At 52.6% G+C, this 56,391-nt stretch carries 58 protein-coding genes (2 of these 58 running past the window's edge); 22 read left to right on the forward strand and 36 right to left on the reverse strand.

The window, feature by feature from the left end; all coding sequences use genetic code 11:
- From DS901_RS17630 to pip, 5 genes are all read right to left on the reverse strand, one after another.
- Positions 1 to 502, reverse strand: partial view of an ABC transporter substrate-binding protein gene (locus DS901_RS17630; protein WP_113778255.1) — the 5' end (the start) only. 1,040 nt of this gene lie to the left of the window's left edge; only the first 502 of its 1,542 coding nucleotides appear in the window; it begins with the start codon at positions 500 to 502; the stop codon falls past the left edge of the window.
- Between the two features lie 73 nt (positions 503 to 575).
- Positions 576 to 2,222 (reverse strand): ABC transporter ATP-binding protein, encoded by a 1,647-nt coding sequence (locus DS901_RS17635; protein WP_113778256.1) that lies wholly within the window; start codon positions 2,220 to 2,222, stop codon positions 576 to 578.
- Positions 2,219 to 3,415 carry an ABC transporter permease gene (locus DS901_RS17640; protein WP_113778408.1) on the reverse strand — a complete coding sequence of 399 codons (1,197 nt, stop codon included), beginning with the start codon at positions 3,413 to 3,415 and terminating at the stop codon, positions 2,219 to 2,221. Before DS901_RS17640 ends, DS901_RS17635 begins: the two co-directional genes overlap by 4 nt.
- Positions 3,415 to 4,407 (reverse strand): ABC transporter permease, encoded by a 993-nt coding sequence (locus DS901_RS17645; RefSeq protein WP_113778257.1) that lies wholly within the window; start codon positions 4,405 to 4,407, stop codon positions 3,415 to 3,417. The genes DS901_RS17640 and DS901_RS17645 overlap by 1 nt, the downstream gene beginning before the upstream one ends.
- Before the next feature lie 69 nt (positions 4,408 to 4,476).
- Entirely contained in the window at positions 4,477 to 5,472 is a 996-nt protein-coding gene (pip, locus tag DS901_RS17650; RefSeq protein ID WP_113778258.1) for a prolyl aminopeptidase, read from the reverse strand.
- A 49-nt stretch (positions 5,473 to 5,521) separates the two neighbouring features.
- Here pip and ubiG point away from each other — a divergent pair, with 49 nt between their 5' ends.
- Genes ubiG through DS901_RS17665 form a run of 3 tightly spaced genes read left to right on the forward strand, consistent with a single transcriptional unit; the run spans position 5,522 to position 8,314 of the window.
- A complete protein-coding gene (gene ubiG, locus DS901_RS17655; RefSeq protein WP_113778259.1) occupies positions 5,522 to 6,268 on the forward strand; it encodes a bifunctional 2-polyprenyl-6-hydroxyphenol methylase/3-demethylubiquinol 3-O-methyltransferase UbiG in 747 nt (248 codons plus the stop codon).
- A 55-nt stretch (positions 6,269 to 6,323) separates the two neighbouring features.
- Positions 6,324 to 7,352: a glycosyl transferase family 90 gene (locus tag DS901_RS17660; RefSeq protein WP_113778260.1), complete on the forward strand. Its 1,029-nt coding sequence runs from the start codon at positions 6,324 to 6,326 to the stop codon at positions 7,350 to 7,352.
- Positions 7,349 to 8,314: an NAD-dependent epimerase/dehydratase family protein gene (locus DS901_RS17665; RefSeq protein ID WP_113778261.1), complete on the forward strand. Its 966-nt coding sequence runs from the start codon at positions 7,349 to 7,351 to the stop codon at positions 8,312 to 8,314. The genes DS901_RS17660 and DS901_RS17665 overlap by 4 nt, the downstream gene beginning before the upstream one ends.
- Here the strand turns inward: DS901_RS17665 and DS901_RS17670 are convergent.
- Genes DS901_RS17670 through DS901_RS17685 form a run of 4 tightly spaced genes read right to left on the reverse strand, consistent with a single transcriptional unit; the run spans position 8,292 to position 10,572 of the window.
- Positions 8,292 to 8,735: a MarR family winged helix-turn-helix transcriptional regulator gene (locus DS901_RS17670; RefSeq protein ID WP_113778262.1), complete on the reverse strand. Its 444-nt coding sequence runs from the start codon at positions 8,733 to 8,735 to the stop codon at positions 8,292 to 8,294. The genes DS901_RS17665 and DS901_RS17670 overlap by 23 nt on opposite strands.
- Positions 8,735 to 9,565 carry a carbon-nitrogen hydrolase family protein gene (locus tag DS901_RS17675; protein ID WP_113778263.1) on the reverse strand — a complete coding sequence of 277 codons (831 nt, stop codon included), beginning with the start codon at positions 9,563 to 9,565 and terminating at the stop codon, positions 8,735 to 8,737. The genes DS901_RS17670 and DS901_RS17675 overlap by 1 nt, the downstream gene beginning before the upstream one ends.
- On the reverse strand, positions 9,562 to 9,819 hold the full coding sequence (grxC, locus tag DS901_RS17680; RefSeq protein WP_113778264.1) for a glutaredoxin 3: 258 nt from the start codon (positions 9,817 to 9,819) through the stop codon (positions 9,562 to 9,564). The genes DS901_RS17675 and grxC overlap by 4 nt, the downstream gene beginning before the upstream one ends.
- Before the next feature lie 30 nt (positions 9,820 to 9,849).
- Entirely contained in the window at positions 9,850 to 10,572 is a 723-nt protein-coding gene (locus tag DS901_RS17685) for a double zinc ribbon domain-containing protein (protein WP_113778265.1), read from the reverse strand.
- A 22-nt stretch (positions 10,573 to 10,594) separates the two neighbouring features.
- Between DS901_RS17685 and DS901_RS17690 the strand changes: the two genes are divergently transcribed.
- From DS901_RS17690 to DS901_RS17700, 3 genes are all read left to right on the forward strand, one after another.
- Positions 10,595 to 11,422, forward strand: coding sequence for a methyltransferase domain-containing protein (locus DS901_RS17690; RefSeq protein WP_258546791.1), 828 nt, complete (start codon positions 10,595 to 10,597; stop codon positions 11,420 to 11,422).
- 25 nt (positions 11,423 to 11,447) lie between these two features.
- Complete coding sequence (hemH, locus tag DS901_RS17695; protein WP_113778409.1) at positions 11,448 to 12,512, forward strand: ferrochelatase; 1,065 nt, start codon at positions 11,448 to 11,450, stop codon at positions 12,510 to 12,512.
- A 219-nt stretch (positions 12,513 to 12,731) separates the two neighbouring features.
- Positions 12,732 to 13,991 carry a serine/threonine-protein kinase gene (locus DS901_RS17700; RefSeq protein ID WP_113778267.1) on the forward strand — a complete coding sequence of 420 codons (1,260 nt, stop codon included), beginning with the start codon at positions 12,732 to 12,734 and terminating at the stop codon, positions 13,989 to 13,991.
- Here DS901_RS17700 and DS901_RS17705 read toward each other — a convergent pair.
- Positions 13,988 to 14,569, reverse strand: coding sequence for a L,D-transpeptidase (locus DS901_RS17705; protein ID WP_113778268.1), 582 nt, complete (start codon positions 14,567 to 14,569; stop codon positions 13,988 to 13,990). The two genes, DS901_RS17700 and DS901_RS17705, sit on opposite strands and share 4 nt — an antisense overlap.
- Before the next feature lie 156 nt (positions 14,570 to 14,725).
- Between DS901_RS17705 and DS901_RS17710 the strand changes: the two genes are divergently transcribed.
- Positions 14,726 to 15,244, forward strand: coding sequence for a CAP domain-containing protein (locus DS901_RS17710; RefSeq protein WP_113778269.1), 519 nt, complete (start codon positions 14,726 to 14,728; stop codon positions 15,242 to 15,244).
- Here the strand turns inward: DS901_RS17710 and DS901_RS17715 are convergent.
- From DS901_RS17715 to hslO, 7 genes are all read right to left on the reverse strand, one after another.
- On the reverse strand, positions 15,241 to 15,729 hold the full coding sequence (locus tag DS901_RS17715; protein WP_113778270.1) for a L,D-transpeptidase family protein: 489 nt from the start codon (positions 15,727 to 15,729) through the stop codon (positions 15,241 to 15,243). The genes DS901_RS17710 and DS901_RS17715 overlap by 4 nt on opposite strands.
- Positions 15,730 to 15,818: 89 nt before the next feature.
- Entirely contained in the window at positions 15,819 to 17,021 is a 1,203-nt protein-coding gene (locus DS901_RS17720) for a class I SAM-dependent RNA methyltransferase (RefSeq protein WP_113778271.1), read from the reverse strand.
- Complete coding sequence (locus DS901_RS17725) at positions 17,022 to 18,845, reverse strand: ABC transporter ATP-binding protein (protein WP_113778272.1); 1,824 nt, start codon at positions 18,843 to 18,845, stop codon at positions 17,022 to 17,024.
- A complete protein-coding gene (locus tag DS901_RS17730) occupies positions 18,845 to 20,686 on the reverse strand; it encodes an ABC transporter ATP-binding protein (protein ID WP_113778273.1) in 1,842 nt (613 codons plus the stop codon). The genes DS901_RS17725 and DS901_RS17730 overlap by 1 nt, the downstream gene beginning before the upstream one ends.
- 84 nt (positions 20,687 to 20,770) lie before the next feature.
- Positions 20,771 to 21,907: a CCA tRNA nucleotidyltransferase gene (locus DS901_RS17735; RefSeq protein ID WP_113778274.1), complete on the reverse strand. Its 1,137-nt coding sequence runs from the start codon at positions 21,905 to 21,907 to the stop codon at positions 20,771 to 20,773.
- On the reverse strand, positions 21,904 to 22,488 hold the full coding sequence (locus tag DS901_RS17740) for a CoA pyrophosphatase (RefSeq protein WP_113778275.1): 585 nt from the start codon (positions 22,486 to 22,488) through the stop codon (positions 21,904 to 21,906). Before DS901_RS17740 ends, DS901_RS17735 begins: the two co-directional genes overlap by 4 nt.
- Positions 22,481 to 23,473 carry an Hsp33 family molecular chaperone HslO gene (gene hslO / locus DS901_RS17745; protein WP_113778276.1) on the reverse strand — a complete coding sequence of 331 codons (993 nt, stop codon included), beginning with the start codon at positions 23,471 to 23,473 and terminating at the stop codon, positions 22,481 to 22,483. Before hslO ends, DS901_RS17740 begins: the two co-directional genes overlap by 8 nt.
- Positions 23,474 to 23,549: 76 nt before the next feature.
- Between hslO and DS901_RS17750 the strand changes: the two genes are divergently transcribed.
- Positions 23,550 to 23,987 (forward strand): NUDIX hydrolase, encoded by a 438-nt coding sequence (locus tag DS901_RS17750; RefSeq protein ID WP_113778277.1) that lies wholly within the window; start codon positions 23,550 to 23,552, stop codon positions 23,985 to 23,987.
- Here the strand turns inward: DS901_RS17750 and DS901_RS17755 are convergent.
- Entirely contained in the window at positions 23,976 to 24,740 is a 765-nt protein-coding gene (locus DS901_RS17755; RefSeq protein ID WP_113778278.1) for a hypothetical protein, read from the reverse strand. The two genes, DS901_RS17750 and DS901_RS17755, sit on opposite strands and share 12 nt — an antisense overlap.
- A 169-nt stretch (positions 24,741 to 24,909) precedes the next feature.
- On the opposite strand from DS901_RS17755, the gene DS901_RS17760 reads away from it, so the two are divergent.
- Entirely contained in the window at positions 24,910 to 26,124 is a 1,215-nt protein-coding gene (locus tag DS901_RS17760; RefSeq protein ID WP_113778279.1) for an argininosuccinate synthase, read from the forward strand.
- A 136-nt stretch (positions 26,125 to 26,260) separates the two neighbouring features.
- A complete protein-coding gene (locus DS901_RS17765) occupies positions 26,261 to 26,548 on the forward strand; it encodes an SCP2 sterol-binding domain-containing protein (RefSeq protein WP_113778280.1) in 288 nt (95 codons plus the stop codon).
- Here the strand turns inward: DS901_RS17765 and DS901_RS17770 are convergent.
- Complete coding sequence (locus DS901_RS17770; RefSeq protein ID WP_113778281.1) at positions 26,543 to 27,241, reverse strand: HAD family hydrolase; 699 nt, start codon at positions 27,239 to 27,241, stop codon at positions 26,543 to 26,545. The genes DS901_RS17765 and DS901_RS17770 overlap by 6 nt on opposite strands.
- Positions 27,238 to 28,137 carry a D-amino acid aminotransferase gene (locus DS901_RS17775; protein ID WP_113778410.1) on the reverse strand — a complete coding sequence of 300 codons (900 nt, stop codon included), beginning with the start codon at positions 28,135 to 28,137 and terminating at the stop codon, positions 27,238 to 27,240. The genes DS901_RS17770 and DS901_RS17775 overlap by 4 nt, the downstream gene beginning before the upstream one ends.
- Positions 28,138 to 28,268: 131 nt before the next feature.
- Between DS901_RS17775 and msrA the strand changes: the two genes are divergently transcribed.
- Positions 28,269 to 28,895, forward strand: coding sequence for a peptide-methionine (S)-S-oxide reductase MsrA (gene msrA / locus DS901_RS17780; protein WP_113778282.1), 627 nt, complete (start codon positions 28,269 to 28,271; stop codon positions 28,893 to 28,895).
- Here the strand turns inward: msrA and DS901_RS17785 are convergent.
- The gene (locus DS901_RS17785; protein WP_113778283.1) at positions 28,892 to 29,758 is read right to left on the reverse strand and encodes a ribokinase; all 867 of its coding nucleotides are present in this window, start codon (positions 29,756 to 29,758) and stop codon (positions 28,892 to 28,894) included. The genes msrA and DS901_RS17785 overlap by 4 nt on opposite strands.
- Positions 29,758 to 32,013, reverse strand: coding sequence for an NADP-dependent malic enzyme (locus DS901_RS17790; RefSeq protein ID WP_113778284.1), 2,256 nt, complete (start codon positions 32,011 to 32,013; stop codon positions 29,758 to 29,760). The genes DS901_RS17785 and DS901_RS17790 overlap by 1 nt, the downstream gene beginning before the upstream one ends.
- A gap of 123 nt (positions 32,014 to 32,136) precedes the next feature.
- On the opposite strand from DS901_RS17790, the gene mutS reads away from it, so the two are divergent.
- On the forward strand, positions 32,137 to 34,764 hold the full coding sequence (gene mutS, locus DS901_RS17795) for a DNA mismatch repair protein MutS (RefSeq protein WP_113778285.1): 2,628 nt from the start codon (positions 32,137 to 32,139) through the stop codon (positions 34,762 to 34,764).
- Positions 34,765 to 34,767: 3 nt separating this feature from the next.
- Here mutS and DS901_RS17800 read toward each other — a convergent pair whose 3' ends face one another.
- From DS901_RS17800 to hrcA, 3 genes are read right to left on the reverse strand one after another with little or no spacing between them, the layout of a single operon-like run.
- Complete coding sequence (locus DS901_RS17800) at positions 34,768 to 35,865, reverse strand: TPM domain-containing protein (protein WP_113778286.1); 1,098 nt, start codon at positions 35,863 to 35,865, stop codon at positions 34,768 to 34,770.
- A complete protein-coding gene (locus tag DS901_RS17805) occupies positions 35,862 to 36,413 on the reverse strand; it encodes a nucleotide exchange factor GrpE (protein ID WP_113778287.1) in 552 nt (183 codons plus the stop codon). Before DS901_RS17805 ends, DS901_RS17800 begins: the two co-directional genes overlap by 4 nt.
- A gap of 12 nt (positions 36,414 to 36,425) precedes the next feature.
- Complete coding sequence (gene hrcA, locus DS901_RS17810) at positions 36,426 to 37,490, reverse strand: heat-inducible transcriptional repressor HrcA (protein WP_113778288.1); 1,065 nt, start codon at positions 37,488 to 37,490, stop codon at positions 36,426 to 36,428.
- Positions 37,491 to 37,605: 115 nt separating this feature from the next.
- Between hrcA and rph the strand changes: the two genes are divergently transcribed.
- From rph to hemW, 3 genes are read left to right on the forward strand one after another with little or no spacing between them, the layout of a single operon-like run.
- A complete protein-coding gene (rph, locus tag DS901_RS17815) occupies positions 37,606 to 38,313 on the forward strand; it encodes a ribonuclease PH (protein WP_113778289.1) in 708 nt (235 codons plus the stop codon).
- Complete coding sequence (rdgB, locus tag DS901_RS17820; RefSeq protein WP_113778290.1) at positions 38,313 to 38,921, forward strand: RdgB/HAM1 family non-canonical purine NTP pyrophosphatase; 609 nt, start codon at positions 38,313 to 38,315, stop codon at positions 38,919 to 38,921. Before rph ends, rdgB begins: the two co-directional genes overlap by 1 nt.
- Positions 38,914 to 40,065 carry a radical SAM family heme chaperone HemW gene (gene hemW / locus DS901_RS17825; protein WP_113778291.1) on the forward strand — a complete coding sequence of 384 codons (1,152 nt, stop codon included), beginning with the start codon at positions 38,914 to 38,916 and terminating at the stop codon, positions 40,063 to 40,065. Before rdgB ends, hemW begins: the two co-directional genes overlap by 8 nt.
- Here the strand turns inward: hemW and DS901_RS17830 are convergent.
- From DS901_RS17830 to hemJ, 7 genes are all read right to left on the reverse strand, one after another.
- Positions 40,062 to 40,949: a ParB/RepB/Spo0J family partition protein gene (locus DS901_RS17830; protein WP_113778292.1), complete on the reverse strand. Its 888-nt coding sequence runs from the start codon at positions 40,947 to 40,949 to the stop codon at positions 40,062 to 40,064. The genes hemW and DS901_RS17830 overlap by 4 nt on opposite strands.
- 3 nt (positions 40,950 to 40,952) lie before the next feature.
- Positions 40,953 to 41,750, reverse strand: a complete 798-nt coding sequence (locus DS901_RS17835; RefSeq protein WP_303396733.1) for a ParA family protein — start codon at positions 41,748 to 41,750, stop codon at positions 40,953 to 40,955.
- Positions 41,737 to 42,357: a 16S rRNA (guanine(527)-N(7))-methyltransferase RsmG gene (gene rsmG / locus DS901_RS17840; RefSeq protein ID WP_113778294.1), complete on the reverse strand. Its 621-nt coding sequence runs from the start codon at positions 42,355 to 42,357 to the stop codon at positions 41,737 to 41,739. Before rsmG ends, DS901_RS17835 begins: the two co-directional genes overlap by 14 nt.
- 1 nt (position 42,358) lies before the next feature.
- Positions 42,359 to 44,230, reverse strand: a complete 1,872-nt coding sequence (gene mnmG / locus DS901_RS17845) for a tRNA uridine-5-carboxymethylaminomethyl(34) synthesis enzyme MnmG (RefSeq protein ID WP_113778411.1) — start codon at positions 44,228 to 44,230, stop codon at positions 42,359 to 42,361.
- Positions 44,231 to 44,241: 11 nt separating this feature from the next.
- Positions 44,242 to 45,522, reverse strand: coding sequence for a tRNA uridine-5-carboxymethylaminomethyl(34) synthesis GTPase MnmE (gene mnmE / locus DS901_RS17850; RefSeq protein WP_113778412.1), 1,281 nt, complete (start codon positions 45,520 to 45,522; stop codon positions 44,242 to 44,244).
- A gap of 29 nt (positions 45,523 to 45,551) precedes the next feature.
- Positions 45,552 to 46,823, reverse strand: coding sequence for a transcription termination factor Rho (gene rho, locus DS901_RS17855; protein ID WP_113778413.1), 1,272 nt, complete (start codon positions 46,821 to 46,823; stop codon positions 45,552 to 45,554).
- Between the two features lie 120 nt (positions 46,824 to 46,943).
- Positions 46,944 to 47,393 carry a protoporphyrinogen oxidase HemJ gene (hemJ, locus tag DS901_RS17860; protein WP_113778295.1) on the reverse strand — a complete coding sequence of 150 codons (450 nt, stop codon included), beginning with the start codon at positions 47,391 to 47,393 and terminating at the stop codon, positions 46,944 to 46,946.
- A gap of 406 nt (positions 47,394 to 47,799) precedes the next feature.
- Here hemJ and DS901_RS17870 point away from each other — a divergent pair, with 406 nt between their 5' ends.
- From DS901_RS17870 to dnaQ, 4 genes are read left to right on the forward strand one after another with little or no spacing between them, the layout of a single operon-like run.
- Positions 47,800 to 48,399 carry a Maf family protein gene (locus tag DS901_RS17870; RefSeq protein WP_113778297.1) on the forward strand — a complete coding sequence of 200 codons (600 nt, stop codon included), beginning with the start codon at positions 47,800 to 47,802 and terminating at the stop codon, positions 48,397 to 48,399.
- Positions 48,396 to 49,223, forward strand: a complete 828-nt coding sequence (locus DS901_RS17875) for a shikimate dehydrogenase (RefSeq protein WP_113778298.1) — start codon at positions 48,396 to 48,398, stop codon at positions 49,221 to 49,223. Before DS901_RS17870 ends, DS901_RS17875 begins: the two co-directional genes overlap by 4 nt.
- Complete coding sequence (coaE, locus tag DS901_RS17880; RefSeq protein ID WP_113778299.1) at positions 49,220 to 49,822, forward strand: dephospho-CoA kinase; 603 nt, start codon at positions 49,220 to 49,222, stop codon at positions 49,820 to 49,822. The genes DS901_RS17875 and coaE overlap by 4 nt, the downstream gene beginning before the upstream one ends.
- On the forward strand, positions 49,803 to 50,534 hold the full coding sequence (dnaQ, locus tag DS901_RS17885) for a DNA polymerase III subunit epsilon (protein WP_113778300.1): 732 nt from the start codon (positions 49,803 to 49,805) through the stop codon (positions 50,532 to 50,534). Before coaE ends, dnaQ begins: the two co-directional genes overlap by 20 nt.
- Here the strand turns inward: dnaQ and secB are convergent.
- Both secB and DS901_RS17895 read right to left on the reverse strand, forming a co-directional pair.
- Positions 50,527 to 51,027: a protein-export chaperone SecB gene (gene secB, locus DS901_RS17890; RefSeq protein ID WP_113778301.1), complete on the reverse strand. Its 501-nt coding sequence runs from the start codon at positions 51,025 to 51,027 to the stop codon at positions 50,527 to 50,529. The two genes, dnaQ and secB, sit on opposite strands and share 8 nt — an antisense overlap.
- A 58-nt stretch (positions 51,028 to 51,085) precedes the next feature.
- Positions 51,086 to 51,565, reverse strand: coding sequence for an FxsA family protein (locus DS901_RS17895; RefSeq protein ID WP_113778302.1), 480 nt, complete (start codon positions 51,563 to 51,565; stop codon positions 51,086 to 51,088).
- Between the two features lie 112 nt (positions 51,566 to 51,677).
- Between DS901_RS17895 and DS901_RS17900 the strand changes: the two genes are divergently transcribed.
- The 3 genes from DS901_RS17900 to DS901_RS17910 are packed head-to-tail and all read left to right on the forward strand — an operon-like array spanning position 51,678 to position 53,856.
- The gene (locus DS901_RS17900) at positions 51,678 to 52,334 is read left to right on the forward strand and encodes a Tim44/TimA family putative adaptor protein (protein ID WP_113778303.1); all 657 of its coding nucleotides are present in this window, start codon (positions 51,678 to 51,680) and stop codon (positions 52,332 to 52,334) included.
- A gap of 14 nt (positions 52,335 to 52,348) precedes the next feature.
- Complete coding sequence (gene mltA, locus DS901_RS17905; RefSeq protein WP_113778304.1) at positions 52,349 to 53,269, forward strand: murein transglycosylase A; 921 nt, start codon at positions 52,349 to 52,351, stop codon at positions 53,267 to 53,269.
- The gene (locus DS901_RS17910; protein ID WP_113778305.1) at positions 53,269 to 53,856 is read left to right on the forward strand and encodes a Smr/MutS family protein; all 588 of its coding nucleotides are present in this window, start codon (positions 53,269 to 53,271) and stop codon (positions 53,854 to 53,856) included. The genes mltA and DS901_RS17910 overlap by 1 nt, the downstream gene beginning before the upstream one ends.
- Here DS901_RS17910 and DS901_RS17915 read toward each other — a convergent pair.
- Both DS901_RS17915 and hslU read right to left on the reverse strand, forming a co-directional pair.
- On the reverse strand, positions 53,839 to 55,074 hold the full coding sequence (locus DS901_RS17915) for an MFS transporter (protein ID WP_113778306.1): 1,236 nt from the start codon (positions 55,072 to 55,074) through the stop codon (positions 53,839 to 53,841). The genes DS901_RS17910 and DS901_RS17915 overlap by 18 nt on opposite strands.
- Positions 55,075 to 55,134: 60 nt before the next feature.
- Positions 55,135 to 56,391, reverse strand: partial view of an ATP-dependent protease ATPase subunit HslU gene (gene hslU / locus DS901_RS17920; RefSeq protein ID WP_113778307.1) — the 3' portion only. The gene runs 51 nt beyond the window's last position; only the last 1,257 of its 1,308 coding nucleotides appear in the window; the start codon falls outside the window, past its right edge — the gene reads right to left on this strand; the stop codon is at positions 55,135 to 55,137.

Below are 56,391 nucleotides of genomic sequence, written 5' to 3' on the forward strand. Positions count from 1 at the left end.
CAGACATCAGATATGGGAAATCCGCGTTGCCAGATTCCAGTGTGAATTGCACCTGATGTTCGGTAATTTTAGTCATTTCAGTAATCGCTGCAACGATTGGCTGCGCGGCAGATTTAGAGCCTTCGACCACGTGCATCTGAAGCGATTCAATCACATCGTCAGCACCAAATGCCTTGCCGTTGTGGAATGTCACACCTTGGCGCAGGTTAAATGTCCATACTTTTGCATCGGGACTTGCTTCCCAGCTTTCTGCCAATTCGCCCTTTAGTAGGCCATCTGCGCCGTTTTCAGTAAGACAATCAAACACACACCCCATGGCAGAGGCAATCATGAACAAATCAGAGTGCGTGCGCCCATCCCAGCTGTCAGATGTGTTGGCACCGTTAAGGCCAGCGGTGAGTTTACCACCACGTGATTGCGCACGTGCAGGCAGGCCCGTCAGGCCCAGTACGCCAGCAGCGACACCCGTTTTCAATAGACCGCGTCTACTAATTCCATTCATTTGTCATTCTCCTAGTTAGCTTGCTCGAGCGATAGTTTGCCCGTTTGTTCCATTCAAAAATAGACGATTCGTTTTACATCTTATCAACCGCAGCATCGCCGATATTATCTACACCGCGTTCCTCAAGCAGATTAGTGAGCCAATCTGGGTCCATTTCCGGGACCGAACTAAGCAACAAATCAGTATATGCATGGTGCGGCGGTTTGAACATATCGGCTTTTGGCCCTTGCTCCACAACGCGCCCATCTTTCATGACGACGACTTCATCCGCAATTGCGCGAACCGTCGCCAAATCATGGGTGATAAACATATAGGTCAGACCAAGATTATCTTGCAAATTTGCCAAAAGCCGCAAAATGCCTTCGGCAACGAGCTGATCAAGTGCGGATGTGACCTCATCGCAGATAATAAACTTTGGCTCTGCGGCCAAAGCGCGGGCGATGCCGATCCGCTGTTTTTGGCCGCCTGAAAGCTCTGAAGGCAGACGGTTGTAGTATTCCGTCGGCTCTAGCTCAATTTGTTCTAGCAATTGGTCGACACGTTTGCGTTTTTCTGCACCTGTCAGACCTAGGTAGAATTGCACAGGTCGCGCAATAATTTGCCCAATCGACATGCGCGGGTTCAGCGCTGTGTCAGCCATTTGGTAAATCATCTGAACCTGACGCAGTTGATCTTTGCTGCGCTTCTTATAGCTGGCTGGCAGCGTTTCACCTTCAAGCAAAACCTGACCCGCTGTTGGCGGCAGCAATCCGGTGATACACCGCGCTGTCGTGGATTTGCCTGAGCCAGATTCACCGACGACCGCGACGGTTCGCCCTGCATGCATATCAAAGCTGACATCATGCAAGACCTTCGCGGTGCCATAAGATGCGTCAACATTCTTGATGCTGACCAACGGGACCGCACCTGTCGCAACGGCCGGTTTTTTTGGGCGTTCAAAGCTGCGTACGGCCCAGAGCGATTTTGTATATTCCTGTGTTGGCGCGCTCAACATCGTTCGGGTATCCGACGTTTCGACCTCGTCGCCCTTTAGCAAGACCTTAATCCGGTCGGACATTTGCGCAACAACAGCCAAGTCATGGGTGATATAAATCGCTGCCGTGCGAAATTGGGTCACAATATCACGGATCGCGGAAAGCACCTCGATCTGCGTGGTCACATCAAGCGCCGTGGTTGGTTCATCAAAGATAATCAGATCAGGGCGGCACGACATCGCCATCGCAGTCATCGCGCGCTGCAATTGCCCACCGGACACCTGATGCGGGTAGCGAAAGCCGATTTCATCTGGATTGGGCAACCGCAATTTGCGGTAAAGCTCCATCCCGTCTTCTTCACTTTCACCACGGTCCATAACCCCATGCTGCATCGGAGCCTCGACGTGCTGATCAATCAACCGGTGTGCGGGGTTAAAGCTGGCAGCCGCGGATTGCGCAACATAAGCGATACGTTTGCCCAGCAGGCCACGTTTTACAGCGGCGGATGCAGTCAACAAATCAATACCGTCAAATTCCACGCTGCCGCCGCTAATCCGAACGCCGTCACGGGTATACCCCATTGCGGCAAGGCCCATCGTTGATTTCCCAGCACCGGATTCACCGATAAGTCCCAGCACTTCGCCGCGGGCAAGGGTCAAATCAACACCGTTGATAATTGGGTTCCACGTCTCGTCGCTGCGGCCTTCGATCTCGACGCCGCGCATTTTCAAAAGCGGTTCAGTCATTCTTTGAGCCCCGATGATTTATACAGCATCCAGTCCACCACAAAGTTCACGGCTACCGTTAGCAGCGCAATTGCGCCCGCCGCCAAAAGTGGCGCAGTGGCTGCCAATGGTGCAAACTGCGCATAGTTCACAAAGCCACTAAGATCGCGCACCATGGTTCCCCAATCAGCCAAAGGTGGTTGGATACCCACACCAAGGAACGACAGCGCTGCAATTGTCAAAAACACAAAGCAAAAGCGCAGTCCAAATTCAGCAAGCAGCGGCGCCGTTGCGTTGGGCAGGATTTCTTTGAAGATGATATATCCAAAACCCTCACCACGCAGTTTTGCGGCCTCGATGTAATCCATCACAACGATGTTTTGCCCAACGGCACGCGAAAGACGAAACACGCGGGTACTATCAATCACTGCGATGATCAGCACCATAAACACGGTTAATGGAATACCCAATTGCGGGGCCCAAACGCTCGCGATTGTCATCAACAACAGCGCAAAGATCAGCGATGGAATGGCCATCAAAACATCGACCAAGCGCGAAAGAATTTGATCCAACCAACCACCAAAGGTCGCTGCCAGAAAGCCAAACGTGCCGCCAAGAAAGAAGGCTAGAAGGGTCGTCGCAAAGGCGATGCCAACGGTGTTTTGTGCGCCGTAAATTAACCGGCTTAGGATATCGCGCCCAATTTGGTCCGTACCCAAAGGAAAGTCGGGGTTACCGCCCAGCGCAGGATCACCACCCGGGGTGATATTAGCTGCAACACCGGGGATAATTTGTTCTTGGCCGTAGGGGGCCAGAACCCCTGCGAAAATAGCAAGAATAGCGTAGATCAAGATAATCAGCACACCAAAGGCGGCCGTTAGCGGCATATCGCGGAACATTTTGCGTGACCATGCTGTTCCAACAGCGCGCCCTGCGGTCCGAAATAGCCACGCGGCAATCGCAAAGATGATGAACCCTTCGATACCGATCCGCAAAAAGAAGAATTTATTCGCAATCGCCGGGTCGCTGCTGCGACCTTGCATATACGCCCACACCAGCCAGCCCAGAATGAGGGCAGCGACAACATAGCCGTAAGCCACGCCAAACGGCATATCGCGAAACTTGGGCGTTTGACCTGTCACTTGCTGACCCGCAAAACGGAATGTCCACGCCAATACGCCCATGCCGACCAATGTCGCTACAATCCATAACATCATTTCGGGTGCCTCAGACGTGGGTTGGACAGGATCGACATGATGTCAGCCGTCAGGTTCAAAAGAATATACGCGGCGGCAAAAATCATGCAGCAGGCTTGTACAACAGGAATATCGCGGGTTTTCACACTGTCTACGAACAGCTGCCCAATACCCGGATACACAAATACCACTTCGACCACGACAACACCCGTGATCAAATAGGCGAGGTTCAACGCAACTACGTTGATGATCGGCGCAAGCGCGTTTGGTAGCGCGTGTTTCACAATCACGCGCATCGGCGACATCCCCTTAAGCCGCGCCATTTCGATATATGGGCTGGCAAGCAGGTTAATAATTGCGGCACGCGTCATCCGCATCATATGCGCCGTCACAACAAGCGTCAGCACAAGCGCAGGTAGCATTGATTTGTTCAATCGTTCGCCAAACGCCATCCCGTCATAGATATTCGACAATGATGGGAAAATTGGGTTCAGCACCGCCAGAAACAAAATCAACACATAAGCAAGAAAGAATTCTGGGCTTGAGATTGACGTCAGCGTGAAAATATTGGCCGCCCGGTCAAATACTGAGTTCCGGTATAGCGCCGCCAAGACCCCCAGCCCCACAGCAAGCGGCACGGCGAATGCCGCGGTGACCGCAGCAAGGAACATCGTGTTGGCAAAGCGCGGCGCGATTTGTTGCGCAACCGTCGTGACCCCTGACGAGGTCCCACTGAAACTGGCAGCGTTTGCGCTTGCAAAACTGGACCCAAAGTCACCCTGCACAACACCAGCCAGCCAGCTAAAATAGCGTGTCACAAGCGGTTGGTCCAAACCCAGATCGCGGCGGATTGCAGCGACAGATTCTTCGGTTGCGCCTTGACCAAGGATCGCTTGCGCAAAATCCCCCGGCAACATGTTCACGGCGACAAAAATGACCACGGAAACGATCAGCAAAGTGACCAAGCCCAGCGCAAGGCGCTGCAAGATAATCTTAAGAACGGTGTGCAAAGTATCGCATTCCCAATTGGTTAAGCGACACCTTAACGGCGTGAAACAACTTGTAAACCCTTGTAAACTCTAAAGCCCGGTGAAAGATTGTGCGGAATTGTAACGATCCATGCAGTGAACAAGGGCCGCACTAATCGCTGGTTCTGACAATGCATGCCCAGCGCGCGCAACCATAATTAAGCGCGAATTTCCCCATAATTTCGAGAGTTTGTGCGCAGAATCCGGTGGACAAATCATATCGTAACGCCCCTGCACAATCACGCCGGGAATATGTGCGATTTTGGCCAATTGGTCTGGGTGTAAAATTTGTTGTGATTTGTCCAAAAAACCATCGTTTACAAAATAGTGGTTTTCAAGCCGTGCAAAGGCGCGCGCGTACTCTGCAGGGGCATCACCTGTAACTCCGTCGCTTCCAATCGCGGCAAGCGCATTTTCCCACGCCGTCCATGCCCGCGCGTATTTCACTTCTTCTGCGTGATCACCGCTGAAAAGACGTCTGTGATAGGCCGCTACAAAATCACCATGCTCATCTATAGGAATCAATGATGCAAAGCGGTCCCAAAGCTCTGGCCAAAATCGGCCCGCACCACCGCCATAAAACCAATCAAGCTCTGGTTGCGTCATCAAGAACACGCCGCGCAAAACCAAGGCGCGCACTTTTTCGGGATAGGCTTGCGCATAGATCAACGCCAGCGTCGCCCCCCAACTGCCGCCAAAGACGACCCAATCATCGATACCAAGGGTTTGCCGGATCAATTCAATATCCGCCACCAGATGCCAGGTAGTATTCGCGACAACGCTGGCATGGGGCCGTGATTTACCGCAACCTCGCTGATCAAAAAGAACAATCCTGTAGATTGATGGATCAAAATATCGGCGCATCGCAGGGCTACAGCCGCCGCCCGGCCCACCATGCAAGACCACTACCGGGATGCCATTTGGGTTGCCGCATTGTTCAACATAAACATTATGCCCGTCGCCCACATCCAACATACGGCGGTCGAACGGGTCCAAAGCTGGATAAAGATACGCGTATGCGCTTTTATGCCCTACGGTTTTGTCCATAATCACCCTATATCCTACGTGTAACGCACTGACCATCCGGAGCCAGCACATGTCTGCCACCAATACCGTCGACCCATCCGAGATCGCCAAATTCGAGGCAATGGCCGCAGAGTGGTGGGATTTGAACGGGAAATTCAAGCCCTTGCACATGATGAATCCGATCCGATTGGACTATATCACTCGTCAAATTGCCGCTGAATTTGGGCGTGATCTGACCAAGCCGAACCCGTTCAACGGATTGCGCATCCTTGATATCGGTTGTGGTGGCGGGCTGCTTTGTGAACCAATGGCGCGGTTGGGCGCAACAATTGTCGGGGCAGATGCAGCTGAGCGCAATATTTCCGTCGCCAAGGTTCATGCGGCCCAATCCGGGCTAGACATAGATTATCGCTTTGTCACAGCCGAAGCGCTTGCTGCGGATGGGGAACAATTTGATGTCGTCCTTAACATGGAAGTTATCGAACACGTGGCCGACCCTCTCGGGTTTTTGACCGCCTGCCAACAGCTGCTAAAGCCGGGAGGCATCCAGATTTGTTCAACCATCAATCGCAATCCAAAGTCCTTTGGCATGGCAATTATCGGTGCCGAATGGATCATGCGGTGGCTTCCCAAAGGCACGCATGAATGGGCAAAATTTATCACACCTGATGAGCTTTATAAGCTGATAGAAAACGCCGGCCTCACCCCCGTGGATCGCAAAGGGTTTGTCTTCAACTTTGCGCAATTTACTTGGTCAATCTCTGATCGGGATCTGTCGGTAAATTATGTCACAACGGCACTGAAGCCCGCGACGTGACATCCCGTTCTTTTCATGCACTCTATAAGTGTAGCTAGATTGAAAGTCGCCCCAATTGAGTAACCTTATTCAAACCTGGAAACGAAACCGGGCCAACCGTACCAAAGAAGATCAGCTCATCAAATGGCTGCATAAATGTACGCTTGATGAGTATGTAAAGGCGGGCGCCAAACGCCCGTCGATCCAATTAATTAGATCGGAAACGGGCACCGGTGGGCTGGACTTCACAATCGCGAAACACGGCAACGCACTTCGTGTTTATCTGAACAAGGACACACCTGCCTACGGGTTTGCAGATATTACCAACAAGATCGCGGCTGCGTCTTACTGGATGCAGCACACTAATTCTAAAGTTAAATCTATCACTTTATATGGCGATGATGGACAGGGGCCAAGCACAGCGAACTACAGTTATTCTAGCTGCTCACCTAGCGTTTCAATGTTGCCTGATCCGCATTTTTTTCGCTCGCATGGCTACAAAGCAACGAACTATTTTGCGGCGACCAAAGCGCTCAAATGGGATGATCGTTCTGACGAGATTGTCTGGCGTGGACGTGTGAATAATTCTGGCCTCTTTTCCCTTGATCCAGCGCTTCAGGACAATCCCGGGGTAATGCAAAGACTCCGTATGGCACAAAAATGCCAAGCACTCGGGATCGATTTTCGGTTTGTGGATGACGTCAACGCCATGGTTCACGGGCCGCTTGCACGCGCCAGGCTGATCGGGGAGTTCATTCCCACACTTGAATGGGGTGGCATGAAGTACGCGATTGATATTGATGGGTTTACCAACGCGTGGTGCAATTTCATGGAACGGCTCAAGTTAGGCTGTTGTGTTCTCAAAGTTGAAAGCCAATTTGGGTTTCGGCAGTGGTATTATCACAAGCTAACCGCATGGGAACACTATGTGCCAATCAGCGCCGATATGTCCGATTTAGCGGCAAACGTTGACTGGGTGAAATCTAATCCGGACAAAGCGCGCGCGATTGCGGCGGCTGGTCAGGAATTGGCACGGGCGATGACATTTGAAACAGAAACCCGCGTTGCGGCGGACATCATTAACACGACAGAAGGCGCTATATGACATTTTGGACCAACAAATCAGTTCTGGTTGCAGGTGGTGCCGGGTTCATCGGCACGCATCTCGTCCGGGCATTGATTGCGCAGGGTGCGCGCGTCAACGTTGTCGATAATTTTTCGACCGGGTCGCGTGAAGGTGTTGCACTGCTTGGCAACCATCAGCTTACCGTCACCGATCGCGACATCGCAACGGTTGGGTCATTTCCACAGGTTGATATCATTTTCAATCTGGCAAGCCCCGCATCCCCGCCGCAGTATCAAGCTGATCCGCTGCAGACGTGGCGCAGCAATATCTATGGCACTGCGATCCTACTTGATCACGCGCAACAGTGCGGCGCCTGCTTTGTTCAGGCCTCAACCAGCGAAGTTTACGGCGACCCGCTGTCACATCCGCAAAAGGAATCTGATTGGGGCAACGTGAATCCCGTGGGGCCACGATCCTGTTACGACGAAAGCAAGCGCGCCGCCGAAAGCCTGCTGATGGATGCATTTCGACATAGCGAGACAAATATCCGCATCGCCCGCATCTTTAACACCTACGGGCCGGGCATGGCCCGCGAAGATGGCCGCGCCTTGCCAAATTTCATCGCACAAGCCCAAGCAAACCGCGCCTTGACCATTCACGGCGATGGCAGCCAAACCCGCAGCTTTTGCTATGTTTCAGATACTGTTGATGGGTTGATGCGGCTTGCCAGTGAACCCGGCGCTAAGGGCGAAGTGATCAACATCGGGAACCCCCATGAAGTCACAATCGGGCATATCGCAGCCCGCGTGAACGCATATTTTGGGAACGACACACCAATTGAATTTCACCCGCGGCCCGTTGATGATCCAACCCGTCGCTGCCCTGATATATCCAAAGCACAATCAATGTTGGGATGGGCACCGCAGGTCACCCTAGATGATGGGTTGGCGCAAATGATCGTGGCGCAAACCGATGGTGCTAGTCGATCTCGCTCAGCTTAAGGCGCATTTCACGCATAACTGGCAAAGCGCTGCGCACTTTTTCTTCGCCAACGGTGGTGACGACTTCGGCGATGAGCGGAGCAATCACATCCAAGGCGGCGTCACGCGCTGATTGGCCTGCAGGGCTAATCGCTACCAGTTTGCGGCGGGCATCATCCCAATCAGGGCGAACATGCACCCAGCCTGCGCGCTCTAGCTTATTAAGCGTGTTTGTCATTGCGCCTCGGGTCAGATGAAATGTCTTGGCCAATTGCGCCGGGGTGCGTTCAACGCCAGCATGTGCCAGTTGGTTTAGCACCGAAAAATGTGAAAGCTCCATTCCTTTGGGTAAAACCCGCGCCACGCTTGCGCGCGCAAGCTGATCAACGACCAAAATTTCGCTAAACAGCGATACAGCAAGGTTTTTAGTGCTTTCAGACATTATGGACCTTCAAAAGCCCTGTCAGATGCAAGAGCCGCAATACGTTTGCGGCTTTGTGCCACTTTTGTCCGATCAATATCAACCATCGTGATTCCCGGCGACGTGCCGGAATCCGCCAATACCTCGCCCCACGGAGAGATAGCCAGCGAATGCCCGTAAGTTTGGCGCGTTCGCCCGGTCGATGACGCATGTGCGCCCGTTTGCGCGGCTGCCAAAACGTAGGATCCGGTTTCAATCGCCCGTGCACGCAATAGCGTTTCCCAATGCGCCGCCCCCGTGACAGGCGAAAACGCCGCTGGCACCAGCAAAATTTCAGCGCCACTTTGCGCTAAGGCGCGGTAGAGATAAGGAAACCGTAAATCAAAACAAATGCTGAGCCCCAGAATCCCAAAAGGCGTTTGTGCAATCACGGCACGCGTACCCGGCCGATAGCCAGCGGATTCTTTGTAGGTTTCCGTTTCTGACACGGCGACATCAAACATGTGGATCTTGTCATAGCGCGCGACGATATCCCCAGACGGGTTAATCACAAAGGACCTATTGGCAAATCGCCCGTCAGGATCACCCGTTTTCAATGCAAGTGACCCAACTGACAGCCAAAGCTTATGCGTCTTTGCGGCCTCACGGAGCCCGATCAGTGTTTGATCATCAGCTTCGTGCTGCAAAACCCGCTGCTGATGATCCCGGTCCATCGAAACACAGTTTGTGACCTCTGGCGTGGCAACAAACTCTGCCCCTTGGGCCGCCGCACAGGCAATTAAAGCCACTGTATCCGCCAAATTCTGCACGGGATCGTCGCTCGAGTTCAATTGGATCAATGCGGCTTTCATACCGTCAGCATAGCATCCAATTTACCACTACGATCAAGCGCCATAAGATCGTCACATCCGCCGATGTGTTTTCCACCAATGAAAATCTGCGGCACTGTGCTGCGCCCATTGGCACGCTGGATCATCTCTGGGCGGCGCTTGGGCTGCTTAAGAATGTCAACTTCGGCAAAGCTAACACCCTTTGCGGATAAAAGCCGTTTAGCCATATGGCAAAACCCACAAGTGGCTTTTGTGTAAATCTCAACAGTGCTCATCTATATCATCCTTAGTTTGCTTGGATGTATTTAGGCATCTTTGACCACCCTTGCCAGCGTAACAATTGACACATTTGTGGCACCTGCTGTCAGTAGGGCCTCGGTCGCGGCGGCCAAGGTCGCGCCAGAGGTCATGACATCGTCGACCAGAATCACCGATTTTCCTGCGATTGCGCCCACGCGTTTTGCGTTCGGCGAAATCGCATTTGATAGCGCAGCAAAGCGGGCATCACGGCTATGTCCTTCGAGCGGTTTGGTCTTTTTTGGGCGCAACAACGCATCCGCACAAGTTGGCACATTCAACTCGCGGCCCAGCGCCAATGCAAGCAAAGCGGCCTGATTGTATCGCCGCTTTACGCGGCGCTGCCAATGCAACGGCACAGGCACTAAAACCGTGTCATCGCGCAAAAGCGGCCGCGCCGCGCGCGCAAGCCAAATCGCAGCAGGCCGCGCCAAATCGGTGCGATCCCCGTGTTTCAAACCCAGCACTAACCGCCGGCCCACGCCAGTATAGACAAGCGCTGCACGGCCATGTTCCCACGGCCGCGCGATTTTCATACAATCATCGCATTGTACTGTTTCACTGGGATCATCGCCAGGCAAAGGCGTGCCGCAACTATCGCAGACCACCCCGCCAATAAACTGCGTTTCGCGCCAGCACGCCCCGCATAAGCCGAATTCTGAATCGGTCTGCGCATCACATGCGACGCATTGCGCAGGGTAAATTGCTCTGATCACGCTTTGCATTCGCATAATTGCACCCTAGATGGGGGACATGGAAAAAATGCCAACCCTATTTGACCGCCGCACCTTGCAACGCAACCGCGCCCGCGCAGATGCCGACGCGCTGTTCTTGCACGACGCATTGGCCGCCGAACTGCATGAAAGACTGAACGAGGTTAACAGAACCTTTACGTCGGTCGCGATTGTAACTGGATTTCCCGATTTTTGGGCGCAGGCTTTTCCCGCCGCTACGATTGTCGCGGATGAAGATGTTCTGGAGCTGCAACCGGGCGCACATGATCTTGTTTTGCATGTCATGGCGTTGCACTGGGCCAATGATCCGGTGGGGCAATTGGTGCAATGTCGGCATGCGCTAAAGCCTGACGGGCTTTTGCTTTGTGGGTTCTTGGGGGGGCAGACCTTGCACGAATTACGTGCGTCACTGGCCGAAGCCGAGGCTATTGTTGCAGGTGGAATTTCGCCGCGGATCGCCCCGATGGGTGAAATTCGTGATCTGGGGGCCCTGTTGCAGCGCGCTGGATTCGCGCTACCTGTGGCAGATGCAACCCCGCTGACGGCAAGCTATGCAAATGCGTTTCACCTGATGCATGATCTGCGCAAGATGGGCGAAACCAATGCGATGATCGACCGGGTGAAACACTTGACCCGGCGCAATATCATGACGGAAACCGCCAGCATCTATGCTGAGCATTTCACCAATGAAGACGGGCGTGTCGATGCCACATTCGAGCTGATCACGCTGACAGGTTGGGCGCCCGGAGACGGACAGCAACAACCTCTGCGCCCCGGCAGCGCGAGAACGCGGCTTGCAGATGCGCTAAGCACGGTTGAAACGCCGCTTGATCCGTCCGATACCTAACAAATCCCAGCCAAAGGCGATGCCAATGTCCGACACATCCCAGCCAGCAACTTGTCCTGCGCACGCGCCCAAGGACCACCCTGCAATCAAACCTGCTAAGATCGGCGTTTTGCTGGCAAATCTTGGCACGCCTGATTCCACGGATTATTGGCCAATGCGGCGGTATCTTAGCGAATTTCTATCTGACAAACGCGTTGTCGATTACCCTTGGTGGAAATGGCAACCGATCCTGCAGCTGATTATTTTAACAACACGCCCGTCAAAATCAGGGGCAGCTTACAAGTCGATTTGGAATAACGAGGCCAACGAAAGCCCGCTGCTGACAATCACCAAACAGCAAACCGCAGCGATCAAAGCCAAGATGCACGACGCTTACGGCGACAACGTGATGGTGGATTTTTGTATGCGCTATGGCAATCCGTCAACCAAATCCAAGGTCGCCGAAATGGTTGCCGCTGGCTGCACCAAAATCTTGTTTTTTCCACTGTACCCGCATTACGCCGGGCCAACCTCGGCCACAGCCAACGACCAATTTTTCCGAGCTTTAATTGATCAAAAACAACAGCCAATCGCCCGCGTCGTCGAACCCTACTTCGAAGACTTCGCATATATTGACGCGCTCGCGCAATCGATTGAACGGGCTTATGCGTCGGCTGATAATAAGCCCGAAAAGCTGATCTGTTCATATCACGGCGTGCCTGAACGTTACCTGCAAGAAGGCGACCCCTATCATTGCCAATGTCAGAAAACGACGCGGTTGCTAAAAGAACGGCTAGGCTGGAACGACAGTGAAATTGTCACAACTTTCCAGTCCAAATTCGGCCCCGAAGAATGGCTAAAACCCTATACCGTCGATGAAGTCGCGCGGCTGGCGCGCGAAGATGGGGTAAAAAACATCGCCGTCTGCGCGCCCGCATTTTCAGCGGATTGCATTGAGACACTTGAAGAAATCAATGAGGAAATCAAAGAAAGTTTTGAAGACGCCGGCGGCGAAGACTTCACCTATGTGCCCTGCCTAAACGACGACCCGGCACATATAGATGCGCTATCGAACATCATTGTGCGCAACCTGCAGGGCTGGCAGTCGTAGAATCGGCTTTATTCAATTTGCAAAATACACTTGAACTTCCGCGAAATTTCAGCAAAAGTGGATACAGTGATCCTATTTTATGGATACTGTCGTCCATCTATGCCTTTCGTCGGCGATTTTTTGCTTGTTGGCCCCATTGCCACCACATTTATCGCGTAACTATTGGGCTGTATTTTTTTTGGAACGCGCCATTGTTTCGGCGCAGGTTATTGGTGAATCATGACGACGGCAGCGCCTTCTAAAAACCTGACCAATTCGCCCACAAAGGGCGAAGCGCTCCCAAATGGGACAGCATTACTTGGTGATCAGTTCACCATTAAGCGGCGCCTTGGCAATGGCGGGTTTGGTATTACTTATCTCGCACAGGACAACTACCTTGGTCGCAATGTCGTGGTCAAAGAATGTTATCCTGAGGTATTCTGCCGACGCGACGGTAAAAGCGTCTATGTGCGCTCTGATCAGCATTATGAAAAATACCGGTCTATCGTCACGATGTTCATGCGTGAGGCACGGACAATTGCAAAGATGCGGCACCCGAATATTGTCGGCGTGCATCGCATTTTTGAAGATAACGACACAGCCTATATGGTGCTTGACCTTATCGAAGGGCGCGACCTTCTTGATATCATCAAAAAGGGTGACCAAAAGCTGAAGCCACAGCAAGTTCAGGAAATCATGATCAAGCTGCTGGACGCTGTTGATACCGTTCACCGCCAGGACCTGCTGCACCGCGATATTTCGCCTGACAATATCTTGCTTGATAAATGGGGCAGCCCGGTTCTGATCGATTTTGGCGCCGCCCGTGAAGAAGCAAGCCGGGAAACTCGCGAACTTTCTGCCGTTTTGGTTGTCAAAGATGGGTATTCACCGCAAGAATTCTACTTTGCTGGCGGCAAACAAAGCCCAAGCAGTGATCTTTACGCGCTTGGGGCTTCATTTTACCATCTTATTTCCGGGAAAGCCCCACCAAACAGCCAGACGCGCATGGCAGAATTTGCGGGTCAAAATCCAGACCCTTGTGTGCCGTTAGCGGGTCGGTTCGATGAATATGATCCGGCCTTCCTTGCGGCAATCGACAAGGCGATGAACATCCTGCCTAAAGATCGTTTGCAGTCCGCCCGAGAATGGTCCGATTTAATTGATGGTGAACAAAGCGAACGCATCACACCCCTGATTCTGTCGCAACCAGATAACCTTGGGCAGTCTTTGACTCGGCTTGTTTCCGAAACCAATGAATATGTACGCAAATCGCAGACCCTTGAACAACGACCACGTGAACGCAAAATCGAAACGCCCGTCAAACAAATCCCCAATTGGGTTCTTGAGTTTAACGAAGAATCGTCAAAAATCGTCAACAGTGGAAAAACGCGCGCGCAGTCACCTGCGCAAGCCGCACCAACCTATACGCCACCGGGGCTACAACCAGCCCAGCGAAGGTCACGCATTGGCATGTGGTTTATGCGCCGGTTTAGCTCTTAAATCAGCAGCACTTGCGTGCCTACGTTAGCGTAGCCAAACAATTCAGCAATCTGTTCATTATACAGCCCAATACACCCATTTGACGAACGGCGACCGATCTTGCGCGTGTCATGCGTGCCGTGAATACGGTAATACTGCCAAGACAGGTGAAGCGCATGCGTGCCCAGTGGGTTATCGGGGCCCGGGCCAATAAATGCGGGCCATTCTGGATTCCGAATACGCATTGATGGGGTTGGCGCCCAGCTTGGACCTTCGACCTTGCGGGTGATCTCGGTACGACCGGTGCGTGTCAAATCTTCAGTCAACGGAACGCTGGTCGGGAACAACTTGTAGATCGACTGATCTTCTGACCAGTAGTGCAGCGCACGTGATTGCAAGTCCACCAAGATCGCCCCCTTATTCAGGTTACTGAAATATGGCTGCCAATCCAGCGACCGAAAGCTAGAGATATTCCGCTGTACTTGCCCCGAGAGATCGCCTTCGATTTCCGTCGAGTTGGCAGTTTGCGCCACAGCGCCCGTGCCAATCATGGCAGCACTTGTCGCCAAAAATCCACGGCGTGACAGTTGGTTTTTCATTGCGGTCTCCGATCCGGTCGAAACTTTTCTTGTGTGCACAATCTATTGTGTCTAAGTGGCCACCGCAATTCAAACAAACGTCAACAGGGCAAAGTGGGTTTGAAGTGTCGCACTGATGTCGATAAAGATGAAAAATATAACCGAATTGGGTGACTGATGTACCGACGCGAATTACTTCTTGGTCTGGCAGCAAGCGCGCTTGCTGCTTGTGAACCGCAACGCCCATTGGGCGCAGATGGATTGCCCGTTGCCTCGGTATATCGAATCACCGAATCAGACGCCGCTGCCGTTCAATTTCGGATGCTTGATAGTGTGAACGCGTTGCGCGCCCGCGCAGAGGTGGCACCGGTTGAGCTCAATGCGCAGCTCAATGCGGCCGCCGCAACACATGCCCGTGATATGTCAGTTCAAAACCGCCCGTGGTTGTTTGGGTCCGACGGATCAAGCCCGCTTGACCGCGCCCGTCGTGCGGGATTCCAAGGCCGTTTGCTGGGTGAAAACATTTCTGAGTCCTATGAATCAGAATTACAGACATTGGCTGCTTGGATGGCCCAGTCCGATACCCGCGCCGTGATTTTGGACCCCAACGCGCGTGCGATGGGGATTTCATGGTATCAAGAATCCACCGGAAAACTGTGGTGGTCCATGAATTTCGGCACAGCATCCGCCGCCTAAGCGTAAATCGTCACCAAGGTACCGGTCTGCACCATCGCATAGACCTCATCCATTTCATCGTTTGAAATGGCAACACAGCCCCAGGTCCAATCCGTCTGCCCAACCCATTCATCTGGTGTTCCGTGAATGAAAATGTCGCCACCTGGATTAAGCCCCTGGCTGCGCGCATATGCAACATCATTCGCATCGGGGTAAGAAAGCCCAAGTGACAAATGATAACGGCTGTTCGGGTTGCGCCGATCAATCCTATACGAGCCTTCTGGCGTGCGCCCGTCACCTTCATGAACCTTATGGCCTTCGGGGGTAAAGCCCAATTCAAACCCGTATTCGCGTAGCAATGTGTTATTATGCAGCAACTGCATCCGCCGTTCACTTTTGAAAATTTGGATACGTGTTACTTCTGGTCCCGCATATGCGCGCGGTGCCGCGCTGCATCCGGCCACGCCTACCGCTGCGCCAACCATCACTGATCGTCTTGAAATCATATCTACTGCCTACTTGTCCCGGTCTACGCCGTTTTTTGCCTATTTAGCGGTGAATTGTGGCAAAAGGTAGGATTTTTTCAAACTGGTCTTCATTTTCGCGTGAAGGCTGCAACCATTTCGACATGCGGGGACCATCGGAATTGATCCACGGTCTGCACCCACGGCATCTCAAACCCAGCACCCACCAGCGTATTTGCATCCCGCGCGAATGTGATAGGGTTACAGGACACCATCGCAATTGTCTTAATCTCTGACTTTGCCAGCGTCGCGATTTGTGCATCAGCCCCGGCGCGCGGCGGGTCAATCACCGCCGTATCAAAGTGACGCAATTCATCAGATTCGAGCGGGCGACGGAACAAATCGCGCGTTTCAGTGGTGACTTTGCGCAGCTCATGCCCAGCGCGCCAGCCACGATCAAGCGCCGAAAGCATCTCTGCCTCTCCTTCGACAGCGTGAACCTCTGCGCGCTTCGCGAGCGGTAGTGTGAAGGTGCCGCAACCAGCGAATAGGTCAACAACGCGCTGCGCTTTACCTGTGATCTGCTCAACCGCTTGCAACAGCGCCATTTCCCCATGTTTGGTCGCCTGCAAAAACGCACCGGGGGGTGGTGTGACCTTAGTGCCGCCGAAATCTTGGGCCGGCGCGTTAATGGTCACAACGGGTTCGTCGTTCCATACCAGCCGCGAAAGCCCGTGACGGTTTGCGAATCCTGCCATTTCGACACGGAGTTGCGGCGTTAATTCTTTGTCGGTCGTCACCAAAACATCCGGGCCAAGTGGCGCGTCGGTCACGGTTAGGTCAATTTCGCCTTTGCGTGAACAGGCCAGCACGGTCAATTCTTCCAGCGCAGGTAAGATATCCAACAACGCAGGTGTGACCAATTGGCAATCAGGCACAGCGAACAACGTATGCGAGGCCCGACCATGAAACCCGACCATCGCGCCCTTCTTGGTGCGCCGACCAGAAAACTTAGCACGGCGTCGCGAATTAGCTGGCGAAGTTTTCACAGGATGAAATTCGGGCGCAAGCCCGTGCGCATGCACTGCCTTTTTGACAATCCCTAGTTTCCAATCAGCAACAAACGCATCAGTCGCATGTTGCATCGCGCAACCGCCACATGATTTGTAATGCCGACACGGCGCCGCGACCCGGTCCGCCGAAGGGGTCACGATCCTCGCAGAACCATCTTGTGCGACGTCGACCTCTTCCCCCGGTAAAACACGCGGAAGCAAGGACCGCCCATCAGATGCGCGCCCCATACCAAGGTGGGTCAGGCTTTCGATTGTTAACATTTATTCCGCCGCATCTATGAAACCACCTGATTGCCGATGCCAATAGCGGGCGTAAAGCCCATCCTTGGTCAGCAATTCATCGTGTGTTCCTTGTTCAACTATACGCCCCGCGTCAAGCACGATGATCCGATCCATCTGCGCCAATGTGGACAACCGATGCGCAATTGCAATAACAGTCTTATTGTCCATAATAGACTCTAACGCGCCTTGAATCGATGCTTCTACCTCGGAATCGAGCGCACTTGTCGCTTCGTCCAGAACCAAAATCGGGGCATCTTTTAGGATGGCGCGTGCAATTGCGATCCGCTGTCGTTGACCACCTGATAGCTTGACGCCGCGTTCGCCTAGATGTGCGTCGTATCCGGTGCGTCCATTGTGATCGACGAGTTTTTTGATGAACTCATGCGCCTCTGCCTGCGCGGCGGCCGCTTCAATTTCGTCTTGCGATGCATCCGGATTCCCGTAACGGATGTTATCGACGGCGGATCGGTTGAACATCGCTGTTTCCTGCGTGACCATCGCGATTTGGCTACGCAGGCTTGCTTGGGTCACATCGCGAATATCCTGCCCGTCAATCATCACGGACCCATCTTCGGCATCATATAGCCGCAACAAAAGCGCAACCAAGGTTGATTTCCCGGCACCAGAGGCACCAACAAGCCCCAGTTTTTCGCCCGGTTTAACCGCAAGCGTCACACCATCAATCCCACCGGGCCCGCCGCCATAGCGAAAACTAACGTCATTCAGAGTAATAGCACCCTGATCCGCGCGAAGTTCCTTTGCTTCTGGCGCATCGGTCAACGTGTGTTTGGGGCTTAACGTGTTCATCGCGTCTTCGAGCTCGCCAACATTGGCGTACATCCCCATCAGCGTGAAACTGACCCACCCCGTCATCTGTGAAAGGCGCAGCGAAATCGCGCCTGCAACAGCAATATCCCCAGCAGACGCAGCACCAACAGACCAAAAATACAGCGTGATCCCAACCAAAAGCACTGGCAAAAACCCGGCCAAGCCCATCAGGCAAAATCGAAAAGTCGCAGATAGCCAGCCATAATGAATGGCACGCGTCCGGTAATTTTCCATTGATTCGAGGGCTGCGCGATCTTCAAATTCATCATGTGCAAATAGTTTTACGGTCTTGATGTTAGTAATCGTATCAACAACTTGTCCGGTCACTGTCGCACGCATTGCGGCGCGTGCCTTGGCGCGCTTGCGTATGCGTGGCATAAAATACCGGATCATTCCAAAATATACGGCAACCCAAACCGTCAGTACCGCCGCTGAACGAACATCAATTGTCATCAATAACAGCACAGATCCAACAAGAGACGCGAGTGCAAACGCAACAGTGTGGATCATATCAACAGCAAGATCCGTTGCGGCGCGCGCCGCTTGCATTTGTTTTTGCGCGATCCGGCCTGCAAAATCTTCGTCAAAGAATGTCACCGCCTGTCCAATCGTATGACGATGGAGACGTGACAAAATCAAGTTACCTAACGAAGGTGCTACCACCACGTTTTGCAACACGCCCGACATCCCCAACAATATAGGCCGCGCAACGATAAAGAATGCGGTGACACCAAGTAGTAACAGCGCGTTTTGCGAGAAATAAGTCTCGGCCGCACCGCCCAGCGCCGCATCAATGATCCAGCCCAACATCACTGCAGTTGCGACCTCAACCGTGCCCGCCAAAGCAGAGACTATTCCTGCCAAAGTTACAATTTTTAAGCTGCCCCGCGTACACCAGTGCAAGAACGCCAAAAGGGTTTGTGGCGGTGGTCCTTTGGCAGGTGCAAAGGGATCGATCCAGTTTTCTGGCTTCATTATTTGTCCTGCTCTTTTTCACCTAAGAACCCGCCAGATTGACGGGCCCAGAAACGCGCGTATTGACCGCCCGCGGCCAGCAATGCCTCGTGCGTGCCGTCTTCAATGATCCGACCGTGATCCATAACAATGATGCGGTCCATCTGCGCAATGGTGGACAGGCGATGGGCGATGGCAATCACCGTTTTTCCCTCCATCATGCCATAAAGTGTTTGCAAAATTGCGGCTTCTACCTCGCTATCAAGGGCGCTGGTCGCCTCATCCAGCAACAAGATCGGGGCATCCTTTAGGATCACGCGCGCAAGCGCGATCCGCTGCCGTTGCCCGCCCGATAACTTGACCCCCCGTTCGCCAACCCGGGCGTCATACCCCGTGTTGCCTTCGGCATCCGCGAGCCCAAGGATAAAATCATGTGCCTCGGCTTTGCGGGCGGCAGCGATCATCTGATCTTCGCTTGCCCCTGAATTTCCATACAGGATGTTTTCGCGCACAGAGCGGTGCAATAGCGACGAATCTTGTTGAACCATCCCGATGACACGGCGCAGGCTTTCTTGATGAACAGATGAAATATCTTGGCCATCTATCGCGATTTGGCCCGATTCAGCATCGTAAAACCGCAGCAAAAGCTTCACTAAGGTCGATTTCCCCGCCCCTGACTGGCCGACAAGCCCAACCTTTTCACCAGGTGCAATGGTCAGGTTGATCTTGTCTAAACCACCGCTTTGCTTGCCATAGTGATGTGACAGTTCGGCTACTTTAACTTCACCCGCCCCTGATTGCAGCGCCGGCGCGTCAGCATCATCTAACAGGGTGATCGGTTGCGCGATGGTTTTCATACCTTCGGCCACAACTCCCAATTCGCGAAAAAAGTTGCTGACAGCCCACATGATCCACCCCGACATCGCGTTCAATCGCAATGCGAGTGACGTGGCCACAGCAACCACCCCAACCGACGCAATGCCTTGCATCCAAAGGTAAAGTGACCAGCCAACGACCCCAACAATCAGCAGACCATTTAAGGTCATCAGCGCGACATCCATGATCGTATATAGGCGCATTTCGACCTGAAACGTGCGCCTAGCTTCTTCGATCGCATCCTTGGCATAAGCGACTTCGCGGTCGTGATGCGCGAACATTTTGACGGAATGAATATTTGTATAGCTATCAACCACACGACCAGTGATCGCGCTACGTGCGTTTGATGACGCCTCTGACGCCGGGCCAATCCGCCGGACCACCCAGCGCAACAAAAACACATAAGGTATGAACCAAAACGCCAACGGCACCATCAGCCACAAATCTGCTTGCCCCAACAAAAATGCGGCGCCGATAACATAGGCAAGCGCAAAGGTTATCGCGTCAAAAAGTTGAAACACAACCTCGCCAGCGGCGGGCGGCGTTTGCATAATCCGATTTGCAATCCGCCCTGCGAAATCATCTTCGAACCAACCGACAGATTGCCGCAAAACATGGCGATGCGCGCGCCAACGCACCAATGTGCCGAAATTTGGAAGGATCGTGTTATTGAGCAAGAGAACTTGGAAAATATGCACCGCTGGGCGCAACGTCAGGATAAAGATGGCAACCAGAATAAGCTCAGTTCCGTTTTTGAGCCAAACGTCTTCCGGCGTACCAGTCAACATATCGACCAGACGCCCAAGGTACCCCAAAAGCCAAATTTCTACCGCTGCGATGACGACGGACACAGCCGCCGTTAGATAAAACACCGGCATAAATGGCTGCGCATAGGCCCGCAAAAATGGGTAGAGCCGCGTCGGCGGCACATCCGTTTCCTTGTAGGGTGTGTAAGGATCGATCAGACCTTCGAAAAATCGAAACATGGACCTGCCTTTCGAATACCCTTCGGACATAGCAAGGTTTCACCGCAAGGAAAACCGCCGGAATTACCCAAGCCTCATCCCGCCCTAATCATCCATCAATTCGGCTTTGGTCAAAGTAAATCCTGACGCGATCCAGCGCGTCTTGGCAGATTGCAATGCCGCCCCTAACGCAGGACCGTGCAGTTCAGGCATCAAATCAGCGGCTTTCAGGGGAAACGTTTGCTTTGCCGCAAAAATTGCATATTGGGCTGAATTAGGGTCTATTTCTTGTCCTAGACTTGCTGCCCGAACGGCCAAATTATCAAGCGCTGCTTGCGCCCCAAAGTAGTAGCCAAGCGCGACAGCATCAAAGTCGTTATGCATTTGATCCAGCCGCTTTTTCGCGTCATTTGACAAACGCAGTCCAGCAGTGTCTCCCCCGAGAACCGCAAGCCGCCTGAGCGGATCAGGCGCCAACCCTGCCTTCCCTTCGACATGCACGAGTACCGCGAGCATCGGCGCATTAGCGCCCGGCAATATCTGTACCAACCCACCCGTTGCATCCATTGATCCCACCGCCGGCGCAGGATCAGGGGCTGCCAATAGGTTGAGCAATTCGCTTGTGATCCGTTCCGACGACAATGACTGCAACCCTTCGACATTCGCGGCGCAAGCCGCCAGTGCGTCAGGATCAGGCCCTTCGTCCACGTCGCCATACCACGCATGAAACCGAAAATAACGCAGGATACGTAAGTAGTCTTCTTTGATCCGCTGGTCTGCATCTTCGATAAACCGCACGCGACGCGCTTCTAGGTCGGGTAGTCCTCCCAAGGGGTCAACAACCACACCGTCAGGTCCCGCGTAGAGCGCGTTCATCGTGAAATCGCGACGCCGAGCGTCATCTACCATATTATCCGCAAAGGCGACCGTTGCCCGCCGCCCATCTGTGGCGACGTCGCGGCGAAAGGTCGTGATCTCAAAATGTACGTTTTGGGCAATAACAGTGACTGTTCCATGCGCGATACCAGTCGGAACCACTGCGCAACCGGCCGCCTTTGCAAGCGCGATCACGGTATCGGGATGAGCATCTGTAGACAGATCTAAATCGGCGACGGGCGCACCCAAAAGCGCATTGCGCACGCAACCGCCGACAAACCACGCTTGATAGCCTGCATCGACCAACATGCCGCAAACCTTTTGGGCGGCCGCATCCGTCAACCAAGGCGCATTAATCCGGGTCATTTCAGACGATCCGCCAAACCGCGCAAAATCCGCGCTGTTGCGCCCCAGATGTAATAGGGCCCGTAAGGCACCGCGTAATATTCGCGGCGTTGGCCGCGCCAATACCGCCCTTCGATCCGGTAGTTTTCAGGATTGGCGAGATGCGCAAGGGGAACTTCAAACACTTCACTGACTTCACCCGCCTCAGGAATCGGATCAAAATCTGCGGTCAACACGCCAACAATTGGGGTTATCTGGTAACCAGTGACTGTTTGGTGGGTCGGCAATGCCCCCGACACATACACAATCCCGTAGGGCAGCCCGATTTCCTCGTGTGCTTCACGCAACGCCGCATCAGTAAGGGTTGCATCAGTTAAGTCTTGCTTGCCACCTGGAAACGCGATCTGTCCAGGATGATGTTTGAGCCGCGCCGAGCGTTTTGTCAAAACAACAGTCTCTAACACAGGGCGAATGGCCACAAGTACGGCGGCTGGGGTTTGGGTTAACCCAGCGGGCTTGACCGATTTATTCAGATCAAAATCAGACGATGCGCTGCCCGTTGCGGACAGCGCATCAGTCAACCGGCTGTGTAGATCAAGCACCGGTTTTCTTGGCTTCAAAACCAAGCATGGTGGGATCAAAAACGTAGTGCGCGCCGCAGAATTGGCAATCGGCGGTGACCGTGCCTTCGTCTGTTGTCATCGTACCTATGTCTTTGGCGGAATAGATTGACAGGCTTTGGCGGACACGGTCTTCGGAACAGGTGCAGCCGAATTTCACAGGCTGCGCATCATAGACGCGGGGCTGTTCTTCGTGGAACAGGCGGACAAGCAAATCCGTCGGGGTCACAGAAGGGCCGATAAGCTCGATGTCCTCGACGGTATCCAGCAGCGCATTTGCGCGGGTCCAGTTTTCGGATTCGTCTTCTGACAGCAGATCAGTCGCATCAAGCAGACCACCCTCGCCTGAACCGCCTTCGCCGCTTACTGATGGGGACGCCTTGGGCATTTGTTGCAGCATAATACCGCCAGCACGCCAATGCGCGGCTTCGCCCGGTACCTGCGACTGGCCAAATGTCAGCGAAAACCGCGTTGGCAGCTGTTCTGACTGTGCAAAATACGCTTCAGCACTTTTGGCCAGCGATCCGCCTGCAATGGGTGTAACCCCTTGATAGGGTGCCATATCCGGCCCCTGATCGATCATAAGGGCAAAATAACCTTTGCCAAACTGGCTTACCGGAACAGCGTTCAGGTCGATTGTATCACGATCAAATGATGCATAGGCGCGGATTCTTGCAGGTTCACCATCCTCTGCGGCGCTATAATAGTCGGTCGCGATATGACGGATCGGTCCATCACCGCGTACCTGAAGCGAAAGCTTCCAGCGGGTTTTCATCGATTGACCAATCATTGCGGTCAGCAGGGCCATTTCAGCAATCAGACCTTCGATCAACGGCGGATAATCATGCTGTGCCAGAACCTGTTCTAGCACGCCATCCAACCGCGCCACCCGTCCACGGATGTCGGAAGCATCAAGTTGAAATGGCAGGACGGTATCGTCCCAAGCGATTTTAGCGCTGTGGCTCATAGGGTTTCCTTACATGTCAGGAATTGGCATACCGCGCCTATATAGTCAGGACAAGCCACGGTCCAAGAGGTAAGTGATGATCAAACGGTACGGAAATAGCCCAAAACAGGGTCACAGCTATAAATTGCGGCCCGGCGCCTATGCAGTTTTGCCACGCGACGGACAGCTATTGCTGACCTACCAAGACGATCCGCATTTCGAATTTCAACTACCCGGTGGCGGCATAGACCCCGGCGAAAGCCCTATTCAGGCGCTGCACCGCGAGGTATTCGAGGAAACCGGCTGGCAGATCGCCAAGCCGTTACGGCTCGGTGCGTTCCGACGGTTTGTCTATATGCCCGAATATGACCTCAACGCCGAGAAAATCTGCCATATATATCTCGCACGGCCCGTACGCCCCCATGGCCCGCCTTTGGAAAAAGGACACCACGCTGTCTGGATGGACCCGCGCGCCGCCGTTCATGAACTGTCCAATGATGGCGACGCAGCGTTTGTGGCAGGGTTAGTCGATTAGCGGACGCCCTTCGATCACGTGGCCGTAAAGCGTGGTCAAGATGCTAACGCCGATCATCAAGTTAACCCATTGCACGAAGAGATCTGTGACAACTCCGAGAATGGGATGAATTTCGTATAATCCTTGCGTAGCTACACCCGCAATGAACGACACAACTGCGATGATCAACACAATGCCGATAATTGTACCGTTGACTTTCGATGTCGCCTCCCAAGCCTCACCCAATTTAATTGGTTTGCCAACGGCCGTTGCAGGCAGGGCGACACCCATGCGGAACCACATAAGTGACAATATAGCGACCATAAGCATGCTAATAACCGCTCCACCCAAAACCAGTGCGGCTTCGCCAAATGCTGACAGCGGAATCAAAACCAGCCCTAAAATCAAGCCGATAACCATGCCCAACACGACAATCAATAAGCCTAGCAACATGCTCTTACCGACATAGGGCCAAATTGGGCGGCCTGACATTGCAGGTAAAATACCGCTGTATTCTTCAAGCAGAATAAACCGGTGCCATGATACCGCGACCCAAGCAGCAACAAAAACCGCAAGAACAACGACTGCCAACACACCTATGATAATTGAGCCACCAAAACTCTGTAATTGTTCTGGTGCAACCTGCCCTGCGGCGATTTCACCCAGAACGGAAATCAAGCCTAGCGACCAAAAAATCAAGGCCGAGACAGCGATGAGTAAAGCGTATGGCCCCACAGACACGCGCAGTGCCTGCCCAAAATTATTGAAAATCATGGCAAACGCGTGCCGTATTATTTGAAAAGCCACTAAATTATTCCCTTTTTAAGCGAGTTGCCACTTCGTCGCATGCGACATGGTGTTCGTCAACGCCGCTAACCTTGCTCTGGTCGTCGAAAACCGTTATCGCGCGGAGTAAATAACCCTGACAAAAAAGGCCCCTCGCATGACCGCTCCGAAAAAAGTTGTTCTCGCCTATTCTGGTGGCCTCGATACTTCGATCATTCTGAAATGGCTTCAGACGGAATACGGATGCGAGGTTGTTACGTTTACGGCTGATCTTGGCCAAGGCGAAGAACTAGAACCTGCCCGTAAAAAGGCCGAAATGATGGGTGCAAGCGCCATCTATATCGAAGATTTGCGCGAAGAATTCGTGCGCGACTTTGTGTTCCCAATGTTCCGCGCAAACGCTGTGTACGAAGGCATTTACCTGCTGGGTACATCTATCGCGCGTCCGCTGATTTCAAAGCGTTTGGTTGAAATCGCAGAGGCCGAAGGCGCAGACGCCGTATCCCACGGTGCAACCGGCAAGGGCAACGATCAGGTGCGGTTTGAATTGGCGGCATATGCATTGAACCCCGACATTCAGGTCATCGCGCCTTGGCGTGAATGGGATCTGACCAGCCGGACAAAATTGCTTGAGTTCGCTGAAAAGAACCAAATCCCTGTTGCCAAAGACAAACGTGGCGAAGCCCCGTTCAGCGTTGACGCAAACCTTCTGCACACATCGTCCGAAGGCAAAGTACTGGAAGACCCGGCGCAAGAAGCACCAGAATACGTCTACCAGCGCACAGTGAACCCAGAAGACGCGCCTGACACCCCCGAAATGGTCGAAGTCACGTTTGAAAAAGGCGACGCGGTTGCAATCAACGGCGAAGCAATGTCACCAGCAACCATCCTAACCAAGCTGAACGAGCTTGGTGGCAAGCACGGTGTTGGGCGTCTTGATTTGGTTGAAAACCGCTTTGTCGGCATGAAATCACGCGGCATCTATGAAACACCGGGCGGCACTGTCTTGCTTGAGGCGCACCGCGGGATTGAGCAGATCACGCTCGATTCCGGCGCTGGCCACCTCAAAGATAGCATCATGCCGCGCTATGCTGAACTGATCTATAACGGTTTCTGGTTCTCACCAGAGCGCGAAATGATGCAGGCGATGATCGACAAATCGCAAGAACATGTCAGCGGCACCGTGCGTGTGAAACTGTACAAAGGGTCGGTCAACACCGTCGCCCGCTGGTCCGATAACAGCCTCTACTCTGAAGCCCACGTGACCTTTGAGGACGACGCCGGCGCCTATGACCAAACCGACGCTCAAGGCTTTATCCAGCTGAACGCGCTGCGTTTGAAACTGCTGGCGGCACGTAACCGCAAAGCCTAAAATACCAGCGAAGCGCGCCAGAACTTAGCGCGCTTCGCTTTCATGCATATAGCATTCCAAGACGCCGCAACGTCTTCATAGACATCGCCTTTTGTGCACTGCAAACAGGCAGGAATAACAAAACGCAGGAGGCATCATGTCCTTGGAAGAGATCGCAGCGAAAATGCAGCGTGGATTAGACAAAGTTGAATTGGACAAGGTGATCAAATTCGACTGCAAAGACAGCGGTGCGATTACGCTTGTGGATCAAAAGGCCGAACTGGCTGATCTTCCTGCGGATTGCACAATTCATATTTCTAATTCCAACCTAGCTAAGTTGATCAAAGGCGATCTGAACCCAATGACCGCTTTTGCGATGGGCAAGATCAAAGTTTCAGGCGAAGTCGCAGTGGCGATGAAGCTAGGCCAGCTTTTGAAATCATAATTTCAACGCCGCGAGCCTTTCATAATACGGCAAGGCTTGCGCGCAAAGATCAGCGGCTGCGCCGTCGAGTTCCGGCAACCGCCCTTCGGCGCCCGCGAACCCTGTGCTTTGATGCACGGCATTATACCAATGTGACGCCCAAATTCCGTCCCCCACATGCGGACCTGCTTGCCAGGACAACATCGCCGGTCCGAAATCCAATCCAATTGCACCGCACAGTTTGCGCAACATCTTTTCAGGGTTGGCGCGAATATCGGCACTGTCGATCACATATCCTCCGAGCTTATCATAGATCGCTGCCTGCTGCGCAAAACCTATATCGTCAAACGTCATTTCCGATCGCTTCACTCCATAAGACGCAATCACCCGCGCGGGATGTCGGATCAGATGTACGTTTACACACTCCTGCGCCCAATCAAGCGGCATGCCATCAATCATATGATGTGCCATGTGCTTCATGTAAAAATGTGGCTTTTGGGCCAGAGTAGTGTCTAAACAATGCACGGCGACGTTATTTTTATCCGTTTCATGCGCGGTCAATATTTCGTCTCGCATCGGGTGATGCAAACCCGTCATCGCGAGGTAGGCCGCATAGAATGGTTCGTCCCAAACCGCGAAATCGGAACGGTTCCCAAAGCTATACATCATCGCCGTCGACAGATTCCGCGGGCCTGACCACATTGCCAGTCTCATGAGTGGTCCACCAAATCTTTGTAAAGTTCGCGTAGCCGCATGGTCATCGGCCCCAATTCACCCGTCCCAATCACACGCCCATCAATCGTGCTGACTGGAGTTTGTGCGCCAAATGTGCCCGTCAGAAACGCTTCATCCGCCGAATAGGTATCTACCAGACTGAAATTTCGCTCAAAAATTGGAATATCATTGGCACGGCACAGATCGATCACCTTTTGGCGGGTTATACCATTCATGCAATAATCACCCGTGCTGGTCCAAACGGCACCCTTTTTCACGATGAAAAAGTTACAAGCATTCGTCGTGTTCACGAACCCATGCAGGTCGAGCATCAGTGCCTCATCCGCGCCGGCCTTTTGTGCGGCGATGCAAGCAAGGATACAGTTCAGCTTGGAATGGCTATTCAGTTTTGGATCTTGAGTCATCGGCAGCCCACGTAAGTGCGGAACCGTCGCCAAGGTGATTGGGCGCGGGATTTTTGGCTGAGAATGCTCCATGATAATCACAAATGTCGGGCCTTGTTGGGACAGGCTCGGATGCTGAAAGGGCCTTGTTTTTATCCCACGTGTCACCATCAGTCGCGCGTGGGCGTCTGTGGTCATTTCATTCGCCTTTTGTGTCTCTAACATGGCTAAAATGACGCTTTTTTGATCTAACCCTATATCAAGATCAATTGCTTTGGCGGCCTCAAACAAGCGGTCCATATGTTCGTCCAAGAACGCCCATTTGCCATCATAAAGCCGTAGGCCTTCCCACACACCATCACCCAACATGAACCCGCTGTCATAGACGCTCACCACGGCTTGCGATTTTGGCACAATCTGTCCGTTCAGATAGATGAGGATATCTTCGTTGCGCGCGTCTTCGGCGGCTTGATGGGTGGTGACTTCGGTCATTTTGAACTCCTTTGAATGGAAGCTAGGACAGGTCGTCAAATGTTCCAAGCGATAAACACCGCGTGAGATCACACCGCCGTGCATTGCGCAGCCACGCCCCATTAAACAGGATGCGACTAAAGGAGTACCCAATGCTTAAATCAATGATTGCCGCCGTTTTTATGATCCCTGCGGCCCAAATGGCCGCGGCCGAAAATATCCAAACTGCCACTGTTGCTGGCGGATGCTTTTGGTGTGTCGAAAGTGACTTTGAAAAGGTTAACGGCGTGATCGAGGTCGTGTCAGGCTACACAGGTGGCACCACAGCAAATCCTACCTATGAAACGATCAAAGGGTCCGGCCACTATGAAGCCGTACAAATCACTTATGACGCCGACATCGTGAGCTATGATCAGTTGCTTCACGCGTTTTTCAGATCTGTTGACCCAACAGATGCCGGTGGTCAGTTTTGTGATCGCGGGGATGTCTACCGCACGGCCATTTTCGTCTCTAACACCGCTGAAACTGCCTCTGCTCAGGCCGCTTTAACCGCCGCACAAAACGATCTTGGTCAGCGCATTGTAACGCCAATTTTGCAAGAATCTCGGTTTTACGAGGCCGAAGCCTACCACCAAGATTACTATGCGGGGGAATCCATTGTGCTGACCCGCCGTGGGCCGAAACGCCAAAGCGAAGCCTATGCATTTTACCGCAATGCCTGCGGGCGGGATCAGCGTGTGTCAGAACTATGGGGTGATGCTGCGCCGTTTACGCACTAAGGCCGAAACGCGGTGACCTCGGACAAATCCGGGATCACATCTGCCGTGCCATGGCGGGTGACCATTAATGCGCCCGCCTTGGTCGCCTGCCCGATCGCTTGCTCCATCGTCATACCGCGATCAAGCCCTGCCAGAACATAGCCCGTAAACGTGTCGCCAGCGCCGGTAGTATCCACCGGATCAACCTTGATCGCATCAAAATGCTGTTTTTTGCTGGGTCCGTACCAATCGGCACCATCGGCACCCAAAGTCACGATTACATCGCGGACAGGCAGGTCTTGCGGTTCATGCCCGGTCGCCGCCTGAAGCTGTGCAGCTTCGACAGCATTCAAGATCAAGAAATCCAAGTATGGCAATACCGCCATCACACGGTCTGCATCAAATGGCGCGGCGGCATAGGCGACCCGAAGGCCCATTTTTTTACCCATACGCGCTGCAGTGCGTTGAAGATTGGTTTCGTTTTGCAAAACGATCCAATCGCCTGTCTGTGCCTCAGCCATCGCGGTTTGCAAAACCGTTTGTGGAATTTCAACATTCGCCCCGGGGTGTAACACAATCGCGTTTTCACCGTGGGGGTCAACCATGATGATCGCTTGCGCTGTATCAGTGTCTAACACAGCGATATTTCGGGTATCGACGCCGTATTCAAGCAACCGATCCGACGCCCAAACCCCATCATGTCCGACCGCACCAATATGATTGACACGGGCCGCCGCACGGGCAGCGGCCACTGACATATTTGCGCCTTTTCCGCCTAGAAACGTGTCACGCTGCGTTGACGCAAGCGTTTCACCGGGAACCAAAATATGCGGCACCGCATAGACGATATCGACGTTGATCGACCCGAGATTCCAAATTGCCATTAGTCGACCTTGCAAGCGGCAATGACCGCCATATTCATGATGTCGTTTACAGTAGAGACAGTTGAACAAATCTGAACCGGCTTGCCAACACCTGAAAGAATTGGGCCGATGACCGTCGCACCCGCCATTTCTTGCATCAGCTTGACAGAAATAGACGCAGAATGCCGCGCCGGCACCACTAGCACGTTCGCGGGTCCCGTCAGACGTGAGAACGGATAATTTTCCTGCGCTTGCACATTAAGCGCGACATCAACAGTCATTTCGCCTTCATATTCAAAATCGACGTTCCGACCGTCCAATACGCTGGCGGCCTTGTGCATTTTTTCGGCCCGCTCGGACACTGGATAGCCAAAGGTCGAGAACGACAAAAACGCAACGCGCGGTTCAAGACCCAATGCACGTGCAACCGATGCCCCACGTTCTGCAATATCGCCCAAATCTTGCTCATCCGGCCATTCATGTACCAATGTATCCGTGATCAACACGATCCGGCCCTTATGCAGTACCGCCGTGACACCAACCGCGCCATCATGCGGCTGCGCGTCAAACACGTGGTTAATCAGTTCTAGCACATGCGCCGATTTGCGTGTCGCCCCTGTCACCATCCCATCTGCATGACCATGCGCGACCAACAAGGCTGCGAAAACGTGGCGGTCACGGGCAGCAAGCCGGTGAATATCTTGGCCATCATACCCTTTGCGCTGCAAACGCGTGTTCAAGAAATCTTTGTAGGTCTCAAGATGATCCGTCGAAGCCGCGTTAACGACAGTCAATTCCGGAACCGCATCGGCGAGCCCCTCGGCTGTCAGTTTTTCAGCAACATCCGCGTCACGCCCAACAACAAGCGCCTGACCAAGCCCAGCGCGCTGGTACATCACGGCAGCACGCAAAACACGCGGATCGTCACCTTCTGCAAAAACGACGGTTGATTGGTTCGCACGCGCACGGGCGTTCAAGCTGCGCAAGATTGACGCGGTCGGATCCATCCGGCCGATCAGCGTCGCCTCATAGGCGTCCATGTCAACAATCGGGCGACGCGCAACGCCGGTTTTCATGCCCGCTCGCGCAACGGCCGTTGGAATACGGTGAATAAGGCGCGGATCAAACGGCGTCGGAATAATGTAATCCCGGCCAAAGGTGAGCTTTTTGCCGTAAGCCATCGCAACTTCGTCAGGAACATCTTCGCGCGCCAACCCGGCCAAAGCCTCAGCACAGGCGATTTTCATTTCATCGTTAATCGCGCGGGCATGAATATCGAGCGCGCCACGAAACAGATAAGGGAAGCCCAAAACGTTATTCACTTGGTTCGGGTAATCGCTGCGTCCTGTCGCGACAATCGCATCTTCGCGAACGGCGTGGGCATCTTCGGGGGTAATTTCAGGGTCCGGATTTGCCATCGCAAAAATCACAGGGTTTGGTGCCATGCTTTGCACCATTTTTTGCGTAACAGCCCCCTTTGCGCTGACGCCAAGGAAGACGTCGCAGTCTTCCATTGCATCATCAAGCGTGCGCGCGTCCGTATGCGCGGCATGGGCCGATTTCCACTGGTTCATACCTTCGGTACGACCTTGATAAATAACGCCTTTGGTATCGCACATGATGCAATTGTCATGGGTCGCGCCCATCGATTTAAGCAGCTCAAGACATGCAATCCCCGCGGCACCCGCACCATTCAAAACGATTTTTACCTCTTCAATATTTTTGCCGGACAGATGCAGCGCATTCAGCAACCCCGCCGCACAAATCACCGCTGTCCCGTGCTGGTCATCGTGGAAAACGGGGATATCCATTTCCTCTTTCAGGCGTTGTTCGATGATAAAGCACTCTGGCGCTTTGATATCTTCAAGGTTAATGCCGCCAAATGTCGGCCCCATGAGCCGTACCGCGTCGCAAAAGGCGTCCGGGTCTTCGGTATCCAATTCGATATCAATCGAGTTCACATCAGCAAACCGTTTGAAGAGAACTGATTTCCCTTCCATCACCGGCTTACCCGCCAGCGCGCCAAGGTTCCCAAGGCCCAAAACTGCGGTGCCATTGGACACAACAGCGACCAAATTTCCCTTGTTGGTATAGTCGTAAGCCGTTGTAGGATCGCGATGAATTTCTTCGCAGGGGATCGCCACGCCGGGGGAATAGGCCAGCGACAAATCGCGCTGCGTGGTCATCGGTACCGTGGCCTGAATTTCCCACTTTCCTGGATTTGGTTGCATGTGGAATTGCAACGCGTCTTCGCGGGTCATTTTTGTTTTAGCCATGGTATCCCCCAATTTTGTTCGACATTCATAACGGTTTCTCGAATGAACCCGCAACGGGTTCATTTCGGGGTTTCGTCGCTAACATCGGCTCGGTAATGTCACCCCGATGATGCGGGGGCGTGAATGAGCACCAATAAATCCAGTGTAACGCCAATGATGGCGCAATTCCTAGAGATCAAGGCGGAGCATCCTGATGCTTTGTTGTTCTATAGGATGGGCGATTTTTACGAGATGTTCTTTGACGACGCGATTGCCGCCGCCGAAGCATTGGACATCGCATTAACCAAGCGCGGCAAACACAACGGCGAAGATATCCCAATGTGTGGCGTGCCGCACCACGCCGCCGAAGGCTATTTTTTGACGCTCATCCGCAAAGGCTTTCGCGTCGCGGTTTGCGAACAAATGGAAAGCCCAGCCGAAGCGAAAAAGCGCGGCTATAAAGCCGTAGTTAAACGCGAGGTCGTGCGCCTTGTAACCCCCGGCACATTGACCGAAGATTCCCTGCTGGATGCACGGCGCCATAACTATCTTGCCGCCTATGCTGTGATCCGTGATCAAGGCGCACTGGCATGGGTAGATATTTCTACCGGTTCATTTCACGTGATGCCTTGTAGCGGCGTACAACTTGGCCCCGAACTTGCGCGTTTAACCCCGCGCGAAGTGATTGTAATAGATGGAAATGAGACAGATTGGGCTGAAATAGTCTCTGAAAGTGGGGCAACACTGACCACATTAGGGGCCGCGGCCTTTGATAGCACGTCTGGTGAAAAGCGGCTGTGCAATCTGTACAAAGTCGGATCATTGGACGCCTTCGGTGGGTTCTCGCGCGTTGAAATTTCGGCCATGTCTGCGGTCGCAGAATACCTAGATATCACGCAGCGGGGGAACCTGCCGCTTTTGCGCCCTCCCGTCCAAGAAGGCCAATCTGCCGCTATGCAGATTGACGCAGCAACGCGGCGGTCGCTTGAACTGACCCAAGCTATGAACGGCGGCAAGCAAGGGTCGCTTTTGCACTGTATTGATCGCACCGTAACGGCTGGTGGCGCGCGCCTGCTAGAACGGCGTTTGTCATCGCCCGCTTGCGCCCTGCCCGTGATCCATGCCCGACAAGATAGCGTTGAATTCTTAACCAAGAACACACGAATGACCGCAGATATCCGTGACCAATTGCGCAGCGTGCATGATCTTGATCGCGCGCTTTCGCGTCTCGCGCTTGATCGCGGTGGACCACGCGATATGGCGGCCATTCGCAACACGCTGGGACAGGCTTCAGGGCTTTCAGAACTTGTGTCAGGCGACCTTCCTACGGTCCTGACCGAAGCTGCGCGCGACTTCACAGGTCACGACGATCTGTTAACCCTGCTTGATGAAGCGTTGATCGCAGAGCCACCCCTCTTATCACGCGATGGCGGGTTTATTGCGCCGGGCTATGATGAAGAGCTTGATGAAGTGCGTAAGCTGCGTGACGAAGGCCGATCTGTCATCGCCACGATGCAGGCACAATTTGTTGAGCTTTCGGGCATCGCATCGTTGAAGATCAAACATAACAACGTGCTGGGATATTTTATTGAGACGACAGCGACCCATGCTGAAAAAATGCTTGCGGCACCTCTGAACGAAACCTTCATTCATCGCCAAACCACGGCCAATCAAGTGCGGTTTACGACTGTTGAACTCTCTGAAATTGAAACGCGGATCTTAAATGCGGGTGGACGTGCGCTTGAGATCGAAAAACGTCTCTATTCCAGCCTGATCCAGTCAATTATTGCGCAATCAGGACCGCTGGGCGCACTCGGGCGGGCCTTGGCAGAGTTTGATTTGGCGGCTTCGCTTGCGCATCTGGCAGTGGCAGAAAACTGGACCCGGCCTGTCGTTGATGACAGCCGCGCCTTTACGATCTCAGGTGGGCGCCACCCGGTTGTTGAAGCAGCTTTGCAAAAAGCTGGACAGCCATTTATTGCAAATGATTGCGGTCTGACAAAGGCGCCGATTTGGCTGCTCACCGGGCCGAATATGGCAGGTAAATCGACGTTCCTGCGACAAAATGCTCTGCTCGCGATCCTTGCGCAGATGGGCGCATTTGTGCCCGCAGAAAAAGCACATATCGGCACCGTTAGCCAGATTTTCAGCCGTGTCGGCGCATCGGATGATCTGGCGCGTGGCAGATCCACATTCATGGTCGAAATGGTTGAAACCGCTGCAATCTTGAACCAAGCTGACGACCGCGCTTTGGTCATATTAGATGAAATTGGTCGCGGTACAGCCACCTATGACGGCCTATCGATCGCTTGGGCCACATTAGAACATCTGCACGATGTAAATCGCTGCCGCGCCCTATTTGCCACGCATTACCACGAAATGTCGGCCCTTTCGAACAAGCTAGATGGCGTCGAAAATGCGACCGTCACCGTCAAAGAATGGGACGGTGACGTGATTTTCTTGCATGAGGTCAAACGCGGCACAGCCGATCGCAGCTACGGTGTGCAGGTCGCGCGCCTTGCCGGATTACCACCTGCCGTGGTCGCGCGAGCCAAGGTCGTGTTGGAGGCGCTAGAACAAGGTGAGCGCAGCGGTGGTACTGCACAAAAGGCATTGATCGATGATTTGCCGCTGTTTTCCGCGACACCCGCGCCTGCACCAGTTCAAACCAAGGATTCTGAGGTCGAGGCGCGTTTGAAAGACGTTCTTCCGGATGAACTCACGCCCAAAGACGCGCTCGCCCTGATCTATGAATTACGCGGAATGGTGTAAGGCCTACCAGCTGCCACTTGCGCCACCGCCACTAGAACGCCCGCCGCCACGTGAGCGAGAAGAAGAACGGGACGAACTACTGCTGGTTTGCCTGACCCGCTTTGGAATGGTGGACCAGACAGTGTAATCCGCCTCGCAATGCAAACAGCTGTAGTCTGTTTTACACTTACCCGATGAGCTGTAGGTCGCATGGCTTACAATGGTACTTTCACCCTCGACAGTACGGAAACCACATTCGCGGCAAGCGCCCAGATTACTTTTCCAGATATTATAGGAATCGACACGAATATGATCGCAGTTATCGCAATACCAAACATCATGTTCGACGCTGGCAAGCCGCTCTTCGTCGATTTGACCTGGCGACATTTTTGCGTCTTCTGTTTCTTCGAGATAGCGACGCATACGCGTGCCGTCATTCGGACAAAATCGCGGCGCACGGCGTTTACGATACTTATAAATTCGATAGATAACGTAGATGAGCAAAAATGGCGCAGCAGGCACAAACACAACCAACGAAAGTACACCGATAATTTCTAAAATCGTTTTCGTCGTTTCCCTCTTTTGCGCGCGCGCGATTTCTTCGTCTGTTAGATTAAATTGACCTGGGTATCGCCCGGTGACCTCAAAAATCGTTTCATTCACCCCGTCAAAAATCCCGTCAACATAGTTGCCGTTGCGAAACTTCGGTAAGACCGTCCGATCAATCACCCGCTGCATGGGCGCATTCAAGCGATTGCCGTATCCCGACCCGACTTCTATCCGCACTTTTTGGTCATCCCGCGAGACGAGAAGAAGCACGCCATCATTGCGTGTCACATGACCAATTCCCCAAGCATTAAAAAGCCGGGTGGCAAAGGGCTCAATCTCTCCGTCATGACCATAGTCAGACATTTTGTTGATGGTGAGAACAGTAAATTCAACACCACGCGCTTTCCAAAGCTCTTCGAGTGTTTCTCGCAAAAGCTGTTCTTCGGAATTGGTTAGAAGTTGTGCGTAGTCGTTGACGTAAAGGTCGTTATCTTCTGGAATGTCTTGGGCATACGCCGGACCAGAGGCGCAGAGCAGACAAAAAATCGCTGCTCTGAGCCAATATTTCATCATGCGGGTGTCGACGACACGCCGACCTGTGCTGCGCGCAGCAAACGGTCATGCAACATAAAGCCTTCGGCAGCGACCTGGATGATGTCGCCAGCTTTGGTGCCCGGTAGCGGTGCCTCGAACATCGCCTGGTGGATTTTTGGATCGAATTTATCGCCGACTTCAGGAACGATGGGGTCAATCCCGTGTTTTTTGAACACGCTGATCAACTCGCGCATCGTCAATTCCACACCTTCGAGCAAGGCAGCGTTTGTTTCTTTATCCGCATCCTCGGAAGACTGGAGCGCACGGCGCATGTTGTCGTAAACGGGCAACATATCGCGGGCCAATTTGGACCCACCATAGTTTTCGGCCTCGCGGCGATCACGATCAGACCGTTTGCGCATGTTTTCGGCATCCGCCAATGCGCGCATGAATTTGTCTCTGAATTCGTCCCGCTCTGCACGTAGCGCCTCGATTTCTTCAAAACCAGCTTCCGCAGCAATATCCATTTCATCGCCTTCGGCAGCGAGTTCATCAAGACTTTGCAGTTGCTCTTCGTTGTCAGCCATCAATTTCTTCCTTTAGGAGCGGTCGGCAACAAGTTTGCCAATCCGCTGTGCAGTATAGTTCACAATCGGGACGATCCGCCCGTAATTCAGACGAGTCGGCCCAATGACACCCACGGCGCCAATTATCTTATGGTCGGCGTTCATATAAGGTGAAACGACCAGAGATGAACCCGAAAGTGAGAACAATTTGTTCTCAGAGCCAATAAAAATGCGTACACCGTCGCCATCTTCGGCCAAATCGAGGAACTGCGCGATATCACGCTTGCGTTCGAGGTCGTCAAACAGGCTCCGGATACGGGCAAGATCGGCTTCGTTTTCGCCATCAGCCAGCAGGTTCCCACGCCCCCGCACGATAAGACGCTCGCTTTGTTCACCTTCATTTTCCCAAAGCGCATAGCCATTTTCGACCAAATCAGCGGCAAGACTATCGATTTCCAAACGTCGGGCAGCTATTTCACGCGAAATGACGCTTCCGAGTTCGGAAAGTGTGTGACCTTCGGCAATCGCATTCAGAAAATTCGCGGCTTCGCGCATGGACGATGGGGTTTGGCCAGCTGGGGGCGTGAAAATCCGATTTTCAACGTGACCATCGGCAAACACCAGAACCACAAGCGCGCGTTCCCGCGAAAGCGACACAAAATCAATATGTTTGATCGCCGCCTCGTGTTTTGGCGTCAATACCAGACTGGCCCCGTGGGTCACACCCGAAAGCGCCTGCCCCACCTGATCAAGCACCGATGCCACATCTGTGTCATTTCCGCCCAGAGTTCGGTCAATGGTTTGGCGATCTTTGCCGTCCAAATCGCCAACCTCAAGCAAGCCATCAACAAACATCCGCAGCCCCAACTGCGTTGGGATACGGCCCGCACTGACATGGGGGCTGTCCAAAAGACCAAGATATTCGAGGTCTTGCATCACATTTCGGATTGTAGCGGCACTTACTTTTTCGGTGAAATCACGGGTCAATGTGCGCGATCCAACGGGATCACCGCTTTCAAGATAGCCTTCAACCACACGGCGGAAGACCTCGCGCGAGCGGTCATTCATATCGGCAATATTGGGCGTTTGATCTGGCATCTGATCCTCGGGTGAAGGCTGCGCAATTAAAACGAACTCTGCCCCGGCGTCAATCGGGGTTGGATTTCATATGTGGGCAGCGTATCCCATTCAAGCAATCAAAAGGAGTGACCCTATGCGTCCATCTGGCCGTCAAACAAACGAAATGCGTGAAATTACCATCGAAACAGATGTCACCATGCACGCCGAAGGGTCCTGCTTGATCAAATGCGGCAACACTCATGTTTTGTGCACCGCAACGATTGATGCACGCGTACCACCGTTTTTGAAAAGTTCCGGGTTGGGGTGGGTCACAGCGGAATACGGTATGCTACCACGTGCAACCAATACCCGCATGCGGCGCGAAGCTAAAAATGGACAATCTGGACGCACACAAGAAATTCAACGGCTTATCGGGCGGTCGCTGCGTGCTGGCGTTGATCGTGTAGCGTTGGGCGAACGCCAAATCGTCGTCGATTGCGATGTCATCCAAGCAGATGGCGGGACACGTTGTGCGTCGATCACTGGCGGTTGGGTTGCGTTGAAACTGGCCGTGCAAAAACTGATGAAAGCGGGTGATGTGATATCCGATCCGCTTGTTGATCCGGTTGCCGCGATTTCTTGCGGGATATACGCGGGACAAGAGGTGCTTGATCTTGATTACCCCGAAGATAGCGAAGCAGGCGTTGACGGTAACTTTGTCATGACGGGCGGTAAACTGGTCGAAGTACAGATGTCAGCCGAAGGATCCACTTATACGCGCGCGCAAATGAATGAACTTTTGGATCTTGCAGAAAAAGGCGTCGCAGAATTGACGGCAGCACAACTGGCGGCGGTCAGCTAATGCGTAAATTTGACGGCAAAGAATTAGTCATAGCGACCCACAACAAGGGTAAACTTGACGAAATGATCGCGCTTCTCGCCCCTTTTGGGGTGAGTTTGACGTCAAACGACGATCACGGATTGCCTGAACCCGATGAAACCGAAACCACATTTGTTGGCAACGCACGGATCAAAGCCCACGCTGCCGCAAAAGCAACTGGGTTGCCAGCGCTCGCAGACGATAGCGGTATTGAAATCGACGGGCTGAACGGCGCGCCCGGCGTTTATACTGCGGACTGGGCTGAAACCCCGAATGGCCGCGATTTTGTCATGGCGATGGAGCGGAGTTGGGCAGAGCTAGAGTCTGTATCTGCTCCCTACCCACGCACTGCGCGGTTCTGCTGCACGCTTGTTTTGGCATGGCCCGACGGTCACGATGAGGTCTTTCCAGGTGTGATGCCCGGACAGATAGTTTGGCCAATGCGTGGCGAGCAAGGCCACGGATACGATCCTATTTTTCAACCAAATGGCTATGGCATTACGTTTGGCGAAATGGACCGCTGGGAAAAGAATAAGATCAGCCACCGCGCTGATGCATTCCAAAAACTGATCGCTGGCTGTTTTGCCTGAAGACTGGGAACACGGCGGCTTTGGCCTTTATATCCATTGGCCTTTTTGTCAGGCCAAATGCCCCTACTGCGACTTCAACAGCCACGTCGTCGCAAAAATTGATCAAACGGCGTGGCGCGATGCTTACCTAAGCGAGATTGATCGGATTGGTGCCGAGACCCAAGGACGGATATTAAAATCTGTGTTTTTTGGTGGCGGCACACCTAGCATGATGGATCCTGATCTGGTCGATGCGGTCCTGACAAAGGTACGCGCAACATGGTCAATGGCGAATGATATCGAAATTACACTTGAGGCGAATCCAACGTCAGTCGAAGCCGGACGCTTTGCTGGATACCGAGACGCGGGCGTTAACCGTGTTTCTATGGGAATTCAGGCATTAAATGACAAAGATTTGCGTGCCCTAGGTCGCCTTCACACCGCTCAGGAGGCGCTGACGGCCTTCAACACGGCCAGAGAGACGTTTGATCGGGTAAGTTTTGACCTCATTTACGCCCGTCAGGGGCAAAACTTAGCAGATTGGCGGGCTGAATTGACCCAAGCCTTGGGCTTAGCAATTGATCACCTGTCACTTTACCAGCTGACAATCGAAGATGGCACTGCATTTGGTGACCGTTATGCCGCCGGAAAACTACGTGGATTGCCCGATGATGACTTGGCAGCCGATATGTATGCTCTGACGCAGGACATATGCGCCGCGGCCAGTTTTGACAGTTACGAAGTTTCAAACCATGCGCGACCTGGCTTTGAAAGTGTCCACAATCAAATCTATTGGCGCTATGGCGATTATGCAGGGATTGGACCCGGCGCGCATGGTCGGTTGACGCTAGGAGGAAACCGATACGCGACAGAGGCACCGTCAGCGCCAACGCAATGGTTGGCGCAGGTCAGAAAGACAGGAAATGGCGATAGTTTGCGTAGCAAGTTATCAACGGAAGATCAGCGGTCCGAGCTGTTGCTTATGGGTATGCGGTTGCGCGAAGGTGTATTAGTCGAACGGATCGGAATATCAAAAAATATTAAACACAATATCAATAACTTAACCGATATGGGAATGGTGAAAACACATGCGGATCGCCTCGTGTTAACGGCAAAAGGCCGCCCTATCCTAAACGCAGTCTTACGCGAACTTCTTGCGGATTAGCCACCCGATAAAGCGCGCAAAAGATCATCAAGCTGATCAAGAGATTTATAACTAATCGCGAGTTTGCCACCCTCTTCGCCAGGCTTATGATCAATCGTTACTTTCATCCGCAATGCAGCTGTGAGCTCATTTTCGATTTGCACTGTGTCTGCATCTTTTGCAACAGGCGCACCGGTGGCCGAACGCCGTTTGATCGCCGGGCCCTGCTTGACCAACTTTTCGGTTTCCCGCACTGACAGATTACGCTGAATCACTTCGCGGGCCATTTCTTTTGCACGCTCGTTCCCAACCAATGCACGTGCATGACCTGCGGATAACTGGCCCTCCACGAGATAGGTTTGAACCTCGTCTGGCAAGTTCAATAAACGTAAAAGGTTGGCAATATGACTGCGGCTTTTACCCAATGCGGTGGCAAGCTGTTCTTGCGTATGGCCGAAGCGATCCATCAATTGACGATACCCGGCAGCCTCATCCACAGCATTCAGATCGTCGCGTTGAATGTTTTCTATAATTGCGACTTCAAGGACTTCGGTATCCGTATATTCACGTAAAAGAACAGGGATTTCATGCAGTTTTGCCATCTGCGCAGCGCGCCAGCGCCGCTCACCCGCGACAATTTCGTAGGTGCTGGGATTATTGGGCGATACCCGTACGATAAGTGGCTGAATAATACCCTTTTCAGCAATCGACGACGCCAGATCATTGAGTGCATCATCCCGGAACGTGCGGCGGGGCTGATCGGGATTAGGGATAATATGTTCGACCGGAATGAGTAGGTCCGGGCGGCGCGGGCTATCAATTGAGGTATCATCCTGCCCGACATCGGACATCAGCGCTGACAGGCCACGCCCTAAACCGCGTGATTTCTTTGCATTTCCTGCCATTATTTATGCCCTCTTTTTTGTATTTTTTTGAATGACTTCACGCGCCAGCGCACGATAGGCGATAGCGCCTTTTGAGGTCCCATCATATTCCAAAACCGGCATTGCAAACGACGGCGCTTCGCTTAGTCGAACGTTGCGTGGGATTACCGTTTTGAAAACCATATCGCCCATATTTTCGCGGGCATCGTCTTCAACTTGGATCGAAAGATTATTACGGCTGTCATACATTGTCAGAACAATGCCTTCGATGCGTAAATCTGGATTCGCAGACTGGCGAACATCACGCACAGTTAGGATAAGCTGCGACAGGCCTTCGAGCGCAAAGAACTCACTTTGCAGTGGCACCAATATGGAATCCGCAGCCACCATCGCGTTTACAGTCAATATGTTGAGAGATGGTGGGCAATCTATCAATATATAGTCATATTTTGCGACAGATTGCGATGCCTCTTGCAGCACGTACCGTAGTAAAAAACTACGCTTTTCGTTATCCATCAGCTCAATATCGGCAGAGCTAAGATCGGTCGTTGCCGGAATGATGGAAAGGTTTTTAATTGAGGTTGCGCCCGCTGCCTCTTCCATAGTCGCATCGCCAGACAACAGGTCATATGTTGTGATACCACGCTGATCATGCTCAATACCCAGTCCAGTTGACGCGTTCCCCTGCGGATCAAGATCAATCAAAAGGACTTTTTTCTTTTTTTCGGCCAATGCTGCGCCCAAATTGATCGTCGTCGTCGTTTTGCCGACTCCGCCTTTTTGGTTCGCGATCGCGATAATTTTGCAGCTATTCACTGACACGGGATATCCCTTTGACGATAAGAATTTGAGCATCAGGATCGGTCAAACTAGGCGAGTCTTCAAGCGCAAAGCGCCAGTTATTCGCAGCATCGGCAACTTCTTCCCTCGCTCTTTTTCCCTTGTGAAGAATCGCTTGTCCGTCGGGTTTTAGGTGGCGTTCAACAAATGGTAGCAGCGTAGATAAGGTAGAAAGCGCACGCGCAGATACTATATCTGCATTTTGAGGGGCTGCATTTTCAATACGTTCAGCAAGTACTTTTGCGGGTAGGTCCAGCTCTCTGATGGCTGAGCGCAAAAATGTTGCTTTACGCTGGTCGCTTTCGATTAGGATAAACATTGCATTTGGTTGAGCAACTTTGCCTATTATTGCGACGACAATACCAGGAAACCCACCACCACTGCCTATATCGACCCATTTGTTAAATATTTTTGGCGCTGACGCATATATCTGTGCAGAATCAACGATATGTCGCTCCCACAGTGAACTTACGGTGCTCGGTGATATAAGGTTAATCTTGGTAGTCCACTTTTGAACAAGTTCCGAAAACCTGTGCAAGTCATCAAGTGTTTCACGTGAAACATTAACTCCCCCGACGTCATGTCCCATTCTAGCTACCTGTCTTTGCTTTATGATTGCGCTTTAACATCGCAACGATGAGCATAAGCGCCGCTGGAGTCATCCCTTCAATGCGACCCGCTTGCGCAATATCGTCCGGCCGAATGGTTTCAAGCTTACTTACAAGCTCATTTGAAAGCCCATTAACCGCGCGGTAATTGATCTCAGCTGGAATAATCTGCTTTTCATCGCGCTCCATCGCAGCAACGTCTGACTGCTGGCGTTGCACATAATGTGCATACAGTGCGTCCTTTTTGATCTGATCTCGAACATCAGTAGAAATATCTGATAATTCGGGTACAAGACGGGTCAACTGCGGAAAATCAAAATCGGTCAGTGCCAGCGCTTCAAGCGCTGAACGGCGCGGCCCGTCGACGTTCAAGTTTGCGCCTTGGGATGCAATATCCCGTGATGATAGAAAAATAGTTGACAGCGATGATTGCGCAGCAGAGATTTTGTCCATCTTATCCGAAAACTGCGCCCATCGCTCATTACCCACACATCCAATTGTATGCCCAAGCTCCGTTAACCTTTGATCCGCGTTATCTGCCCGCAGGGATAGTCTGAATTCTGCCCGAGAAGTAAACATCCGGTATGGCTCTGAAACACCTTTTGTAATCAGGTCATCGATCATTACGCCAATATAAGAATGGCGGCGACTGAATTTGATCGGTTGCGCACCCTTAGAATGCGCAGCAGCATTCAAGCCAGCGACAAGCCCCTGCGCCGCCGCTTCTTCATAACCAGTTGTACCATTTATTTGACCGGCGAGATAAAGCCCCGGCACATCCCGCAGTTCTAACGTTGACGTAAGCGATCTAGGGTCCACATAATCATATTCAATCGCATATCCTGGTTGCAATATCTTAGCATTTTCAAGGCCATAGATAGAATTCACGTAGTCCCATTGTATCTCTTCTGGAAGCGATGTGGAAATGCCGTTCGGATAAACCGTATCATCATTTACACCCTCTGGTTCCAGAAATATCTGATGCGACGTCTTATCAGAAAACCGCACAACCTTATCTTCAATTGAAGGGCAATATCGCGGACCTACACCATCGATGTGCCCCCCATACATAGCCGACCGGTCAAGGTTCGCGCGAATGATGTCATGGGTCCGTTCATTTGTATGCGTTATCCCGCAATCAATTTGGGGCGCAAAAACGGCGCTGGACATAAACGAAAACATCGTCGGATCCGCATCACTTGGTTGTGCTTCCAGCAAATCCCAGCGAATTGTGCGCCCATCTAGTCTTGGTGGAGTGCCTGTCTTTAGTCGCCCAAGCCTCAGTTCAAAACTGTCTAGCCTTTCCGCCATTTTGACAGATGGTTTGTCACCCATACGGCCGCCAGGACGTGAGACCTCTCCAATATGAATAACGCCGCGCAAAAATGTACCAGTCGTTAAGATCACACTATTTGCTGATAGCTGTGTATCCCCCGCCATAACAACGCCCGCAACGCGGCCGCTTTTCATAATGAGATCGACCGCCTCTCCCTCAACGATTTTGAGGTTCTCTACTACATCTAGCTCAGCTTGCATCGTAGTGCGGTATATTTCGCGGTCTGCCTGCGCCCGCGGGCCTTGTACAGCAGGCCCCTTTTTGCGGTTTAGCAGTCTAAACTGAATGCCCGCCCGATCTGCGACACGCGCCATGACACCATCTAGTGCATCAATCTCGCGTACGAGGTGTCCTTTACCAAGTCCGCCAATTGCCGGATTGCAGGACATTACGCCAATAGATTGCTTCGTAAGAGTCACCAGAGCCGTGCGCGCACCCATTCGTGCGGATGCATGGGCAGCTTCGGCGCCCGCATGTCCACCACCAATTACGATCACGTCGAAGTCACAATGTTTCACGTGAAACACTCCTATTTTCCGATGCAGAAGCTCGAAAATATTTCATCCAAGACTTGTTCTACATCAACCCGCCCGACAAGGCTATCCACTGCGCGAATTGCCGACCGTAGTTCTTCAGCAATCAGGTCAGTCATGCCCAATTCGCTACTCAAATCTTTCTCTGCCACTTCTAGAAAGTCGATTGCGCGCAACATCGCGACGCGGTGCCGTTCACGCATTGCAATACCAACGGAGGCCACTCGCTCCTTCAAAATCGCTGATATTTGATCAACCAAATCGTCAATTCCTGCCCCTGTTTGACCGGAAACGGCAAGGCCATCTTCATGGCCCAAGTCCGACTTTGCGTGAACCAAAATATCATCACCCCCAATATATTGCGGTTTTAGGTCATTTGGCAGCAACATATGTACGCGAATATCTGCCCGCCCCGCCCGCTCACGCGCGCGCTGGACACCCAGCCCTTCAACTATATCGTCAGTATCGCGCAATCCAGCCGTATCAAGAAGGGTTACCGCTATGCCATCCAGATCAAGCCGTACCTCGATCACGTCACGCGTTGTTCCCGCAATTTCAGAGGTAATTGCAACATCGCGTCCGGCCAGCCGGTTCAACAAAGTGGATTTTCCAACATTTGGCGCGCCAATAATCGCCACCTCAAACCCGTCGCGCAAACGTTCCGCAATCCGGACCCCTTCAGCTTCGCGCCGCATTTCTTTCTTCACCACACCGATGAGCTCTCGAACTTCAGGTGAAACATCTACCGGAACTTCTTCATCCGCGAAATCAATTGTGGCTTCCAAAAGTGCTGCCGCGCGGATCAATTTTATCCGCCAACCATCAGCCAACATCCCCAAAGCGCCCGAAAAAACACGGACCGCTTGCCTACGTTGACTTTCCGTTTCCGCATCGATCAAATCTGCTAGGCCTTCAACCTGCGCAAGATCAAGCTGCCCATTGTCCATTGCGCGATGAGTGAATTCTCCAGCCTCTGCTGGCCGTAATTTTGGGTCGTTGCCAAGCTCACGCAAAACTGCCGAAAGCACCGCTGGGCTCCCGTGAAGGTGTAGCTCAACAACCTCTTCCCCAGTAAAACTTCTACCTTCTGCAAATCGCAGCACGAAGGCCTCATCAAGAAGCTGTCCTGCCTGGTCTCTTAGCACACGCACGCCACGGCTAACAGGTACATCACCCATCAACTTTCCTGCAGATCTAACTGCATGAGGTCCAGACAATCGCACCACGGCCACACCAGCTCGGCCCTTGGCTGTCGCTAAGGCAAAAATCGTATCCATCATTCAACCCATTGTCTTATAACAATAAGTTACGTGTTCATTGAATCGAAGAAGTCTGAATTTGTCTTCGTCTGCTTCAGCTTCCCGATCAAGAACTCGATCGCATCTGTTGTTCCCATTGGGTTCAAGATTCGACGCAGTACATATGTCTTGGCCAGATCGCCCTTATCAACCAGCAACTCTTCCTTCCGCGTCCCAGATTTCAAGATATCCATTGCCGGGAAGACGCGTTTATCCGCAACTTTGCGATCCAGCACGATCTCAGAGTTACCCGTCCCTTTGAATTCTTCAAAGATAACTTCGTCCATCCGCGAACCAGTATCAATCAGGGCAGTTGCAATGATCGTCAGTGACCCACCTTCTTCGATATTCCGTGCAGCCCCAAAGAAACGCTTTGGACGCTGCAGCGCATTCGCGTCTACACCACCGGTCAAAACCTTGCCGGATGACGGTACGGTCGTGTTAAATGCCCGGCCTAACCGCGTAATCGAATCCAGCAGAATAACAACATCGCGCTTATGCTCGACCAAGCGTTTTGCCTTTTCAATAACCATCTCAGATACGGCAACGTGGCGCGTCGCGGGTTCATCAAATGTCGATGATACAACTTCACCCTTCACAGACCGCTGCATGTCGGTCACCTCTTCGGGGCGTTCATCAATCAACAAAACGATCAGATAACATTCGGGGTGGTTCTTCTCGATTGAGTTTGCAATGTTCTGCAGCAGAACCGTCTTACCCGTCCGCGGTGGCGCCACGATTAAGGCTCGTTGCCCTTTCCCGATTGGCGATACCAAATCAATAATCCGGGCAGACCGGTCTTTGATCGTCGGATCTTCGACCTCCATTTTCAGACGTTCTTCTGGATAGAGCGGTGTCAGGTTATCAAAGGCAACTTTATGTTTTGCCTTTTCTGGCGCTTCAAAGTTGATCGCCTCAACGACTGTCAGCGCAAAGTAACGCTCGGTGTCATTTGGCTCTTTCATCACGCCCTCGACGGTATCGCCGGTGCGCAATGAATGTTTACGGATCATATCTGGCGATACGTAAATATCATCGGGGCCCGGCAGATAGTTTGCCTCTGGCGACCGCAAAAAACCAAAACCGTCTTGAAGAACTTCAAGAACACCATCTCCGCCAATCACCCATTCTTCGTCCGCGCGTTCTTTGAGAATTGCGAACATCATGTCGCCTTTGCGCATGGTGGACGCATTCTCAATCTCTAGCTCTTCAGCAAGCGACAACAGATCCTTGGGGCTTTGCGCCTTTAGGTCAGACAGGTTCAAACGGTGTAGTGACATGATAAAATCCAGCACTCACCCGTAGGCCAGTGTCATTCAGTTTTAGAAATGGAAAATGCTTTTCCCGGACGGGAAGCTGGAACCGATATAGGCAACTAGGCGCCCCAAGTCAACGCGCCGCTAAAACGGCCTTACAACGACCGCCACCACGATAATCACCATCAGTACTGTCGGGACCTCATTAGCAAGCCTGTAAACCCGCCCAGAGCGCGTATTCACCCCAGCAACAAACTCTTTACGGCGCTTACTCAACCAGCCGTGAAACCCGCTCATAAGCAGCACAGCAATAATCTTCGACCATGACCAAACAGATCCCCAATCAAAAGCGCCCATCGACAACATGATCAACCCAGCTACCCATGTGACTATCATCGCAGGATTAATAATGACGCGTAGCAGTTTCTCTTCCATAATTTGAAATGTTAGATCCAGATCTGATCCAACTTCTGCCCGTTCTGCATGATATACAAATAGTCGCGGTAGATAAAACATCCCGGCCATCCATGAAATCACAGCCATGATATGGATCGCTTTGATCCAATCATAATACACACTTAGAAAATCGAGCATGTTATCGCCTCACTTTCGGTCAGTCACTCTTAATAAATATATAAAGAAAGAAAAGATGATGATGTTGTTAGTACAGCGATTTTTTGTGGTTTGTTTTTTCATCCGCAGACTTATCCCAAGGGAAAACAAGCAGAAAAAATTTGACTTAAAGGCAGATACTTTAAAATTATCCCATATTTATCAATATTTTATCAGCGATTTGATGATTGCAGATAGGTGCTGACTTCATATTGACACTGACTTGAGAGACGATTCTTCCACAGGGTCGACTTATGCTTTCCCGCGGTGGAAAAATCGGCATAACAGGTGGCACAACTCGTGACTTTCGCACAGGCTTCTGGGTGGTGGTCTTTATCCCTCTGAATGTCCGCAGGCTGACACATCGTTTTTCCAAAGGGTTATCCACATGACCACCCCGATTATTTTGGCTTCTGGTTCTGAAATTCGCGCGACCTTGCTACGCAATGCAGCCGTGCCATTCTCCGTCGCCAAAGCGCGCATCGACGAAGATATGATCCGTCAATCGCTGACCGCCGAAGAAGCGTCACCGCGTGATATTGCCGATACTCTCGCAGAACTCAAAGCACAGCGTGTTGCGTCGAGACACCCAGATGCACTTGTCATCGGCTGTGATCAAATTTTGGCGAAGGGTCGCACAGTATTCTCGAAACCCGAAACACCGGCTCAGGCGTTCGAACAACTGCAATCGCTGCGCGGCGATAAACACCAATTACTCTCAGCGGCGGTCATTTACGGCGAAGGCAAGCCGCTCTGGCGTCATGTCGGCTCTGTTCGGCTGCAAATGCGTGACGCAAGCGACACATATCTGCAGGATTATGTCGATCGGAACTGGGAAAGCATCCGCCACAGTGTTGGAGCCTATAAGCTCGAAGAGGAAGGCGTGCGATTGTTCACACGCATTGACGGGGATTATTTCAACGTGCTGGGGCTGCCACTTTTGGAACTACTATCATATCTGACGTTACGCGGGGATTTGCCCTCATGACTAATACGCCGCGCGCCTGCGTGATCGGCAACCCGATTTCACATTCTCTGTCTCCGAAATTGCACAGCTACTGGCTTGATCGGTATGGGATTGAGGGCGCATATACTGCGCTGGAAGTCAGCGAACAAGATTTGGGAAAAACGCTACGTGAACTGCCCAATCAAGGGTTTGTTGGTATGAATGTCACGCTTCCACATAAGATTTCTGTGTTGGAATTCGCGGATAAAATAACGGACCGCGCAACGCTTATTGGCGCTGCAAATACGCTTACTTTCACTGAAGACGGGCGTGTTTTCGCAGATAATACAGACGGTTACGGGTTCATTTCTAATTTGCGGCAGGGTGCCCCCGATTGGGACCCTAAATCTGGTTCTGCGATGATATTCGGCGCTGGCGGCGCTGCGCGCGCAATTATTGTAGCGCTTGCGGATGCCGGCGTTCCCGAAATTATCATCAGCAATCGCACCCGGGCCAAGGCGGAAGCGCTACGCGCTGATTTTGGCGCACGGATTCGTGTCGTTGATTGGGTGCAGGCTGACACGGCTCTGGCCGACGCGCATTTGCTGGTCAACACGACGTCGCTTGGTATGAAAGGCGCTGCGGATTTTAAGGTTTCGCTAGACGCATTGCGCCCTGAAACAGTTGTGACCGATATTGTTTATAACCCACTACGCACACCGTTTTTAAAAGCTGCCGAAGCGGTCGGCTGTACGGCGGTTGATGGGTTGGGCATGCTGTTGCACCAAGGCGTTCCTGGATTTGAACGCTGGTTTGGACGGCGGCCCGAGGTCGATGAAGCAACCCGTCGGGCTGTTTTAGCGTGACACATTGTTTGGGTCTGACCGGGTCCATTGGCATGGGAAAATCCACAACTGCGCAAATGTTTCGCGATGCGGGCGTTCCTGTCTGGGATGCTGATGCAACGGTTCATGAACTTTATACAAAAGGCGGTGCAGCTGTAGCGTCAATAGCCGGATTTTTGCCGGCGGCAATTGTTGATGGTGCGGTGTCACGCGACGTGTTAAAAACCATACTCGCGCAAGATCCGAAAGTACTTTTTCAACTCGAAGAGGTCGTGCATCCGCTTGTTTCAGCAAGCCGCAAAAAGTTTATTGCAGATCACAATGACCCGCTCGTTGTGCTTGATATTCCGCTGTTGTTTGAAACTGGCGCAGATGCATGGCTCGATTCCGTTTTGGTTGTATCGGCCCCTGCGGATGTTCAAAAATCGCGGGTCTTGGCGCGCCCTGGCATGACCGAAGCGCAATTTGAAAAGATCCTAGCGCGGCAAATACCTGACGCTGAAAAACGTGACCGGGCCGATCACATAATCGAAACGCTGACGCTAGACGCGACCGCCCTTGCCGTGCAAAACCTGATTACAAAGTTAAAAGGGCAAACCGATGCGCGAGATCGTACTTGATACCGAAACGACAGGGTTTGAACCCAACGACGGCGACCGTATTGTTGAAATAGGTGCGATTGAACTCATTGGTCATATGCCGACTGGCCGGACCTACCACGAATATATCAACCCTGAACGCAGAATGCCCGCCGACGCGTTCGCAATTCATGGGATCGGGCCCGATCTACTAGAACCCCCACAAGACCCGCAACCCGGCCAAGTCATCCTGCGCGATAAACCCTTGTTCAAAGATATCGCACAAAGCTTTGTCGATTTTGTCGGTGATGCGCGGATGGTCATTCACAATGCCGCGTTTGATATGAAATTTCTGAACGCAGAGCTGGGCTGGCTCGGTCTTCCCCTTATGCCGATGGACCAATCGTTGGATACTTTGGCAATTGCTAGACGCAAATTCCCCGGATCGCCTGCGTCACTTGATGCGCTGTGTCGGCGTTTTCACATCGACAATTCATCACGGACCTTGCACGGCGCGTTGCTTGACAGTGAAATTCTGGCGGAAGTGTATCTAGAATTGATCGGCGGCCGTCAGCCAGATTTTGCGCTTGCCTCTGATGGGCGTGCAAAAACAAATAGCAATCAATCCGAAGAATGGCGCCCATCGGCGCGGCCCCAGCCCTTGGCGTCTAAACGCACGGCAGAGGAAACCGCCGCCCATACTGCCTTTGTTGACAAATTGGGCGACGATGCTTTGTGGAAAAAGCTTAGTTAACTGTTTCTTTTGCTTTTTCAGCTTCGGCGCGGCGCGCCAATTCAGAGCGGTAAAGTGCAACAAAATCAATTGTTTCAAGGTTCAGGGCTGGGAAACCACCGTCACGTGTGACGTCGCTGACGATGCGGCGCACGAATGGGAACGTGATGCGTGGGCATTCGATCAGCAAGTAAGGGTGCATTTGTGCTTCTGGCACGCCTTCGATTTGGAAAACGCCAGCATATTCAAGTTCAAGAACGAACAGCGGCTCACCTTTTTCTTTGGTTTTGCTTGTGATGTTCAGCTTTGTGATGACTTCGTACTGGTTGTCCGCAGAACGTTTGCGTGCATCAAGGTTCACTTGGACCTGAATTTCAGGCTGTGCGTCGCCGGAAACACCTTTTTGGGCAAGGATGTTTTCGAAAGACATATCGCGAATGTATTGCGCGATCACGCGGCTAGTTACTTGAGGGGCCTGCGCTGCGGCGGCACCGTTTTCAGGGGTATCAGACATTATAAACTGCTCCGGTTAAATTCTGTTGGCGTTTTCCTAACAGTCAATCTGGCAAGGCTCAATGCTGCGTCCAGCCAGATGGCGGATGTGTTGGCTTTTTATCTCCAGTTACATCCTGAAAATCGCCATCTATGACTTGATCTTGGGGGTGCTGCGGTCGCTGCTGCGTCCCACCAGCACTAAATGTCGCGACCTTGACCTTTGAACGCGCCCAGACATAGGCGGCTTGGCGCACCTTTGGCACAAGTAACAAAAGCCCAACAATATCGGTGAAAAAACCTGGTGTGAGCAAAAGAGCCCCGGAAAATAGGATCATCGCGCCATTGGCCAAAGGTTCGGACGGATCTTGCATCTCGGAAAACGATTGTTGCAACTTTCCAAGTTCGCGTAGCCCTTGCTGCCGCACCAAATAAGACCCGGCAACTGCGGTGGTCAGCACGATAAGAAGCGTCCACCAAATACCGATAAGCCCGCCGACCTGAATGAACAGCGTAATTTCGATCATGGGGACCGCGATAAATGCAAGCAATAGCCACATGGGTGGTGCGCCTTTCTAAACTTGTTCCGGCCAAGGTGGACTTGGCCTTGTACAGCACCTACATAGGGTTGGACCGGGCAGTTTTCCATGCCCTACCTTGATTGAGGCCCTGATGAACTCTTTTGTTGAACTCTTGGTGCTTGCTGGCATCGCCGTTTTTTTGATCTTGCGTCTGCGTGGCGTATTGGGAACGCGTGAAGGTTTTGAAAAACCTGTCGCGCGCGAACCGCAAGAAGACCGCCGTAAAAAACCTAATCTTGAAATTGTGCGGGACGGCCCAGATTGGGACATCAACGATCACGTAGCCGAAGGTAGTGATGCGGCGATCGCGCTGGCCGCGATGAAACGCGTTGATCCGACATTCAATGTGTCCGAATTCTTGACCGGCGCACGTGGCGCCTATGAAATGATTTTGATGGCGTTTGAAAAGGGTGACTTGAATGAAATCAAAGCCTTCATTTCAGATGAAGTCTACGAGGCATTTGCATTTGTTGTCGAAGATCGCAAAGCCAAAGGTCTGACTGTTGATGCGACATTCATTGGTGTCAGCGACATGGCCTTGGTCGATGCAGAATTTGACGACGCCTCAAAAGAGGCCGAAATTTCAGTGCGCTTTAAGTCTGAAATGACATCGGTTGTGCGTGATATTGGTGGCGATATTGTCGAGGGTAGCGACAAAGAAATTAAGCGTCAGAAAGATACTTGGACATTCTCGCATCACATGGATGCTGGCGATCCGAACTGGAAATTGGTCGCAACTGGCGAATAAGGTGCAGGCAGGCGATGGCCGGACTGACATATACGACAACCTCGTTTGAGGATTTAAACGGATGGGCGGCTGATGATCATCAGGCCGCCCTTGATGTTTTTCTACATAGCAGTGCCGAATGGACGGTAATTGCTGCTTCCGCCCCTTCGGCACGTGTATTCTTTGAAGAACATTTTCAGCCCGTTCTGATTGAAGATGGCGCAGATATGGTTTTCACCGGATACTTTGAGCCTGAACTCAATGGTTCGCGAGAAAAGTCGGAACAGTTTCACGTGCCTGTTTATGCGCTCCCGCAAGATCCCAGCGCATATTCACGCCGCCAAATCGACGAAGATGAACCGCTGGAAGGCCAAGGGTTAGAGATCGCTTGGCTATCTGACCCTATTGATTTGTTTTTCTTACAGGTGCAGGGATCGGGCCGGATTTGTCTTCCTGATGGATCGATGATGCGCGTCGGATTCGCTGGCAAAAATGGGCGGGATTATACCTCTATCGGTAAAATTCTGATCGCTCGTGGCGTTTCAGATGTGAATCCCGATACTATTCGGGCGTGGCTGCACGAAAACGGCGCCGCAGGACTTGCGCTTTTGTGGGAAAATGAAAGCTACGTGTTTTTCCGTGAAATTAGCCAAGTCCCTGCTGATCAAGGGCCAATTGGTGCAATGGGAAAATCAATTACAGCTAGTCGGTCAATTGCCGTCGATCCCAATATTACGCCGCTTGGGTCCCCAGTGTGGATTGAACGCGTTGGTATGGAACGGTTGATGGTTGCCCAAGACACCGGATCTGCGATCAAGGGCGCGCAGCGCGCGGATATATTTTTTGGCACAGGTGCAAAGGCCGGTGCACTGGCCGGACAGGTCAATGACGGGGGGCGGATGATCGCCCTAATCCCACATAAAGAAGCGCAGAAATTGATCGGGGGGATGTCTTAATGCGTCGTCCCCGTAATCTTTCTGACGAAGAACGCGCACTTTGGGATCGCGTCGCTGAACGTGCGGTCCCGCTTGAACCCAAAGCTGCTGCTGCGGAACCCAAACCGATCAAACCCAAGCCAAACCCGCGCGATATTGGTCACACGCCGCTGCCAAATTTCAAGGTTGGCCAAAATGCAAACGCGCACCGCCCGCATGATATTTTGCCTAGCGTGACAGAGCGGTTGAACCGTGCGTCGGTACACATGGATCATAAATCCTTTGGCAAAATGCGGCGCGGGAAATTGGTGCCAGAGGCGCGGATTGACCTGCACGGTATGACAATGAACGAAGCCCACCCCGAATTGGTGGCGTTTATTCTGGGATCACATGCGGTTGGTCGGCGTTTGGTTTTGGTGATTACGGGTAAAGGCAAAGACCGCGACGATGGCGGCCCTATCCCAACGCGCCAAGGCGTGCTGCGTCACCAAGTACCGCAATGGCTTGCGCTTCCCCCTTTAAATTATGCTATCTTGCAGGTGACGCCCGCGCATTTGAAACACGGCGGGCATGGCGCCTATTACGTCTATCTACGGCGTAGCCGGTAGCCGAGCGGTAGCCGCGCGAAGCGCTGGTATCATGGCAACCGACCCGATCACGAATGTTGCTGAATAGAAAAGCAACTGCGTTTCAAATCCAACGCCTTTATCGATCAACCACCCCGACATCCCCGGCCCAATTGCTGACCCCAGCACCATCAGCGCCACAGCCGCTGATTTGATCGATCCGATGTGGGCCGTGCCGAAATATGTGCTCCAAACAGATCCGGGCAATGTCGCCTGCCCGCCACCCGCAAGCCCCATCAAGATCACGCCAAAGGCCGTCCAAGCAATTGTTGGTGCAAAGGCGTGGATGATAAAGGCCACCGAATAGGGCAGCAGGTAAATGGGCAGCAATCGCCCGGCCCCAAATTTGTCCACGGCCCAGCCAAACAAGAACGTGGACCCCATGAAGGTAAATGTCCCCAAAGGGAAGACCGCGACAAGGTTCAGGTGCTCCCATCCTTTAATCTCGGCAAAGTGGACCTGGTGGAACCAAAACGTTGTGGCGAACATTGGAAATAAGGCCATCGTCGGTGCCAAAGTCCAGAATAGCGGATGACGTAGGGCTTGCGCGCGGGTCCAATGTTTATCGTCCATCCCAGCGGAGTTGTCCGTTTTTGTGGTTGCTTGGGGTGTGCGTTCTAGCTTCAGCAATCGCCATATCACAGGGATCATGACTAGAATGAAGCCCGCAAACCCCATCCAAATGATGCGCCATGGAAGATATGATTTAAGCCAAACGCTTGAAAGTGGAAGAATTGCCTCGGCGGTAACAAATCCCACCGTGGAAATTGCCAACGCGCGTCCGCGTGTTGCAATGAACCAGCGCGAAATCGAGACAATAGAAATTGTGCTGGTCATACCTTGTCCAAAAAACCTGAGGCAAAATATGATGATGAATAGCCCGATGACATGGGTGTTTAGCGCCATCGCAAGACATGAAAGCGCCAGACACGCCAGAACAACCAAGCTGATGGACCGCGCCCGAAACCGGTCTGTGAGCCCGCCAGCAAAGATCATGACAGCTGCCGACACCATCGTGGCGACCATGTAGATCAGCCCCCAATCGCCATTTGACAACCCGTATTCCGTGCGGATTTCTCCGGCGAAGGCCGCAATCAGAAAGGTTTGCCCGAAACTTGATAGAAAAGACAAAAGCGCCCCAACCGCGAGATAGGGCGCATTGTCACGGATAAACCGGATATAGGGGGCGAATGATGTCATGTGCCTTTGGTGATCGTGCATCGCGCAAAAGGGAAGCCCCAATCGCGCGATGCCGTAAAATCACAAGACGTAGCGGCTCACATCCGTTGACCGGGAAAGTGCGCCAAGATGTTCTTCGACGAATGCGGCATCCACAGCGATTTCATCGCCGCCACGGTCGGGCGCGTTGAAAGACAGGTCTTCGAAGACACGCTCCATGACGGTGTAAAGTCGTCGAGCGCCAATGTTTTCAACGGATTCGTTTACTTCGGCAGCGATTTTCGCCAGCGCGGTGATCCCATCGGGAGCGAACGTCACGGTGACCTCTTCGGTCTGCATCAACGCGGTGTATTGCAGCGTTAGCGCGTTGTCTGTTTCGGTCAGGATGCGGACAAAATCGCCTTCGGTCAGCGCTTGCAATTCAACGCGGATTGGTAGGCGGCCCTGAAGTTCGGGCAGCAGATCTGAAGGTTTGGCCACGTGGAATGCACCGGATGCGATGAATAGAATATGGTCTGTCTTGATCGGCCCGTGTTTAGTGGAAACCGTTGTGCCTTCGATCAGGGGTAGCAGATCGCGCTGCACACCCTCACGGGAAACATCGCCGCCGCGGGCGTCCGATTTCGCGCAAACTTTGTCGATTTCATCCAAAAAAACGATGCCGTTTTGTTCAACCGCTTCTAGAGCGGCTTTGGTGACGGTTTCGTCGTCCAGCAGTTTGTCGGCCTCATCCGCGATCAGGGCTTCATAACTTTCGGCGACAGTCATCTGTTTCTTAATGGTGCGGCCACCGCCCATTTTGCCGAATAATTCACCAAGGTTCATCATACCGCCCATCCCACCGGGCTGGCCGGGGATTTCAAAACCGCCCATCGGGTTGGATGTATCGGCCAGTTCAAGTTCGATCACCGTGTTATCAAGTTCACCTGCCTTAAGCTTCCGACGAAACATTTCACGCGTGGCGTCTCGGGCATCTGTGCCAGCAACAGCTGAAATCACGCGGTCTTCGGCGGCTTGTTGGGCTTTGGCTTTGACGTCTTCGCGCATATGTTCGCGTGTGTCCAAGATCGCCGTATCGACCAGATCACGGATAATCTGTTCAACATCGCGGCCGACATAGCCAACTTCGGTGAATTTGGTGGCCTCAACCTTAATAAACGGCGCACGCGCGAGTTTTGCCAAGCGACGGCTGATTTCGGTTTTCCCAACGCCAGTGGGCCCAATCATCAGAATATTTTTGGGGTAAATCTCATCGCGCAGATCATCGCCCAATTGCTTGCGGCGCCAACGGTTGCGCAGCGCCACTGCCACGGCGCGTTTGGCGTCGTTCTGGCCGAT

This window comes from Loktanella sp. D2R18 (assembly GCF_003318235.1).
GTDB lineage: Bacteria > Pseudomonadota > Alphaproteobacteria > Rhodobacterales > Rhodobacteraceae > Yoonia.

What these genes read in the sequence shown, in the direction of transcription:
- DS901_RS17635 (WP_113778256.1), bottom strand. Translation starts at nt 2,222, where the DNA reads ATGACTGAACCGCTTTTGAAAATGCGCGGCGTCGAGATCGAAGGCCGC.
- DS901_RS17640 (WP_113778408.1), bottom strand. Translation starts at nt 3,415, where the DNA reads ATGTTATGGATTGTAGCGACATTGGTCGGCATGGGCGTATTGGCGTGG.
- pip (WP_113778258.1), bottom strand. Translation starts at nt 5,472, where the DNA reads ATGGACAAAACCGTAGGGCATAAAAGCGCATACGCGTATCTTTATCCA.
- ubiG (WP_113778259.1), top strand. Translation starts at nt 5,522, where the DNA reads ATGTCTGCCACCAATACCGTCGACCCATCCGAGATCGCCAAATTCGAG.
- DS901_RS17665 (WP_113778261.1), top strand. Translation starts at nt 7,349, where the DNA reads ATGACATTTTGGACCAACAAATCAGTTCTGGTTGCAGGTGGTGCCGGG.
- DS901_RS17670 (WP_113778262.1), bottom strand. Translation starts at nt 8,735, where the DNA reads ATGTCTGAAAGCACTAAAAACCTTGCTGTATCGCTGTTTAGCGAAATT.
- DS901_RS17675 (WP_113778263.1), bottom strand. Translation starts at nt 9,565, where the DNA reads ATGAAAGCCGCATTGATCCAATTGAACTCGAGCGACGATCCCGTGCAG.
- grxC (WP_113778264.1), bottom strand. Translation starts at nt 9,819, where the DNA reads ATGAGCACTGTTGAGATTTACACAAAAGCCACTTGTGGGTTTTGCCAT.
- DS901_RS17685 (WP_113778265.1), bottom strand. Translation starts at nt 10,572, where the DNA reads ATGCGAATGCAAAGCGTGATCAGAGCAATTTACCCTGCGCAATGCGTC.
- DS901_RS17690 (WP_258546791.1), top strand. Translation starts at nt 10,595, where the DNA reads ATGGAAAAAATGCCAACCCTATTTGACCGCCGCACCTTGCAACGCAAC.
- hemH (WP_113778409.1), top strand. Translation starts at nt 11,448, where the DNA reads ATGTCCGACACATCCCAGCCAGCAACTTGTCCTGCGCACGCGCCCAAG.
- DS901_RS17700 (WP_113778267.1), top strand. Translation starts at nt 12,732, where the DNA reads ATGACGACGGCAGCGCCTTCTAAAAACCTGACCAATTCGCCCACAAAG.
- DS901_RS17705 (WP_113778268.1), bottom strand. Translation starts at nt 14,569, where the DNA reads ATGAAAAACCAACTGTCACGCCGTGGATTTTTGGCGACAAGTGCTGCC.
- DS901_RS17710 (WP_113778269.1), top strand. Translation starts at nt 14,726, where the DNA reads ATGTACCGACGCGAATTACTTCTTGGTCTGGCAGCAAGCGCGCTTGCT.
- DS901_RS17715 (WP_113778270.1), bottom strand. Translation starts at nt 15,729, where the DNA reads ATGATTTCAAGACGATCAGTGATGGTTGGCGCAGCGGTAGGCGTGGCC.
- DS901_RS17720 (WP_113778271.1), bottom strand. Translation starts at nt 17,021, where the DNA reads ATGTTAACAATCGAAAGCCTGACCCACCTTGGTATGGGGCGCGCATCT.
- DS901_RS17725 (WP_113778272.1), bottom strand. Translation starts at nt 18,845, where the DNA reads ATGAAGCCAGAAAACTGGATCGATCCCTTTGCACCTGCCAAAGGACCA.
- DS901_RS17730 (WP_113778273.1), bottom strand. Translation starts at nt 20,686, where the DNA reads ATGTTTCGATTTTTCGAAGGTCTGATCGATCCTTACACACCCTACAAG.
- DS901_RS17735 (WP_113778274.1), bottom strand. Translation starts at nt 21,907, where the DNA reads ATGACCCGGATTAATGCGCCTTGGTTGACGGATGCGGCCGCCCAAAAG.
- hslO (WP_113778276.1), bottom strand. Translation starts at nt 23,473, where the DNA reads ATGAGCCACAGCGCTAAAATCGCTTGGGACGATACCGTCCTGCCATTT.
- DS901_RS17750 (WP_113778277.1), top strand. Translation starts at nt 23,550, where the DNA reads ATGATCAAACGGTACGGAAATAGCCCAAAACAGGGTCACAGCTATAAA.
- DS901_RS17755 (WP_113778278.1), bottom strand. Translation starts at nt 24,740, where the DNA reads ATGATTTTCAATAATTTTGGGCAGGCACTGCGCGTGTCTGTGGGGCCA.
- DS901_RS17760 (WP_113778279.1), top strand. Translation starts at nt 24,910, where the DNA reads ATGACCGCTCCGAAAAAAGTTGTTCTCGCCTATTCTGGTGGCCTCGAT.
- DS901_RS17765 (WP_113778280.1), top strand. Translation starts at nt 26,261, where the DNA reads ATGTCCTTGGAAGAGATCGCAGCGAAAATGCAGCGTGGATTAGACAAA.
- DS901_RS17770 (WP_113778281.1), bottom strand. Translation starts at nt 27,241, where the DNA reads ATGAGACTGGCAATGTGGTCAGGCCCGCGGAATCTGTCGACGGCGATG.
- DS901_RS17775 (WP_113778410.1), bottom strand. Translation starts at nt 28,137, where the DNA reads ATGACCGAAGTCACCACCCATCAAGCCGCCGAAGACGCGCGCAACGAA.
- msrA (WP_113778282.1), top strand. Translation starts at nt 28,269, where the DNA reads ATGCTTAAATCAATGATTGCCGCCGTTTTTATGATCCCTGCGGCCCAA.
- DS901_RS17785 (WP_113778283.1), bottom strand. Translation starts at nt 29,758, where the DNA reads ATGGCAATTTGGAATCTCGGGTCGATCAACGTCGATATCGTCTATGCG.
- DS901_RS17790 (WP_113778284.1), bottom strand. Translation starts at nt 32,013, where the DNA reads ATGGCTAAAACAAAAATGACCCGCGAAGACGCGTTGCAATTCCACATG.
- mutS (WP_113778285.1), top strand. Translation starts at nt 32,137, where the DNA reads ATGAGCACCAATAAATCCAGTGTAACGCCAATGATGGCGCAATTCCTA.
- DS901_RS17800 (WP_113778286.1), bottom strand. Translation starts at nt 35,865, where the DNA reads ATGATGAAATATTGGCTCAGAGCAGCGATTTTTTGTCTGCTCTGCGCC.
- DS901_RS17805 (WP_113778287.1), bottom strand. Translation starts at nt 36,413, where the DNA reads ATGGCTGACAACGAAGAGCAACTGCAAAGTCTTGATGAACTCGCTGCC.
- hrcA (WP_113778288.1), bottom strand. Translation starts at nt 37,490, where the DNA reads ATGCCAGATCAAACGCCCAATATTGCCGATATGAATGACCGCTCGCGC.
- rph (WP_113778289.1), top strand. Translation starts at nt 37,606, where the DNA reads ATGCGTCCATCTGGCCGTCAAACAAACGAAATGCGTGAAATTACCATC.
- rdgB (WP_113778290.1), top strand. Translation starts at nt 38,313, where the DNA reads ATGCGTAAATTTGACGGCAAAGAATTAGTCATAGCGACCCACAACAAG.
- DS901_RS17830 (WP_113778292.1), bottom strand. Translation starts at nt 40,949, where the DNA reads ATGGCAGGAAATGCAAAGAAATCACGCGGTTTAGGGCGTGGCCTGTCA.
- rsmG (WP_113778294.1), bottom strand. Translation starts at nt 42,357, where the DNA reads ATGGGACATGACGTCGGGGGAGTTAATGTTTCACGTGAAACACTTGAT.
- mnmE (WP_113778412.1), bottom strand. Translation starts at nt 45,522, where the DNA reads ATGGATACGATTTTTGCCTTAGCGACAGCCAAGGGCCGAGCTGGTGTG.
- rho (WP_113778413.1), bottom strand. Translation starts at nt 46,823, where the DNA reads ATGTCACTACACCGTTTGAACCTGTCTGACCTAAAGGCGCAAAGCCCC.
- hemJ (WP_113778295.1), bottom strand. Translation starts at nt 47,393, where the DNA reads ATGCTCGATTTTCTAAGTGTGTATTATGATTGGATCAAAGCGATCCAT.
- DS901_RS17870 (WP_113778297.1), top strand. Translation starts at nt 47,800, where the DNA reads ATGACCACCCCGATTATTTTGGCTTCTGGTTCTGAAATTCGCGCGACC.
- DS901_RS17875 (WP_113778298.1), top strand. Translation starts at nt 48,396, where the DNA reads ATGACTAATACGCCGCGCGCCTGCGTGATCGGCAACCCGATTTCACAT.
- dnaQ (WP_113778300.1), top strand. Translation starts at nt 49,803, where the DNA reads ATGCGCGAGATCGTACTTGATACCGAAACGACAGGGTTTGAACCCAAC.
- secB (WP_113778301.1), bottom strand. Translation starts at nt 51,027, where the DNA reads ATGTCTGATACCCCTGAAAACGGTGCCGCCGCAGCGCAGGCCCCTCAA.
- DS901_RS17895 (WP_113778302.1), bottom strand. Translation starts at nt 51,565, where the DNA reads ATGTGGCTATTGCTTGCATTTATCGCGGTCCCCATGATCGAAATTACG.
- DS901_RS17900 (WP_113778303.1), top strand. Translation starts at nt 51,678, where the DNA reads ATGAACTCTTTTGTTGAACTCTTGGTGCTTGCTGGCATCGCCGTTTTT.
- mltA (WP_113778304.1), top strand. Translation starts at nt 52,349, where the DNA reads ATGGCCGGACTGACATATACGACAACCTCGTTTGAGGATTTAAACGGA.
- DS901_RS17910 (WP_113778305.1), top strand. Translation starts at nt 53,269, where the DNA reads ATGCGTCGTCCCCGTAATCTTTCTGACGAAGAACGCGCACTTTGGGAT.
- DS901_RS17915 (WP_113778306.1), bottom strand. Translation starts at nt 55,074, where the DNA reads ATGACATCATTCGCCCCCTATATCCGGTTTATCCGTGACAATGCGCCC.